Consider the following 57,671-nt stretch of genomic DNA (forward strand, 5'->3'; position numbering starts at 1 on the left):
TGTAATAAAGTTAATGAAAGAATATAATTTCACAGAGGATTTATTATACAGCTTTGAAAATGGTAATATGATTCAATCTTTTGATGCCAATTACATAAGTGCTTGGATTATTGGTATTTCAGTAGGAAGTACAAAAGACAAAACAGAGGATATTTCAATAATTTCTAAGATAGTAATAAGAATAATGACTAGGTTTGAATCATTAAGCGGATTTCACTACATGAATCGTGATGGAATTTTTGAACAATTATATTCACATTTTAGGCCAGCATATTATAGACTTCTTTTTAAGCTGCCAATTTACAATACTCTTTGTGAAAAGGTTAAAACAGAGTATAAAGAATTATATAAATTAGTAAGCGAGACAATGAAACCTTTTAGTGAACTTTTTGATCAAGATATACCTGAGGATGAGCTAGCGTATCTGACTATACACTTTGGCGCAATATTATTTAATGGAAATGAATCTATTATACCTCCTAAAAAGAAGGCTCTTATAGTTTGTTCAGGAGGTATAGGTAGTTCAGCAATTTTATATACAGAGTTAAAAAATTTATTCCCAGAATTACATTTTCTTTTGCCTATTGAATTATCTAAATTAAATGATATATGTGAGCCTATAGACATAATATTTACATCTAACTATAGCGCAGAACTTATGGAAATAGAGAATCCATTAATAAAAGTAAGTCCAGTTATGACCTTAAAAGAAAAATCTCAGGTTAAGCGTGAAGTATACATGCTTTTAGGAAATACATTTTTGAGGCAGCCTAGAGTGGAAGAAGTTATTGAAATTGTTAGAAAAAATACTAAGATTATTTCCGAAGATGTGCTTTATAATGAGCTTCAAGCATATTTCTCACGTATGGAGAATTTTTCAATAAAAGAGCAAGGAGAGTTCGTTCTTAGCGATATTATAAGTGAAAATCTTATACGGCTAGGAGTTGCTGCAAAAGATTGGGAGGACGCTATAAGAAAATCAGCCTCAGTTCTGCTGAAAAACGATAAAATTACAGCTCCCTATATTGATGCCATGATTACCACAGCAAAAGAATCGGGGCCTTATATAGTTATAACGAAGCATGTAGCTCTTCCACATGCAAAACCAGAGGCTGGAGCTAAGGAAACTGCAATGGGAATAGCTGTTTTACAGTCTCCTATTGAATTTGGGAATAAGGGGAATGACCCAGTAAAATATGTATTTTGTCTAAGTGCTGTAGACCATGAAAAACATCTTCAAGCTATGGCTGAGTTTTTAGAGCTATTAGAAAAAGAAGAGTTTTATCATATTTTAGACAACGCAAAAGATCCAAGTGAAATTATGAACTATATTAAAGCTATGGAATGATGAGAAGTGTAAGATAGTTTTAATAAAATAGTAGTTTTGAAGACTTAATTTTTGAATAATAAATTAATGAAAATATAGCTTCCAAAGTAGTACTTTGAAAGAACTTAAAAAATGGACATGGTATAAAGTAGAGGTCGCTGAAAAACCATTGGTTTTCAGTAATTTCTATAAAATCATGTCATTTTTTATTTTTGCGCTTTTAAAGAATAGTGTTGAAATTGAAAAAAAGCTTCTCTGATACATATATAAAACTCATAGAAAAATATAGAATATCAGCATTATGTTACACAGGGAAACTAAGATGATTCTTATTTAAGTGTATTGTATGTTGTTGTTCAAAACAAAAGTTAGACTTAAATATCATTGAAAAGGAAAAAAATGTAACTTACAATTAAAGCATGAAGTTCAAACGATTACAAAAATCTTATAAAGATTCAAAGATGCAATATATATTAGGTTTAGACTTCAAAAATTGTTAAAGGAAGTGATACGGTGCCATATAGTGAAAAGAAAAAAGAAATTCTAGATAAATATCTAGATGTTCTTTCAATAGAAACAAGTAAATTTATAAATAGCATAAACTTTGAAGCACTGGCTAAAGCTGAACAGTTAATTTTAGAAGCAGAGAAGGACAATAATAGAGTTCATGTAACAGGAATTGGAAAACCTGCGCATGCATCAGCATATATTGCATCTTTATTATCGTCAACAGGAACACCTTCTTATACTCTCCATGGCACAGAAGCTGTACATGGTTCTGCAGGACAAGTAGTTCCCGGTGATGTGGTAATTGCCATTTCTAACAGCGGTGAAACTGAAGAGCTGAAAGCAACTGTTACAACCTTAAAGAAAAATGGAGCTAAAATTATTTCTGTAACAGGAAATAAAGAATCCTGGCTTGCTAAAGAAGGAGATGTACTACTGTTTGCCGGTGTCGAAAACGAAGGTGGAGAGTTAAATAAAGCGCCTCGTTCATCAATAATTGCAGAAATAATAGTTTTACAAAGTTTGAGTATATTACTACAAAACACTAAGGGGTTAACCTTAGAACAGTATGGTAACTGGCATCCTGGTGGAGCTTTAGGGAAATCAATTAGAGAAGTATTTTAGTGCAGTTTACAAGTATGTTTGTTTCAACAAAAATTTTAGGTTAAATATTGGAAATAGATAAGTTGGAGGAAGGGCATGAAGATAAAAGGAATTATTACGGCAATGGTTACTCCTTTTGATGAAAATCAGGAGATCAATAGCAAAGCCACAAAACAGTTGATAAATAAATTAATAAGTAGTGGAGTTGATGGAATATTCATATTAGGAACAAATGGTGAATTTCATATGTTGTCAGAGGATGAAAAAGTAGCTTTTGCAAAAATAGTTATTGATGAAGTTGATAAACGTGTTCCTGTATATGTTGGAACAGGAGGAAATAGCACTTGTGAGGTTATAGCACTGTCAAAAAAGATGGAAGCCATTGGAGCAGATGCATTATCAGTAATAACCCCATATTTTTTAGTACCAACGCAAGAAGAAGTTATAATTCACTATAAATCAGTTGCTGAATCTGTGAAAATCCCAATCATTCTTTACAATATTCCAAAGAATACTGGGATGAACTTAGAAGTTTCCACAGTGGCTGAGCTGGCAAAGGTTAAGAATATTAACGGAATAAAAGACAGCAGTGGAAAACTTGAGAATATCAAAAATTATATTGAAGCTACTAAAGACCAGGATTTTTGTGTGTTGTCAGGATCTGATTCCTTAATCTTAAAATCCTTACAGCTCGGGGCAACTGGTGCAATAGCAGCTACATCTAATCTACTTACAGAACTTGATGTTTCTATCTATAAGAATTTTTTAACTGGTGATATGGATACTGCAGAAAAAGCTCAGAAGGATCTTGAGGTATTGAGAACGACTCTAAAATTAGGAACAGTTCCATCTATTTTAAAAAAATCAGTAGAACTTTCAGGAATCCCAGTAGGTCCTGCAAGACTTCCGGTAACCGAACCAAATCCAGAAGTAGTTGAAAAGATAAAAGAAATGCTAAATTACTATGGAATTTCATGTAATTCGAATCAATAGACTAGTTATATTATATTTTTAAAAATATGGCATTAAGTTTAACAATAATATGTAACTAAATTTTATTATAATACTTTACTTATTCAAGATAGTTGTAGATTTTATTAAAGAATTTATTAAAAGCAATCAGCCAGAGAAAGTGTTTGATTAAATATATCAAAATGTAAAAGAAAGAGGGAGATTTTATGTATAATGCATTAGTAGCTTGTAGGACAGGTATGGGATCTAGTATGCTTCTTAAAATTAAGGTTGATCAAGTGGTTAAGGAAAATGGATACGACATTAGTGTTGAACATTCAAATTTAGATGCAATAGAAGGTGGCAATTGGGACTTTATTGTAACAATGGCTGATATAACTGATGATGTAAAAAATAAAGTTCCATATTGTATAGCAATACAGAACTTGATGGATAAGCAAGAGATAAAAAAGGGGATTGAAGGATTTTTAGAATTTAGAAGCAAAAAATAAATAAGGGGGATTAATATAAATGAAAATTATCATTAGTTTATTAAGTAATGCCGGAATTTTAGTAGGTCTTATTTCAATGGTTGGTCTTATCCTACAAAAGAAATCTGCTGACGATGTTATTAAAGGAACTGCAAAAACAATCATAGGATTCTTAATATTTGGTATTGGTAGTTCTACTTTGAGTGGGGCTCTCGGTAACTTTAATACATTATTCCAAAAAGGTTTTGGTATAACTGGAGTAGTTACACAGGTTGAAGCTGCAACTGCCCTTGCACAAGGAAAGTTTGGAACAGTAGTTGCTATAGTTATGATAATTGGATTTGCAATGAACTTATTCTTCGCAAAATTTACTAGATTCAAAAATATATTCTTAACTGGACAACATAGCTTATATTTTGCTTGCGTCTTAACATTAGTTTTAAAAGCATGCAACGTAAATGATGTAGTAATAATAATAGTTGGTGGTATTCTTTTAGGATTTAGTGCAGCTAGCTTACCACAATTATGTCAAAGATATATGAGGAAAATTACAGGAAATGATTCTATAGCTATTGGACATTATAATCACCTTGCATATGCTTTTTCAGGATTTTTAGGTGGAGTTGTAGGTAACCCAGAACAAAGTACAGAGAAATTCAAGTTTCCAAAATGGTTATCACTTTTTAGAGATTTCATAATGTGTGTAGCAGTTGTTATGGTTATAATATTCTATGTTGCAGCTATAGCAGCAGGAGAAGCAACTACTCAGAAACTAGCTGGAAGCACTCACTGGCTTGTATTCCCATTAATCCAAGGATTGACTTTTGCAGCTGGTATGTCAGTTTTAATAACAGGTGTTCGTATGTTTATTTCAGAAATTACAGCAGCATTCGTTGTTATATCAGAAAAATATATTCCTAATTCTCGTCCAGCAGTTGATTGTCCTTCAGTATTCCCATTCGCACCAACAGCAGTTATTCTTGGATTTATAAGTGCATACTCAGCAGGGCTTGTTGCAATGGCAGTTATGATTTTAGTAAAGAGTTCAATAATTATGATTCCATCAGCAAGTATAGCCTTCTTCTCAGGTGGTACTGCAGGGGTGTTTGGTAATTCAACAGGTGGTTGGAAAGGCTGTATAGCAGGCTCCTTCGTAGCAGGTATACTATTAGTAAGCTTACCACTTATGCTTTATCCTGTATTTGCTCAACTTGGAATAGTAGGAGCTTCATTCCCTAATGTTGACTACAATATTATAGGAACAGTACTATATAAAGTTACTCAGTTTATTCAATCAATTATCCACTAGTTATAATTTGATTTCATAACCTCAATAAAGAAGTGGTTCATCTATATACATTTTAAACAAAGAGCCCTAAAGTGGCTCTTTGTTAATATATAGGAAAATATAGTGAACCTAAATTTTTGTATAACCTGGATCTTATCCAAATTTAATAAGATCGCTTCAGCTACTTTTTTCACTGTAAAGGAAACTATAAAATTTTTAAACTAGCTAAACCTAGAGATTTCAATATTTTTAGAAGTTTTTTGTGGTTATACAGTAAAAAATAAAATTTATGTCGCCTGCCAAATTTTCCTCATATGTATTCGGAAAGGCAGATGCGCAAAAAAAAGTTCACTGAAGAAGATCGCTTCAGCGACTTTTTTATAAGAAATAAGGGTGGTGGAATTAATGACATTAAAAGAACGGATATTTAAGGAAAAGTTGTATGGGGTCTTTATGAAAATTATAGATAATCCTGCTATTAACATTTTAGCTAAAGAGGCCAAATTAGATTTTATGTTTTATGATTGTGAGCATGGAATGTATACTTATGAGAAACTTCATAGCTTAATATTAATGGGAAACTCTGTTGGAGTACCAGCATTTGTAAGAGTGCCCCAATTATCAAAAGGTGACATCTCGAAGTCACTAGACTGTGGAGCAACAGGAGTTATGGTTCCAATGATTGAAGATAGAAAGCAAGCTGAATTACTTGTTCAGTGGTCAAAATATCCTCCTGTTGGAAAAAGAGGATACTCAGGAGGTGCCAATACCGATTATAAACCATCAGGCAATCACAAGAATAATATGGCTGAATTAAATAAGTCAGTAATATCAATTGCACAAATTGAAACAGAACTTGGGGTACAAAATATTGAAGAAATACTCACAGTAGAAGGAGTGGATGCAGTAATTGTTGGCCCAGCAGATCTAGCAATTTCTTTAGGAATCCCGGGAGATTATTTTAACGAAATTGAAATCCAAGCAATAGATAAAGTTGCGTGTGCCTGTGAAAAGTACAAGAAGGGCTTTGGAATAATTGGAAAATTAGAATTGATAGAAAGATACAAAAATCAAATAAACTTTTTGATCAGTAAAATTGATGTAGATATAATAAGAGAGGGATTTGCAAAATCTGTAGAGGATTTTGATAATTTATATATTTGATATTTCAACATATAGTTAAACATATAGATAAATTGCTTCTGATTGAAATTTATCCAAATAAAGATTCGTAGAACTATAGAAATCTTTATTTCGCGTTTAAGGATTGAAGTAGTTTATCTTAACTAATATTTTTATAATACTAGTAAATTAAAAACTATGTAACTGTGAAATAGCCCTATAGTACAAGTATTAGTATTAAAGGATAAGTTATGTAAAAACTTTTTACAAAATTTGGACTATAATAAGATTGAAAGTAAGTAGATGAACACTTAAAATAACAAGTATAGAGTACGTTAATGAAGAGAAAAAGAAAATTTAGATACTTTAAGCAATACAATGTAACAAATAAAATTTAGTCTTAACAAAAATGGTTTTGATTAATTAATCTATTTTAACTAGCAAAGAATGCAACAATTGAAAGGATGAAGATAAATGCTAAGTAATATTATTAATGAAAATCTTATTCGTCTTAAGATATCGGCAAATGATTGGGAGGACGCAGTTAGAAAATCAGCCTCAGCTTTACTTGAAAATGGTAAAATAACAGCTCCTTATATTGATGCAATGATAGATACAGCTAAAGAAGTAGGTCCGTATATAGTTATAACAAAGCATGTTGCACTTCCTCATGCGAGACCAGAAGCTGGGGCTAAAGAAATTGCAATCGGTATTGCCACTCTTGATCCACCAATAGAATTTGGCAATTCCAGTAATGATCCAGTTAAATATGTATTTAGTTTAAGTGCTGTAGATCAAAATACACATCTTCAGGCTATGTCTGAATTAGCAGAGCTACTTGGGGAAGAAGATTTTTATAGTATTTTAGATAAAGCCGAAAGTGCTGATGAAATTATGGATTATATAAAAGCATATGAAGCGTAGATCAATCTTAAAAATAACTTTGTAAATAATTCATAACAGAACCATGTAATTATTTTATTCTTTAGGAAATTATATCTCAAGGAATGGAGGATAATATGTTTAGAGCAGATATAGTTAATAGGATTGAAGCAACAGGTGTCATGGCAATTGTAAGAACAGAAACAATAGAAAGAGGTATAGAGATAGCCGAAGGATGCCTAGAAGGTGGGGTGGATGTTTTAGAAATCAGCTATACACTGCCAAATGCTGGAGAGGTAATAAAAGCTCTTAACGAAAGCATAGGTGACAAAGTATTGATAGGTGCAGGAACGGTTTTAGATGGGGAAACAGCAAGACTTGCCATACTAGCTGGTGCCAAGTTTATTATAGCTCCAAATTTCAGTAAGGAAGTTGCTAAAGTAACCAATCGTTATCAAATTCCATATGCTCCAGGTTGCTCTACTGTAACTGAGATGGTAGAAGCATTAGAAGCTGGGGCATCATTTATTAAAGCCTTTCCTATATCAAATTTCTATGGGCCTTCTCTTGTGTCTGTTATAAAGACACCAATTCCACAAATGCCAATACTGGCCTCAGGAGGAATCACTTTGGATAATTTAGCACAATGGATAAGCGAAGGTGTTGATTCTGTTGGTATTGGAGGTCTTCTAACAAAAGGCTCGAAGCTACAAATTAGTGAAAATGCAAAGAAAATACGAGAAATTATAGATAATACTAGAAAGAATAAAGTTGTAAAGTGAATTTTAGAACAATTTAACTATTTCTACAATAAGCATCGAATAGTATAGATTTGGACTATAGTATTATCTTAGCAATCAACTTGAATTATATTTTGAATAAGGATTCAATTGTCCAAACCATTATGTTATTCTGGTATAAATGGAGGGGAGTTTATGGTATTTACTTATGTTGACTCAGATACTAAAACCAATATAGAAATCTTAAGAAAGCTAAAAAATGGTACAGACATAAGAGGAATAGCAATAGAGAATTCGGAAGGAAAGGCTAATTTGACTTCAGCAATAGTAAAATCAATAGGGTGTGGTTTTGCAAGCTGGCTTAAAAATAATAAAAATCAACGTAATTATAACCTTAAAATAGCAGTTGGAACTGATTCAAGATTATCTGGACCAGAATTAAAAGCTTCTTTATTAGAAAGTTTAGTTGATTTAGGTTGCTCAGTATATGATTGTGGGATGACAACCACACCATCTATGTTTATGACAACAGTAATGGAACAATATAAATGTGATGGGGCAGTTATGATTACAGCAAGTCATCTACCATATTATTATAATGGACTTAAATTTTTTACACCTGCAGGAGGCTGCGAAAGTAAGGATATAGACGATATATTAAATTTAGCTATAAAAACAAACATATCTTCTGAAGTAATAGCAAAAGGAAAGATAGAAAAAATTAATTTGGTAGAGGATTATTCAAAACTATTGATTGAAAAGGTAAGAAAATCAGTAAACTCAATAACTGATTATTATAAACCTCTAAAAGGAAATAAGATAATTGTAGATGCAGGTAATGGAGCTGGTGGTTTTTTTGCTGATAAAATACTTAAAGAATTAGGTGCAGATACAGAAGGAAGTCAATTTCTTGAACCTGATGGAAGATTTCCAAATCACATACCAAATCCTGAAAACAAAACAGCTATGGAGTCTATAAAAAAGGCTGTACTAAAAAATGACGCTGATCTTGGCATAATTTTTGATACAGATGTAGACAGAGCTGCTATAGTAAGCAAAGATGGCAAAGAAATAAATAAAAATTCTTTGATAGCTTTGATATCATCTATAATAGTTAAAGAAAAACCAGGAGCTACTATAGTCACTGATTCTATAACCTCAACAGGATTAACGGAATTTATAGATAGCTTAGGTGGTGTGCACCATAGATTTAAAAGAGGGTATAAGAATGTAATTAATGAAGCTAAAAGACTAAATGCAGAAGGAATAGAAAGTCCATTAGCCATTGAAACCTCTGGTCATGCTGCATTAAAAGAAAATTACTTTTTAGATGATGGAGCATACCTAATAGTTAAAATATTAATAGAAATGTCAAAATTGAAGGAAGAAGGAAAAAGTATTAGTTCTCTAATAGATGAACTTAAAGAGCCACTAGAAAGTGAGGATATTAGAATAAAAATTAAAAGAGAAAACTTTAAAGAATATGGAAGCGCTACCATAGAAGGTCTAAAAAAATTTATAAGAAATGTAGATGGTTGGAGCCTTGAATCGAAAAATTATGAAGGTGTAAGAATAAACTGTTGTAAAGAAAAAGGATGGTTTCTATTAAGATTATCCTTGCATGAACCGGTGCTAGCTTTAAATATCGAGGCAGATACTATTGGTGGAACTGAAAAAATATTGAGTAAGCTGAAAGAGTTTATGCAAGAATACAAGGGATTAGAATTTTAGGCATAAATTAATTTAGTAATGTAGTTGAAATTAAGTGATTTAGCATCGTTGGGTAACAAATTAATTTCACTTGGGGTAACAGTACTTAAGTATAGAGCAGGTATAATAATTAATTAGAAATCATTGCGGTAAGTTTAGTGAAACGTAAGTTTTTTTAAATTTACTGCAATTTTTTAAGTTTTGTTCAGTAATATTTTATGACTAAATAGTTCCTATATCGAAACTTAATTTGTAGTTGTTCGAAAATCTTGGCTTCTGGAAGTTTTCGAGAATATATAAATTAATAATTGAGTTAGGAACTCTATAAATTTATCAATCTAAAACTAGTTCTAAATACAGTTTTCTTAAAAAAACAGCTCATCTTATTATGAATAATAACTTTAGACTGATATAATAATGAGCATAGAAATAAAAGAATGTATCTTATATAGGCAAGTAGTTTAACTAGTATATTTACTTAACGAGTTTTAGGAGGAAGATATGAAAACTTATAAATACTCAAATGTTCATTTAACTGAAATAGATATTCCAAGATGTGATAACGATGGTATTCCAGTAATATTATCTGATAGCACAATGGAGGAAAGAAAAAATAAAGTACTTTCTATTATGAAAAAACAAGGCTTAGATTGTATTATTATATACAATGATCTTGAGCACGGAGCAAACTTTGAGTACTTAACTGGGTTCCTTACTAGATTTGAAGAAGGAATTCTAGTATTACATAGTGATGGGAAAGCATACTTAATTCTTGGAAATGAAAATACTAAGATGGTTAACTACTCAAGGATACCAGCAGAATTAATTCATTCGCCTTATTTTTCTCTTCCTAATCAACCTATGGAAAATGAAATGAGCATGAAACAAGTGTTTGAAAAAGCAGGTATCAAGGTAGGTTTACAAGTTGGGTTAGTTGGGTGGAAGAACTTTACAAGCAATTTTTATGATAACAAAAAGTTCTTTGACATGCCTTACTTTATCGTAGAAGCAGTTAAAGACCTTGTAGGAGAACAACATATATGCAATGCAACACATATGTTCATCAATGCTGATTATGGAGTAAGAGCAACTAATAATGCCAATGAAATAGCGCATTATGAATTTGGTTCTTCCTTAGCTTCAGACTGTATACTTAATGCAATGAATGCATTGGAAGTTGGAAAAACTGAGATGGAGATAGGAAGCTATTTAAAAGTATATGGGCAGCCAACTAATGTAGTTGCTATAAGTTCAACAGGAAATCGCTTTGAGAATGCTAATTTATACCCATTAAACAAAAAAATAGAGGTAGGAGATAAGATTTCGCTTACAACTGGATATAAAGGGGGATTAGCTAGCAGAGCAGGATATGCAGTAAGCAGTAACTCTCAACTTCCTGAAGCAGTTAAGGACTATGTTGATGTAATTGCTGCACCATATTTTACTGCTATTGTGGCTTGGCTTGAAAGTATTCATATAGGTATGAGTGGAAATGACATGTATGAACTTATCGAAAGGGTTTTACCAAAAGAAAAATATCATTGGGCACTTAATCCAGGACATTTAACTGCAGATGAAGAATGGATGTCTTCACCGATTTACCCCAGATCTAAAGAAATTTTGAAAAGTGGTATGCTTTTGCAAATTGATATAATACCTTCTATGCAAGGCTATGGCGGTGTTGGGGCAGAAAATGGTATCGCCTTAGCAGATGATAGTTTAAGAGAGGCAATTAAGAAGGAATACCCAGAATTATGGGGGCGAATTGAAAAAAGGAGAAAGTATATTAAAATGGTTTTGGGTATACAGTTAAGTGAAGAGGTATTACCTCTATCAAGTACAGTAGCATATCTTAGACCTTATCTATTAAATAAGAAAAGTGCATTTATATATAGATGAACCACTTCATAATTAAACTTACATTTTCAAATTCTCCTCTCAGAACCCAGAGGAGTTTTGAAAATAGATTTCGGATTGAAGTGGTTCATCTTTAGATAAACCACTTCATAATAGAATCTAATTATAAAAGTCTATATGAATTGCTAATTACATTTAATTGTGATTAGCAATTTTTTTGATTTAAATAAAGTATAAGATTTTAAGAAGGCTAAACATAGAGATTTTAATGGTTTTACAATGCTTTTAGGAAAATGCAGTAAAAAATAAAAGCTATCAAATATGAGATTTAAATCATCAATATTAGGAAATGTAGAGGCATAAAAAGTCACTCTAGCGACTTTTTTATTTTAAAATAAAAAGAAAAATTTTCTATAAAATCTTATGGAAAAGTTTACAAAAAAGATATTGACTAAGAGGAAAAGGGGTAGTAAAATAAACTTATTAAATGACATTTAAAAAGTTATTTTAAATGTGAATTAAAAAGATTTCGACTGATAAAAATATGAGAGTAACAAGATATAATTCGAATTTTACAATGATTTAGAAAGTCAACTATTTAAGATGTATCTATTCAATAAATTGATATTTAGAAATAAATGATTATTAAAAGATGGGGGAGTAAAATATGAGATATCTATTAGGCTTGGACATTGGGACATCAGGAACTAAGACAGCTTTGTTTGATGAAGAAGGGAACACAATAAAAACTGCAACCTATGAATATGATTTATTTCAACCACAGGTAGGCTGGGCAGAACAAAATCCTGAAGACTGGTGGGAAGCATGTGTTAAAGGCATAAGAGATGTAATTGAAAAAAGTGGTGTACAAGCTAATGATATAAAAGGAATTGGCTTAAGCGGTCAAATGCATGGACTTGTTTTAGTTGATAAGGATAATAAGGTTATAAGAAATTCTATAATATGGTGTGATCAAAGAACAGAAAAAGAATGTGATTACATGACAGAAGTTATAGGAAAGGAAAGATTAATAAAGATAACAGGAAATCCAGCTTTAACTGGCTTTACACTTTCCAAGTTATTATGGGTAAGGAACAATGAACCTGATAATTATGAAAAGATATATAAGATTCTTCTTCCTAAAGATTATATAAGATTCAAACTAACAAATGTATTTGCTACAGAAGTTTCAGATGCAAGTGGTATGCAAATGTTAGACATTAATACAAGAAGTTGGAGTAAAGAGCTTCTTGAGGATTTAAATATAGATAAGAATATATTAGCAGATGTATATGAATCAGTAGTTGTAAGTGGACATGTTACTGAAGAGGCAGCCAAGTTAACTAGCTTAGCTCAAGGAACACCTGTAGTTGGTGGAGCTGGAGATCAAGCTGCTGGAGCAGTAGGAAATGGGATAGTAAGCGAGGGGACAATATCAACAACAATAGGAACATCAGGAGTTGTTTTTGCAGCAACAGATTCACCTAGATTTGATAAAGAAGGAAGAGTTCATACTTTATGTCATGCAGTACCTAATAAATGGCATATAATGGGGGTTACTCAAGGTGCTGGATTGTCCTTAAACTGGTTTAAGAGAACTTTCTGTGCAAAGGAAGTAGAAGATAGCGAAAAATCAGGAGTCAATATATATGATTTATTAACTGAAAAGGCATCAAGATCAAAGCCAGGATCTAATGGAATAGTTTATCTTCCATATCTTATGGGAGAAAGGACTCCTCATATAGATCCAAATGTAAAGGGTGCTTTTTTAGGAGTATCACTTATAAATAATCATGATGATTTTGTTAGAAGTATAATAGAAGGTGTAAGTTTCAGTCTTAAAAACTGCCTAGATCTAATAGAAGAAATGGATGTAAAAATAGATGAGATTAGAGTAAGTGGTGGTGGAGCAGAAAGCAGTGTGTGGAGACAAATATTAGCTGATATCTTCCAACATTCACTAAATACAGTAAAAGCATCAGAAGGCGGAGCTTTAGGTGTAGCAATATTAGCAGGAGTTGGAGTTGGAATATACGATTCAGTTGAAGATGCATGCAGGAAAATTGTAAAGGGTAACTCTAAAGTAGAACCTAATTTAGATTTAAAAGAAGTATATTCAAAGGTATATCAAGCATACAATTCTGCTTACCCTAGAATAAAGGGCTTTTAAAGATATATTATTTTTGATTTGTAAATAATTATGCTTTATTAAGTAGTGCGCAAGGAATAATATTGTCTTGCGTATCATAAGAACTGAAGACATCTTCAAATAATATAACTAAGTTTAAGGTTAGTTTTTGGCATTTATATTAAAATAGCATGTTTTATAATGTCTAAAATACTTGATTTCTGATGATTTTTAGGCAAAAATTAAGTAGTAGTAGAGTCATTATAGCAAGTGAATAGTAGAATTTATAATCCATAAGTTGCAACAATTTAACAACGTAGAACAGTGTTATTTTTCTTAAACTACCATTGTTTATATGTTATTTGAGAGGAGTATTTTCAGATTTGATAGAAGTTAATCACAGTAAAATTAAAGAGACAAATAGAAAAAAGATAATTGGACTATTATTAGAACGAAACGAAATCACAAAACTTGATATTTCAAGAATATTAGATATAAGTATAACTACAGTTTCTACAAATATAACAGAATTAAAAAGTGAAGGAATAGTTGAAGATGTAAGATCTTTAGAGTCAACTGGTGGAAGAAAAGCAATTGCAATCAAGTTAAATGAAAATTGTAGATATTCTATTGGAGTCGCACTAACACCAAACCACATTAAGATATCTTTAGTTAATTTAAAAAGAGAGATCATTGATAATATAAGAATTAGACATAAAAACAGTGGTATGGAAGAACTTATCGTAATAATCAAAGAGAATTTAGAGCTTATTATGAAAAAATATGAGCTGGATGATAAAAAACTATTAGGTATAGTATTTTCTGTGCCTGGAACTGTAGATTTTGAAAATGGAGTAATTAAATATGCGTATCTTCTAAAAGCAAAGAATTTCAATTTAAAGGAAAGCTTCTTGTATTTAAATGTTCCTATTTATGTAGATAATGAAGCAAACCTATCAGCTTATTATGAATTTTTGAATAGAAAAGATATGCTAAAAAATTTACTTTATGTTTCAATAACAGATGGTTTAGGGCTCGGTATAGTAATTGATGGGAAAATATATAGAGGTGACAACAATTCATCTGGAGAACTTGGACATATTAAGATATCTATTAACGGTAAGAAATGCAAGTGTGGTGCAAAGGGATGTCTCGAAGCATATACTTCAATGAATTCTTTAATTGATAATTATAATGAAATAGCTGAAACACCTATTTCTGACATATATGAGTTTGAAGGAAAGTATATCCAAGGTAATGAACTTGCAATAAAAGTTTTAGAGGAATATTTGGGTATTCTAGGAATTGGTATATCAAACTTAATTATGATATTAGATCCTAGCTGTATAGTGGTAGGCGGGGATATAAATAGTTTACTAAACGATAAAATGGCTTTATTAAGAGAAAGTGCATATAAAGACAATTCTTTTACTAATGAAAATAATTGTAATATTAAATTGGCTAATTATAAAGAATCTTACCTTTTAGGGGCAGCAATGATGCCAATAGAGGAGTTCTTGCAAATTAAATAATTGAAAAGTAATGATATACAAACGGGTTTCTATATAGAAATTAGGTTTATATAAGTATTGTATTTAGTCCATATTTCAGGACTATACAATATGCATAAATTATATTTTATTAGAAGCCCAGTGTTTTAAAAACTTATTAAACTAATTTTAAAAAGTTATTAAAAAAGTTTTACGTACAAGAATATAAAGAGGAGAGATTAATAATGAAGTTTTTCTTAGATACGGCAAATGTTGAACATATTAAGCAAGCAAACAAGATGGGAGTAATTTGTGGAGTTACGACAAATCCATCACTCATAGCAAAAGAAGGAAGAGACTTCAATGAGGAAATAAAAGAAATTACTGAGATAGTTGATGGACCAATAAGTGGAGAGGTTGTTAGTGAAGATGCAGAAGGGATGATAAAAGAAGGAAGAGAAATAGCTGCAATTCATAAGAACATGATAGTAAAGATTCCAATGACTGGAGAAGGTTTAGCAGCAACTAAGATTTTAGCAAGTGAAGGTATAAAGACAAATGTTACTTTAATCTTCTCGGTAACTCAAGCTTTACTTGCAGCAAATGCAGGCGCAACCTATGTAAGCCCATTTCTAGGAAGAATAGATGATATATCGATGGATGGAATGGAACTTGTTAGAGATATAGCAGAAATATTTGATATTCATTGTATAGATACAAAGATAATTGCTGCAAGTGTTAGAAATCCAATCCATGTTATACAAGCTGCAAAGGCAGGCGCACATATAGCAACTGTTCCTCATGGTTTAGTACTTCAGATGATTAAACACCCATTAACAGATCAAGGGTTAGAAAAATTTAAAGCAGATTGGGCATCAGCTTTTGGTAAGTAGGAGGACATAATGAATAGAGAATTAGATAAGTTATCAATCAATGCAATAAGAGCACTTTCGGCAGATGCTATAGAAAGGTCTAAATCTGGACATCCAGGGCTTCCTTTAGGTGCCGCTACCATGGCGTTTATTTTATGGACAAAGATGAATCATAATGGGAAGAACCCAAACTGGGATAACAGAGATAGATTTATATTATCAGCAGGGCATGGCTCAATGTTAGAATATTCCTTACTTCACTTATTTGGATATGAAATAACAATTGAAGATATTAAAAATTTTAGACAAGTTGGAAGCTTAACTCCAGGACATCCAGAGTATGGTCATACAAAAGGTGTTGAAATAACAACAGGACCACTTGGACAAGGTATATGTAATGCGGTAGGTATGGCTATCGCAGAAGCACACCTTGCAGAAAAGTTTAATAAACCTGGATTTAATATTGTAGATCATTATACTTATGCCATTGTAGGAGATGGTTGTCTAATGGAAGGAATTTCAGCAGAGGCATCATCCCTTGCAGGTACTTTAGGCCTTGGTAAATTAGTAGTTCTATACGATTCAAATAACATTTCAATTGAAGGAAATACAGATATAGCCTTTAGAGAAGACGTAACTAAAAGATATGAAGCTTATGGATGGCAAGTACTACAGGTTACTGATGGTAATGATATTGATGCAATTGAAGAGGCTATTAATATAGCAAAAGCTGAAATTTCAAGGCCATCTATAATAATAGTTAAAAATGAAATAGGATTTGGATGTCCAGCAAAGCAAGGGAAAGCATCAGCTCATGGAGAACCTCTAGGAACTGAAAATGTTCTGGCTATGAAAGAAAATTTAGGATGGAATACAGAAGTTCCATTTTATGTACCTACTGAAGTATATTCGAATATGAATACACATATAGAGCATGGAATAGCTAAAGAAGCGAGCTGGAATGAACTTTTCAGTGTGTATTCAGTAGCTTATCCAGAATTATCAGAAGAATATAACAGGTGGATTAGTGGTGATATTGATAACGAAGAATTGCTAAATAACGAAGAATTCTGGAGCTTTGATAAAGCGATGGCTACTAGAGAATCTTCAGGAATTCTTATAAATAGATTAGCAAAGTTAATCCCTAATTTCATAGGAGGTTCAGCAGATCTTGCACCTTCAAATAAAACATATATTGAAGGCAAAGGAGATTTTTCAGCAGAAGATAGACGCGGACAAAACCTTCACTTTGGAGTTAGAGAGCATGCTATGGCAGCTATAGTAAATGGTATGTATGCTCATGGTGGACTTAAGGTATTTTGTGCAACCTTCTTTGTATTCAGTGATTATATGAAGGGAGCTATGAGATTATCTTCTTTGATGAAGCTTCCAATAGCATATGTTTTGACTCATGACAGCATAGGAGTTGGAGAAGATGGACCGACTCATCAGCCTATAGAACAATTAGCAAGTCTTAGAAGTATGCCAAACATGACAGTATTTAGACCAGCAGACTCAAAAGAAACCGCTGCTGCTTGGTATTACGCTGTAACTAATGGAACTACTCCTACAGCATTAGTATTAACAAGACAGAAATTACCACTATATGAAGGCTGTGCAAAGAGAGCTTTAAAGGGTGGATATATACTTAAGGATTCGAAGAAAGCTATTCCAGATGTGCTTTTAATGGCTTCTGGATCAGAAGTAGAACTTATATTTAGAGCGGCAGAAGAATTAGAAACAAAAGGAATAGATGCAAGAGTTATAAGTATTCCAAGCTTTGAGGTATTTGAAGCTCAAGATGAAGTATATAAAGAATCAGTTATGCCAATTTCAGTTAGAGCTAGAGTTGCAGTTGAAGCATTAACTTCTTTTGGATGGCATAAATACGTAGGTATAGATGGAGAAATGATTTCTCTAGACACTTTTGGAGCATCAGGAAAAGCTGAGACTTTGTTTAAGCAATTTGGATTTACGGTCGAAAATGTGGTTGATAAGGTAGTAAAAGTCGTAAATAAAGGAGTAAAAGTTCAATTTAAAGCTTAAAATTGTGATCCCTTGTTGAAATTGAGGTGTGACTCAATTTACCCGTTTACAAAATATTAATTGTAGAAGTGCCTCAGTTTCAACCTTAATATAAAATAATAAAAAATTTAGGTGTTGTCAAAGTACTGTGTTGAAATTAAGTGGTTATTTATATATAGCCTAAAATTTAAATAAATATATAAATGAGAGGAATATCTATATGATCATTAAAAGTGTAAATGATAAAGAATTTAAGAAATATGGACAAATATTAAAAAATTATGATTTCAAAGAGATACTTGCAAAAATGCAAAACACTCCACTTCCAGAAGATGTGATCTATGAGCCTTCTGTTAAAGAACTTGAGGAACTAACAATAGCAAAAGAACTAAAAGAAAGAGAGTTTGGAGAATTACCAATACAAATTGGCTTCTGCAATGGTAATAACTATATGCTAAATGCAGTAGAATACCACCGCACCTCAGAAATAAATATAGCAGTCACAGAACTTATACTTTTAATTGGAAGTCAGCAAGACATTGAAGACGATTACTCTTATGATACATCTAAAATTGAAGCGTTTTTAGTTCCAGCAGGAACCGCTATAGAAGTATATGGTACTACACTTCATTACGCACCTTGTAACGCTAAGGAAGATGGATTCAGATGTGTTGTAGTATTGCCGAAAGATACCAATCTACCTTTAGAGCATAAGGTAGAAAAGGTTAATGAAGATGCATTATTATTTGCAAGAAACAAGTGGCTTATCGGACACAAAGACACTGATTTAGGTGAACAAGGAGCGTTTATAGGTCTTGTTGGAGAGAACATTTCAATAAAATAGCTGAAATACTTTCTGATGGATATAAATAAAGAAAAAATAAAAGCTTTGAGCTTCATCTATATTGTGAAGATTCAGCAATATGACTTATCAAACAAAAGGCGTCAGATATAGATTCAAAGCAATAATTAAAATGATAGTAAGAAAACTTCAATATAATAAATTAAATAAATGGAGGAATTAGAAATGAATAATACACCAAAAGTAAAATTAGGAATTGTCGCAGTAAGTAGAGATTGCTTCCCTATGGAGCTTTCAGCTAATAGAAGAAAGGCAGTAGTAGAAGCATTTAATGGAGAAATTTTTGAATGTGAAACAACTGTAGAAAATGAAAAAGATATGAGAAAAGCTTTAGCAGAAGTTAAAGAAGCAGGTGTAAATGCTTTAGTTGTTTTCCTTGGAAACTTTGGCCCAGAAACTTCAGAAACTTTACTTGCAAAAGAATTTGGTGGTCCAGTTATGTTTGCAGCTGCCTCAGAAGAAAGTGGAGATAACCTTGTTGGTGGACGTGGAGATGCATATTGTGGGATGCTAAATGCAAGCTACAACTTAGCACTTCGTAACATAAAAGCATATATCCCTGAATATCCAGTTGGGACTGCAAAAGAAGTTGCAGAAATGATTTCTGAATTTGTTCCGGTTGCTAATACATTACTTGGCTTAAGTAACTTAAAGATAATATCATTTGGTCCAAGACCTCAGGATTTCTTAGCTTGTAACGCACCTATTAAACAATTATATAATTTAGGTGTTGAAATAGAAGAAAATTCAGAACTTGATTTGTTTGCTGCCTTCAATGCACATGCAAATGATTCAAGAATACCAGAAGTTATATCAAGTATGGAAAAAGAGCTTGGAGAAGGTAATAAAATGCCTGGTATCCTTCCAAAGCTAGCTCAATATGAAATTACATTATTAGACTGGATGGAAGAACATAAAGGGTCAAGAGAATATGTTGTATTTGCAAATAAATGCTGGCCTTCCTTCCAAACTCAATTTGGTTTTGTACCATGCTATGTAAACAGTCGTTTAGCTGCTATGGGTATTCCTGTATCTTGTGAAGTTGATATTTATGGAGCTTTAAGTGAATATATAGGAACATGCATAAGCCAAGACGTTGTAACTTTACTTGACATAAACAATACAGTGCCTGCTGATATGTATGAATCAGAAATAAAAGGAAAGTTTGATTACACATTAAAGGATACCTTTATGGCATTCCATTGTGGAAATACAGCTGCTTGCAAATTAACTTGCGGAACTATGAAAAATCAAATGATAATGGCTAGAGCTCTAGAACCAAATCAAGAACCAAATATAACAAGAGGAACTTTAGAAGGAGATATAATTCCTGGAGATATTACTTTCTTCCGTCTACAAAGCAATGCTGATGCAGAACTAACAGCTTATGTAGCAGAGGGCGAGGTTCTACCTGTTGCAACTCGTTCTTTTGGAGCTATAGGTGTGTTTGCAATTCCTGAAATGGGAAGATTCTATAGACATGTATTGATTGAAGGAAGATACCCACATCATGGAGCAGTTGCTTTTGGGCATTTTGGAAAAGCAATATATAATTTATTTAGATATTTAGGAGTCAAAGAAATTGGATTTAACCAACCTAAGGCAATGTTGTACAAGACAGAAAATCCTTATAAATAGAGGATTGATAGTTATTAATGTAGTATGGCATAGCAGAACATGCAGTGTTAGTAATACTTAGATTAAAAGTGAGTGGTAGAAAGATAATTTATCACTCACTTTTTTTACTTTAGAAAATATAAGATTTTCAACCTATCTAAACTCATATTTCAAAGGATTTGCAAATTTCAAAAGCTATGAAATAAAAAAATAAAATATATTCGATTGCCAGGTCTTTCTCCTGCACATTTAGAAAATAAAATGCGTAAAAAAGTATCCGTTTTAAAGTGATGATTTTATAGTTAAATATATAAATATATAGATATATAAATATATAAATATATAAATATATAAATATATAAATATATAAATATATAAACATATAGGAAAGATGTAGGTGGAAGAAGTGTGTCTAAGTATCGTAATCTTATGAAGAAACTGATTATGAAATCTTTGCTATATTGATTAATAACATTATGAAGTAAGAAAAAATTTATTATAAGATCAACATTTTATAGATAGATGAAGCGTATACATGTATAAAAATAGTTAATTCATTAAAGAGTATGAACTGATTATCTCTTATAAGAATATACTGATAATAGGTAAGGGGGATCGAAGCTATGAGTAAAAAAAATATAAAATTTCATTGTGAAAAGTGCGGCAAAATAATTGATACTGATGTGAGTGGGTTTTATATTTATAAAGATATCTCAGATGCTCCTAAAAATATTTACGATATAATGAATGTAATAATAAATAAAGAATACAACTTAAGTAGAAATTTTTGTTCTAATAAATGCTACAATTTATTTTATTGGGAGAATATAGTATTACGAAGTTCTTTATATAATGTAATTGAAAGTGAAGCAATGGGATGTCTTCTGACAACAAATTCAGATAATATTCCATATTCTATCTTGAAAGAAGTAAGCTTAGAAGATTTAGAAAAATACGTTGAACAGAAAATTAGATATATAGAAGATAATTTATAAAAGCCTAATCTAGGCTTTTTTGTTTATTTATTCATTAGGAATATATAATTCAATTAAAATTAAACAGGTTATTTAATTTATTGTCTATTTTACAGTGTAACAGCTCCAGGTGTATCAATTCATGGAATATGTTGAAATACGGAGGAATATTAAACAATGGACAAGTAGTCTTGTATAACAGTATTTTATACAATATATAGAATTAAGCCGTATGTTATTATAAATTATGTCGCTGCAATGCAGAGAGACAAAAACACAAAAATTAAGAGTTTGTTTAAAGAAAATAAATTTTTAAAATCAGTGTTGACAAAGAAATCTTACGGTGGTAAGATGAATAAGCTGTCAGAAAGATGGCAATAAAAACTTGGTCTTTGAAAATTAAACAGAGAAGATAAACAAAGTCTAAAACTAGACTTAAACTAAACCAGCAATTCTTTTGAAAAAAGACTTACTAAGTAAGTAAGCTATGATTAAACTTTAAATTGAGAGTTTGATCCTGGCTCAGGACGAACGCTGGCGGCGTGCCTAACACATGCAAGTCGAGCGGAGAAAGTTCTTCGGAACTTTCTCAGCGGCGGACGGGTGAGTAACACGTGGGTAACCTGCCTTATAGAGGGGGATAGCCTTCCGAAAGGAAGATTAATACCGCATAACATTTTCGTTTCGCATGAAATGAAAATCAAAGGAGCAATCCGCTATAAGATGGACCCGCGGCGCATTAGCTAGTTGGTGAGGTAATGGCTCACCAAGGCGACGATGCGTAGCCGACCTGAGAGGGTGATCGGCCACATTGGAACTGAGATACGGTCCAGACTCCTACGGGAGGCAGCAGTGGGGAATATTGCACAATGGGGGAAACCCTGATGCAGCAACGCCGCGTGAGTGATGAAGGCCTTCGGGTTGTAAAGCTCTGTCTTTGGGGACGATAATGACGGTACCCAAGGAGGAAGCCACGGCTAACTACGTGCCAGCAGCCGCGGTAATACGTAGGTGGCAAGCGTTGTCCGGATTTACTGGGCGTAAAGGGAGCGTAGGTGGATATTTAAGTGGGATGTGAAATACCTGAGCTTAACTTGGGTGCTGCATTCCAAACTGGATATCTAGAGTGCAGGAGAGGAAAGTGGAATTCCTAGTGTAGCGGTGAAATGCGTAGAGATTAGGAAGAACACCAGTGGCGAAGGCGACTTTCTGGACTGTAACTGACACTGAGGCTCGAAAGCGTGGGGAGCAAACAGGATTAGATACCCTGGTAGTCCACGCCGTAAACGATGGATACTAGGTGTGGGGGTTTCAACACCTCCGTGCCGCCGTTAACACAATAAGTATCCCGCCTGGGGAGTACGGTCGCAAGATTAAAACTCAAAGGAATTGACGGGGGCCCGCACAAGCAGCGGAGCATGTGGTTTAATTCGAAGCAACGCGAAGAACCTTACCTAGACTTGACATCTCCTGAATTACCCTTAACCGGGGAAGTCGGTACCTTTGGTACCGACAGGAAGACAGGTGGTGCATGGTTGTCGTCAGCTCGTGTCGTGAGATGTTGGGTTAAGTCCCGCAACGAGCGCAACCCTTATTGTTAGTTGCTACCATTTAGTTGAGCACTCTAGCGAGACTGCCCGGGTTAACCGGGAGGAAGGTGGGGATGACGTCAAATCATCATGCCCCTTATGTCTAGGGCTACACACGTGCTACAATGGCAAGTACAAAGAGACGCAAGACCGTGAGGTGGAGCAAATCTCAAAAACTTGTCCCAGTTCGGATTGTAGGCTGAAACTCGCCTACATGAAGCCGGAGTTGCTAGTAATCGCGAATCAGCATGTCGCGGTGAATACGTTCCCGGGCCTTGTACACACCGCCCGTCACACCATGAGAGTTGGCAATACCCGAAGTCTGTGAGCTAACCCGTAAGGGAGGCAGCAGCCGAAGGTAGGGTCAGCGATTGGGGTGAAGTCGTAACAAGGTAGCCGTAGGAGAACCTGCGGCTGGATCACCTCCTTTCTATGGAGAAATTATTAAGTACTGATGCATTTCAGGCTTAATATATACGAATTCTGGTTAGAATCTCTCTCTGTTTAATTTTGAGATACCAAGTATCTCAGATTGTTCTTTGAAAATTGCACATAAGTTAAAGTAAAGATATTTACTATTCTTTGTAATATAAAGGACTGAATAAAATACACGCTAGTATTGAAAACAGTCAATAATCTGCGGACTAGATAATATGTATCTATAGTCCAACCGTACAGTATGCAATGTACTTTTTTTTGAGTGCAGAAATATAATTTGTGCGTTAGATTAAGAGTGACATTAGAACCAAGCAGGAAAATAACTAAGTAATGCGACGGTTATAATGACACGACATTAGGTCAAGCTACAAAGGGCGCATGGTGAATGCCTTGGCATCAAGAGCCGAAGAAGGACGTGACAAGCTGCGATAAGCTTTGGGTAGGCGCAAATAGCCTGTGATCCAAAGATCTCCGAATGAGGAAACTCACGTAGGTAACCCTACGTATCTTATAGTGAATACATAGCTATAGGAGGGTAAACCTAGGGAACTGAAACATCTAAGTACCTAGAGGAAGAGAAAGAAAAATCGATTCCGTCAGTAGCGGCGAGCGAAATCGGAAGAGCCCAAACCAAAGATTTATCTTTGGGGTTGCGGACAGAACATAACATTGGTGGCTATTGTAATTGAAGATATCTGGAAAGATACACCGTAGAAGGTAATAGTCCTGTAAGTGAAACAAGAAGACCATAGTTCTGCTCCAGAGTACCACGAGACACGTGAAACCTTGTGGGAAGCAGGGAGGACCACCTCCCAAGGCTAAATACTACTTGATGACCGATAGTGAAGAAGTACCGTGAGGGAAAGGTGAAAAGAACCCCGGGAGGGGAGTGAAATAGAACCTGAAACCGTGTGCCTACAACCGATCATAGCACCATATGTGTGTGATGATGTGCTTTTTGTAGAACGAGCCAACGAGTTACGGTATGTAGCGAGGTTAAGTACTTAAGGTACGGAGCCGAAGGGAAACCGAGTCTGAATAGGGCGACTAGTTGCATGCCGTAGACCCGAAACCGGGTGACCTATCCATGGCCAGGTTGAAGCGAAGGTAAAACTTCGTGGAGGACCGAACCACGTTGGTGTTGAAAAACCATGGGATGAGCTGTGGATAGCGGAGAAATTCCAATCGAACTCGGAGATAGCTGGTTCTCCCCGAAATAGCTTTAGGGCTAGCGTCGGATATGACTAATGGAGGTAGAGCACTGAATGGGCTAGGGGGCATATCGCTTACCGAACCTTATCAAACTCCGAATGCCATATAGTATTAGTCCGGCAGTCAGACTGCGAATGATAAGATCCGTAGTCAAAAGGGAAACAGCCCAGATCGTCAGCTAAGGTCCCAAAGTATAAGTTAAGTGGAAAAGGATGTGGGATTTCTAAGACAACTAGGATGTTGGCTTAGAAGCAGCCACTCATTAAAAGAGTGCGTAATAGCTCACTAGTCGAGAGATCCTGCGCCGAAGATGTTCGGGGCTCAAACTTATCACCGAAGCTACGGCTAGCAGATTTATCTGCTGGGGTAGGGGAGCGTCGTAATCGGGCTGAAGTCGTACCGTAAGGAGCGGTGGACTGATTACGAGTGAGTATGTTGGCATCAGTAGCGAGAACTAGGTGAGAATCCTAGTGGCCGAAAACCTAAGGTTTCCTCAGGAAGGCTCGTCCGCTGAGGGTTAGTCGGGACCTAAGCCGAGGCCGAAAGGCGTAGGTGATGGACAATCGGTTGATATTCCGATACTACTGCAAATCGTTATTACCGATGGAGTGACGCAGGAAGATAGAGTGTGCTAGCTATTGGATGCTAGTCTAAGCACTTAGGTATACAGGTAGGCAAATCCGCCTGTATTAGCTGAGGTGTGATGGGGAAGGCCTTTTAGGCTGAAGTACTTGATTCTACGCTGCCAAGAAAAGCTTCTAGGGAGAAATGTAGTACCCGTACCGCAAACCGACACAGGTAGGTGAGGAGAGAATCCTAAGGCCGGCGGAAGAATTACAGTTAAGGAACTCGGCAAATTGACCCCGTAACTTCGGGAGAAGGGGTGCCTACGAGAGTAGGTCGCAGAGAATAGGCCCAAGCAACTGTTTAGCAAAAACACAGGTCTCTGCTAAAGCGAAAGCTGATGTATAGGGGCTGACGCCTGCCCGGTGCTGGAAGGTTAAGGGGAATCGTTAGCGGTAACGCGAAGCGGTGAACTTAAGCCCCAGTAAACGGCGGCCGTAACTATAACGGTCCTAAGGTAGCGAAATTCCTTGTCAGGTAAGTTCTGACCCGCACGAATGGCGTAATGACTTGGGCACTGTCTCAACTGTAAATCCGGCGAAGTTGTAGTGCAAGTGAAGATGCTTGCTACCCGCGATTGGACGGAAAGACCCCGTAGAGCTTTACTGTAGCTTAGCATTGAGTTTCGGTATTGTCTGTACAGGATAGGTGGGAGACTTGGAAGCATCCTCGTTAGGGGATGTGGAGTCGTCCTTGGGATACCACCCTGACAGTACTGGGATTCTAACCGGGCACCATGAAGCTGGTGACGGGACATTGTTAGGTGGGCAGTTTGACTGGGGCGGTCGCCTCCAAAAAAGTAACGGAGGCGCCCAAAGGTTCCCTCAGAACGGTCGGAAATCGTTCGTAGAGTGCAAAGGCAGAAGGGAGCCTGACTGCGACACCCACAAGTGGAGCAGGGACGAAAGTCGGGCTTAGTGATCCGGTGGTACCTCGTGGGAGGGCCATCGCTCAACGGATAAAAGCTACCTCGGGGATAACAGGCTGATCTCCCCCAAGAGTCCACATCGACGGGGAGGTTTGGCACCTCGATGTCGGCTCGTCGCATCCTGGGGCTGAAGTAGGTCCCAAGGGTTGGGCTGTTCGCCCATTAAAGCGGCACGCGAGCTGGGTTCAGAACGTCGTGAGACAGTTCGGTCCCTATCCGTCGCGGGCGTAGGAAATTTGAGAGGAGCTGTCCTTAGTACGAGAGGACCGGGATGGACTGACCTCTGGTGCACCAGTTGTTCCGCCAGGAGCATAGCTGGGTAGCTACGTCGGGAAGGGATAAACGCTGAAAGCATCTAAGCGTGAAGCCCACCTCAAGATTAGATTTCCCATAGCGTAAGCTAGTAAGACCCCTCGAAGAACACGAGGTTGATAGGTCGGAGGTGTAAGCATGGTAACATGTTCAGCTGACCGATACTAATAGGTCGAGGGCTTGACCAATAAATGTTATTACAAAGTAAACTTAAGTGCAATTTTGAAAGAATAATCTTTCAAAGATCTAGTAATGATGCGTCTAAGGGTTACACCCGTACCCATACCGAACACGAAGGTTAAGACTTAGACGGCTGATGGTACTGCATGGGCGACTGTGTGGGAGAGTAGGTGGTTGCTAGGTAATCAGTATCTTACGATACATAAAAGACTTCACAAATGTGAAGTCTTTTTTTTATTATTTAAGAATTTATAACTTAATTATATATGTGAATAATTATATGAACAGACTTATGACATAATATAACTTAAAGAATAAAAAATAAGAATTTGTCGCCTGTAAGTTTCCTTATGTACATTCGGGAAGACATAGGTGTAAAAAAAGTATATAATTTTATTAATTATAAAGAATATTTAAGGCTAGATTAGAATAATGTAGGTCGCGTTAACTTAATATAATATTAATAGATGAACTAGATATAGGGTTCCATTACGAGAGCTTAAGTTATGCATGTTCGAAAATCATGCACCTATACCCTGTAGACATGCATAGCTTAGTAGTTGAAGTTGTAACCCTAAATAAGGAGGCAAAATGGATTCGATTTATAAGGTTAAACAAATCACAAAACTATATAAAAGTTGCGATAAATGTGGTCTTCCTGATATAAATTGTATTTGCAATACAATTTCGAAAGTTAATACTAAAGCAAAGATATGGATACTATCCACAGAGAAAGAATTCTATAGACCTTCTAATACTGCAAGAATTTTAAAATTAGTAAATCCAGAATCAACAGATATATATTTATGGGAAAGAACTAAAAAGCCTGAAGAGTTAATCAAAAACATAAAGCAGGATATTTATGATGTATATCTTGTTTTTCCAGAAGAAAGCAGAGATGTAGAAAGTGTTGAAGTTATGAATAATCATGCAGATAAAATTCCCGCATTTATTCTTTTAGACGGAACATGGAAAGAAGCTAAGAAGATACTTAGGAGAAGTGAATATTTAAAGGAACTTCCGAGAATTTCACTGAGTGTGGATTTTAAATCTGAATATAATTTAAGAAGAGGAGTTGTTGAAGGAAATTTATGCACTATAGAAGCAGCAATTGAAGTAATAAGAAAGAATAATGAATTAGAGAATGCTGATAAAATTAATAAAGTCTTTAAAATGTTTCTTGAGGGCTTTAAATTTGGATTATGTGGACAGAAGATAAGTGATATATAGTCAGAATTGATTTGCACTAAATGCAATTGTTTAAGGAGAATTCAATGAAGGTTTTAGCAGAGAATAAAAGTGGTCAACAGTTATTAGAATACAAAAAAGTTACGGAGAAAGATTTACTGGAAAGTACTGAAATTAGACCGGTCACAAGTTCATTTGCATTTGTAAGATGCTATGGAAAGTATTTGGTTGCTCATAATAAGTGGAGAAATCAGTGGGAATTTCCTGCTGGTAAGATTGAAGAAGGAGAGACTTATAGGGAGTGTGCAGTAAGGGAGTTATTTGAAGAAACTAATCAGAAAATACGTGATTTTCAGTTTAAAGGAGTATTTAAGATATATGATAAAAAAAAGGAAGAGATACGATACAGAACGGCATATTTTGCAGATATAGACCATATTGATGATTTTAAAGAAAATGATGAGATGGAAGATATTATGCTTTGGGATTTAAAGAGCCATATAGGGGATTTTGATGAAGTAGATAAAAAGATGCTGGAGCTAATTTTGCTTAATTAATTTAATCAAAGTACTTCTTTTATTTAATAAATAATTACGAAATTTCTTTTAAGTGTTATTCTATCACAATTAGTAATTTTCTGAATAAAATTTAATATAAATGAATTTTCATTTTTATAATGCGCAATGTAACCTAAGCTATATTGGAAGAAGAGAAAAATATTAAGCTAAGGAGAAATCACGTGATTAAATGCAGGAACTATATAAGTTAGAAAATGCTTGGTATGTAAAAATAATATTTGCTGCAATAACAACTTTATTTGCACCATTTAAATTAGCTTTACTTGTGCTATGTGCAATGATAATAATTGATACAATAACTGGATGTATTTATGCAGCTAGAATTAAAAGATTAAACAGTAGAGGATTAAGAAGAGGCTTAGATAAAATATTAGTTTACTCAATTTGTATTTTAGTTGTAAGACTTTTAGAAATAGGAGTACAAGAGATTTTTAGTACAACTCTTCTTACTGAATTTATTACAGCTTATCTCATTCTTACTGAAAGTTTTAGTGCACTAGAAAATCTTAATTCTTTAGGAGCACCATTACCATTAAGAATTAAAAAAATAATCTTGGCCAATATAAAGAATGATACTTTAAGGCAAATTGTGATTGAGGACGAAAATAAAAAGAATTACAATGATGAAATATCTGATATAAAACAGTATTGCTTGCCTAATATAAATGATGAAAACATTAAAAGAGTCATGCTGATAATGATAAATGAGTGGACAAAATTTATAAATATACTGGACAAAGAATTAGATGAAGCTGAAGGGTATAGCAATGATTTGATTTTATGTAAGGTATTATCTTTAGTGGAAGCTACTAAAAAGACTACTAGAGATATTTGGATAGATGAAGGTATATCTAAAAATTATATGGAAAGATTCATGATTTATCATAAGGTTAGACTGGACAAGTATTTAACAGAATTAGAATTTATATGCGAGAGTAGTGATTCCATTGAGAAGAAGAAAAAACTAATAATAGAAAAGCTTATTATTTTGATGTATATCACTGTTTCAGACAGCCAAAAAAGTATAAGTGAAGAATTGTAAACTTCAAGAATCCTCTTTTATTAATAATTAAATCTTACTTCAAAAGAAAATAAAGCAAGAAAATAGTATAGAATATGAAAAAACTTCGGTAATGCTCTGTATAGTTGATTACTGAAGCGAAAAGTTAAGGTGTTTTACAAGTATTAGAAGGCAACTTTATGGATGTGATGCATAGAGCTGTCTTCTTTTTGTGTACATACAATAATTTTATATTATGTACTAATATTTATATAAGTATTAATACTAGCCAACAAAAATATCATCACCAGGGTTATTATTATTGTTACCAGTCGGATTTACATCAGTAGCTATGAATTGCTTTTGAGATGCTAATGTTAATAACAGACAACCAACGCCTACAATAAAGTTACCAAGTACATTTATTTCATCTGCATTTTTATCTTTGGCAAGAGCTATAGCAATTGCATTTGTAAGGATAAGAGCATCTTCTGGACTGAGATTATCAAAAATTGTCATCACTACACCTACTTATAATTAATGATAATAAATAATATGATGCTATTTTGTGAGGTATGCTTCTAATGAACTTAAGTTAGGATAATTAAATTATTTTATTTAATTAAAGTAGTACTAAAAATTAATGAAATAAGTAGTATATTTAATCTTTATTGGTGAAGTGTGGTAATTGAAAGTTATATATTTTTTTATAGTAATTAAACAAAGTGTTGACAAAATAATTTTTCAGGAATAAAATGAATATTAACAAAAAACTATGAAGAGGAAGAGTAAATAATTTACTGTTGAAAGAGAGAGAAACTCACCGGCTGAAAGGTTTCTTAAATAAGTATTATTGAAAACCACCTCTGAGTTGACTGCTGAAATATATAGTAGGTAGTTCCGTAAACTTGCGTTAAAAGTGTTGAGTGATAGAAGTAGCTAATTGCTTACTTCTGTAATTTGGGTGGAATCGCGATATACTCGTCCCTTATAGGGGATGAGTTTTTTTATTGTATAGGAAATTATAAAATTTTCAAGCTAGTTAAACGTAGATACTTCAATGGGTTTATATGCTTTTTACGAGATAAAGTAAAAAGATAAAAGTTATTGAACAATATAATTTTAAATTTACCACTTTAGTAATTTTAAAATTGAATATTTAAAAGCAATGAAGAGGAAGAGTAGGCAATTTACGCAAATCTGCGTTATGGATTTTGAGTGATAGTAGTTGATAGTATAGCTACTATAATTTGGGTGGAATCGCGATTAAACTCGTCCCTTATCTGTGGGGACGGGTTTTATTTTTTATTTTTGAGGAATTTATAACTAAGTAAGATCTATAAGTATGCGTAATAGGTTTAAAACAAAAAAATTAAAGAATAAAAAAAGAATATGTAGCCTGTCAAATTTTCCTCATACGTATTCAAAAAGACAGATGCGCAAAAAAAAATCACTGAAGGAAGTCGCTTCAGCGACTTTATATATATTAAAACTAAATTTTATAAAAGGAGGACTATCATGTTAAAAGTTATTTTAAAAGATGGAAGTGTTATTGATTCAAATGAAGAAGAAGGAAGAAGGGCTTTAAGGCATACCGCAGCACACATATTAGCTCAAGCGGTAAAACGCTTATATCCAGGTGCTAAACTAACTATAGGTCCAGCAATTGATAGTGGATTCTATTACGATTTTGATATGGAAGAAACACTTACTATAGATTCGCTTAAAGCAATTGAAGAAGAAATGAAGATAATAATTAAGGAAGACTTAAAACTTGAAAGGAGTGTATTATCTAGAGCGGTTGCATTAATGCTTATGGAGGAAAAAGGTGAAAGTTATAAGGTGGAACTTATAAATGATTTACCAGAAGATGAAGAGTTAACTTTCTTTAAACAAGGTGACTTTATTGATTTATGTGCAGGTCCACATGTACTTTCTACTTCAAAGGTAAAAGCTGTTAAGCTACTATCAGTTGCAGGGGCTTATTGGAGAGGCAATGAGAAAAATAAGATGCTCCAAAGAGTTTATGGTACTGCCTTTGCAAAAAAGAGTGAGTTAGATCAATATTTAAATATGTTGGAAGAAGCCAAAAAACGAGACCATAGAAAGCTTGGAAAAGAACTTAAGCTATTTTCTTTAATGAATGAAGGACCAGGATTTCCATTTTTTCTTCCAAATGGTGTAGTATTGAAAAATAAGTTAATTGAGTACTGGAGAGAACTTCATAGAAAGTATGGATATGAGGAAATTGAAACACCACTTATATTAAACAGAGATCTATGGCAGACTTCAGGACATTGGTATCATTATAAGGAAAACATGTACACAGTAAATATTGATGAAGAGGAATATGCAATAAAGCCAATGAATTGTCCTGGTGGAATGTTAGTATACAAATCTGAGTCACATTCTTACAAAGAGCTTCCGATTAGAGCTGCAGAACTGGGAAGAGTGCATAGACATGAGCTTTCTGGTGCTTTACATGGGCTTATGAGAGTAAGAGCCTTTACTCAAGATGATGCGCATATATTCATGTTACCTGAGCAAATCAAAGATGAGATAAAGAGCGTAATTAAACTTATAAATGAAGTATATTCACGATTTGGTTTTAAATATAATGTTGAACTTTCAACAAGACCGGAGAATTCAATGGGAAGTGATAGTGAATGGGAAATTGCTGAAGAATCACTTAAAAATGCCTTAGAGGAAATAAATATGTCTTTTAAGATTAACCCAGGAGATGGAGCTTTTTATGGTCCTAAAATAGATTTTCATCTTGAAGATAGTATTGGCAGGACATGGCAATGTGGCACAATACAACTAGATTTTCAGCTTCCTCAAAGGTTTGATTTAGAGTATGTTGGTAGTGATGGTGAAAAGCATAAACCTATTGTTATACACAGAGTAATTTTCGGAAGCATTGAAAGATTCATTGGGATACTAATAGAACATTTTGAAGGAAAATTTCCAACTTGGATATCACCAGTTCAAGTTAAAGTACTTCCTATATCAGATCAGTTTAATGAGTATGCAGATGAAGTAGTAAAAAAACTAGAAGAAAATCATATTAGAGTTAAGATAGATAATAGAGTCGAGAAGATAGGTTATAAGATTAGAGAAGCTAGAAATGAAAGAGTGCCTTATATTATAATTGTGGGTGAAAAAGAAAGAAATACAAAAACAATTTCTCTCAGAAGCAGAAAAAATGGTGAAGAAGGTTCTGTAAATATTGAAGATTTTTTATCTAATATCGATAACGAAATAAGGCTAAAACAACTATAATACTAAGTTGTTTCTAGGTTATATAAAATACAGGATAATTAGTTTAATATAAACACTAATACCCTGTATTTTTACTTGTAGATACAAAAAAGTTATTAAGCATGACAGATATTTTTAAGTATCATTGTATATCTGTTTAATGAAATTGGTTTATGATATAATAAAAAGTAAATCATGAAAACGTTATACAATAATATAAGAATGATTATTAGGTGTGACAATAAAAGTTGATTAATTTTATTTGGGAGTTTTTGTGGATATTTATATACCTATATATGCATTGTTATTATTGTTTACAAATTAGTAATGTATTTTTGCAAACAATTGTTAAATATGGGGGAGTGAAAAATGATAAAGATTCTTTTATGTTGTCTTGGGGGATTCTCTTCAAGTGCTTTGGCTCAAAAAGTTGAAAAGGAGATATTAGATAATAATATGCAAAATGATTTTTATATCGAGTTTTCACCATTTCAATTAGCTGTAAAGAAAGTTTCTGAGTTTGATATTATAGTATGTTGTCCTCATTTAATTACAGATGTAAAAAAAATTATAAAAACTTTAAATCCTGATATACCTATTTATATTCTTCCACCAAGGATGTATGGAATGATGAGCTTTAATGAGTTATCATTAGATGCTGTTGATGCTATTGAGTTATACAAGACCAATAGAATTAATCCAGTGTATTTTCCTGGAGAAGATAATACCTTAAGGGTTACTAGGCATGTAGCTTATAGAAAAACTAAGGTTTAATCATGTATCTTATAGACAAAAAACAATAAACAATAATAGTTTAATACTGAGTAAAAATCTTAAGTCACTGGATATAGAAAATATAAGTATAAATTTAAATAGAATGACCGCCTACAATATTGTAGACGGTCATTATGTTTAGATTTAGTTATTTTCCCCGGTTTTAATAGTATTATCAATATCTATTTTTACAGATATGTTTAGACTAATATCAACTTTAGTAGATGATTTTTCTAAAGATTCAAGTAATGTAATCACTTCTCTAAGACTACTTGAGTTGTTACCTTCTTCTGGGGGAGTTTCAACTTCGGTAGGAAGTTCTTCTACAACAGGTGGTTCAGCAATTTCAGTCTTTGGTTCTTCTGCAGTAACAGGTTCCAAAACTTCTGTGGGCAATGCAGCAGATATAGCTTCATTAAGTAATTTAGCATTCTTTAAAACATGTTTCACATATTTTTTTGTAAACCCTTTACTTGCGATATCTTCTATGCTAAGGCCTTCTTCGTAAAGTTTGATAATTTCAGTCTTTTTACTAATTTTCATATATAACACCTCTTTATTATTAAATTCTATCTAAAGAGTTCCTATGCCGAAATTTAATTTATACTTGTTCGAAAATCACGGCTTCTTGGGATTTTCGAGCATGTATAAATTAATAGTTGAGCTTGGAACTCTATAAAGGATTTCTGCATCGAAACTTAAGTTATACTTGATCGATAATCTAGGCTTTAGAGGATTATCAGTGGAATGTACAACGTAGTAGTTGAGTTAGGAGTCCTATAAATATGAATTATTTCAATTCATATTAATTAATACAGCATATTTATATTCTTTTATGAATCAAATTATTTCACTTTCAGATGAATATGAATGAGAATAGCATAAAATTCCTTATTAAATTTGTTATACTTTGTGTTGTGAAAAAAGTAATAAAGAACATTATTTTAGGATAAAAAATAAAAGCATTTATTGTAATAGTCAAAATGGCCATTACAGTAAATACTTTTAAAGTTTAAATATAAATGTAATTCTATCAAGTAATTATAAATATTTAAGCTAGCTTAGATTTTGTAAAATTAAATCGCCTTTATAGTGAGAATCAATAGGATTTTCCAATAGATATTTAATAAATACAGCAGTAACTAGTGGGTCAAATTGAGTTCCAGCATTTTTACTTAATTCATTAATTGCATAGTTTGGATCGAGACTTTTTCTATAAACTCTATTTGAAGTCATAGCGTCAAATGCATCAGCAACTGCTATTATAGCAGCACATTGAGGAATTTCATCTCCTATCAGCCCATTAGGATAACCAAGTCCATCGTATCTTTCGTGGTGATATAAAATCATATCTAATATTTTGTTTTCATTAAAGTTCTCTACTAATTTAAGCATATCATGTCCAATTGTTGGATGTTGCTGGATTAGCTTATATTCTTCTTTACTGAGCTTTATTGGCTTATTTAATATACCATCGCTTATACCTATTTTACCGATGTCATGAAGTAGCGCACCAACATAGACTGTTTCACAATCAGCCTTAGAATATTTTAATCTTTCTGCAATAATCTCAGAATATTTAGCAACATTTTTAGAATGGGATGCTGTGTAAGAATCTCTTGATTCGATAGTTCTCGCTAAAGTTTTAATAAAATCTACAGTATCTTTATTATGTTTGCTATGGACCTTTATTAAATAAGTAATAATGAAGCCTATTAAAAAATAAGAAATCCAGTTTGGAAAAAAGTACATCAAATAGTGGATAATATCATGAATTGATCCATTAAGTGGATCTCTTTGGAAAAATGGAGAAAAATATGTGTTTACAGCTACAGTAGCAAAGCTTATAAATAAATGCTGATATATATTGAAAAGAGATATTCCTGAAGCAATCATTATAAGAACAAATGTAGGATTAGGATGATTGCTAGAATCATATATTTCTATAATTATTGCAACAAAAAAAGTTATGAGAGTAATAAACTTGAACAATTTAGAATTGTTTTCGAAAAGTTCCCACCTAATCTTTTTATGGATATATTTCAATTTCATTAAACTATTTCTCCTTTTAGCAACTATAAATATGTTTCCTATGTTAGAAATTATTAGCACAAAACAATTATATATAGGGATTACTGTATAATTATAAAATAATTGTGTGATGTTAATGTGATGATAGATATGTATTTACAAATATTAAGAAAAGATAGGTAAAAGTGTGATTTAAATCAATGTATTATATTGTGAATTTTACTATAATTTAATTAAACAAAGCTTAAGTAAGCAAATTTAATTATAAAGAATTGGAGGTATTATATATGAAAGCTTGTGTAGATAAAGAAGCATGTATAGGATGTGGACTTTGTGCATCGATTAGCTCAAGAGTATTTTGTATGGAGGATGATGGAAAGGCAGTTGCAACTGAGGATGAGATACTAGACTCAGATCTTAATGATACAGAAGAGGCTGCTAGTTCATGCCCAGTTAGTGCTATAACCTTAGAGTAAGGTAAAATTTCTTATATTTAAAATTAGTTTATAAGCTGAAAGTATGTATAAATTATTATAGATGAACCACTTCGTACTAGAATTTATATTTTTAAATTCTCTCACCAAAGCCCGTGAGAGTTTTAAAAATAGATTTCGAATCGAAGTGGTTCATCTTTAGTTTAATTAGGAATGATACAAAAGAGGAATGTAAGTTGATATAAGAAGAAACTAATGAATATTACTGCTTTATAAGGAAAAAATAATTCTTAAAAGGAGTGATTTATTATGGCTAAAAACAAGGGAAACAAACAGTACGATCAAGAAAATAGTATGGAACAAAGAACTGACAGAAATCAGCTTCAAGGGAAAGGGTCGAAAAAGAAGACTAAATAAAAATTATTGGATATATAAGCTGATATTTATAAAAATAATCCATCTGGAATCAATTTCTAGGTGGATTATTTTTATGTATTAGGCTTTATTTATTAAAATAAGTAGAAAATTTAACCATAATTATGATTGTGTTTAATATAGTATTAAAAAAATAATGTGAAATATGACAAAATGTAGAAAAAAACTCAATATTATAGTATATTTAATGTATATTACAAATATGTTGCAAACTGTTAAAGTATGGAGGGGGAACATTGGACGCAAATTTAATTTTCAACAAGATAGAGCCATTCATAGTAGAAGATAAAGGGGTAATAACAGAAGTTGATTATAGTCTATTGCAGTTAACTGGTTACAATGAAGAGGATTTTCTTTGCAAGAATATAAATGAAGTATGGAAATTATTAACCAAAACAGATCTAGATGTTTTGAAGTTGAATAAAGAAATAATTATTTTTACCAAAGATTTAGAAGCTAAAATTGTAACTATTATAAAATGTGAAGAAAACTTTAGTAAAAAAGTTTTATATAAATTTATACAAAAATATGAATTGAGTTTTGAGGAAAGACATGGATTTTTGGAAAAGTTAATAATTGATGAGAGATTTGGTATTGGGATTCACTTAGCTCAAGACTTTACCTTAATAAAATCAAATGAAACTTTTTTGAAATTCTTTGAACAACCATTCAGAACTAAAGAAATGTGTTATGGAAAAAAACTTAGTGATTTGATTCCTAGTTTTAGCGGATCAAAGGAAGAAACAATATGGAAAGGAATAGTAAGTTCAAATCAATCCTGTTATATGTCTGAGAGGAAAGGATTATTGCCAGATAATGATAGATATTGGGATTATAATATAATACCTATTTCAGAAGATGGAGAGGTAAAATATGTTGTTGCCATGATTGAGGATGTTACTGCAAGAGTTTCAAGTAGAGAACATATAAGAGTTAAAAATGAACAACTAGAAGCTGTTTTCGATAGTGTTGAAGATATAATAATTATGGTGGATAAAGATGAAAATTATTTAGGTGGAAACAAATCATCGAAAGCGCTATATGACTTATATAAGAGAAATAGAAAACTAGAAGATGCACGGTTTAAAGTCTACAATTATGATAGAGAAGAAGTAAGTTTAGAACAGCTAGATTTGAATTTAGTACGTGAAGGTAAAGCTATAAAAAATACGAAAATAATAGTAGAACTTGAAAATGATATTAAATATTATGAACTCAGTGGTAATCCTATATTTGATGAAAGTGGGAATGTATCATATGGTGTTTTTATACTTCATGACATTACTAAAGAAGTAATAAGAACAAAAGTTATTGAGAAACAGAATAGAGAATTAGAAGCTATTATTGAATGCGTAGATGATGTTGTAACCGTGGTAGATAAAGATGGTCGATATATTCGAAAGAGTACAAAAGAAGGAAATAAATATGTTAGAGATAACCAAGTTTTTTCTCACATTTCTTCAAATACCAAGTTTTATGATTTTGATGGCAATTTAATTCCTGTTGAACAATTATGTACAGCAAGGTTACTACGTGGTGAAAAAATTAAAAATTATAAAAGCATGACAACTGTGGATGATGAAGAAATTTACATAAGTGTAAGCGCAATCCCAATCTTTGATGATTTAGGACAGTTTGAGATGGGAGTTATGGTAACACACGACATTTCAGAATTGATGCAGTCTTATGTGAAAATAGAAAAACAAAAAAAGGAACTTGAAGTTATCATTGAAAATATGAGAGACGGATTAACTGTACTTGATAAGAATGGGAATGTTATAAGGATTAATAAGGCATTCACAGAAATTATGAAAAAAGGAATGACTGTAAAGCCTACCTTTAGTTATGTTTCAGAGACCATGAAATTTGGACAAGTGTATTATAATGAAAAAGGGGAGGTTTTATCAAAAGAGGAGCTTCCTTCAATCAGAGTTTTGAATGGTGAGAGAGTAGAACAACAGAGGGTTATGGTTAAGAATGGAGCGAAAAACTATTATGTGGATTTCTATGGAACACCTATTTATGATAAGAATGGTCAGTTACAATATGGTATTATAATAGGTCATCATATCACTGAAATGATGGAAAAGGAAAAAAAGATCAGAGAACAGCAAGAGCTACTATATAAAGCAGAGAAAAGTAGAAGAGAAGCTTTAGAAAAGGCTCTTATAATGAAGGATGAGTTTATATCCTTAATTACTCATGAGTTCAAGACGCCTTTAAATGTTATATATTCAGCTATACAACTAATAGAACACGTATATATAAAGGAAATTCCAGAAAGGGTAAGTAATCTAATAGGTAATATAAAACAAAATACATTTAGGCAACTTAGGTTAGTAAATAACCTCCTAGATATAACAAGATTAAATTCAGGTCATTTCAAGATAAATCTAAAAAATGTAGATATAGTTTATTTGACTGGAATGATTACAGATTCAGTAAAGTTATATGCAAATCAGAAAAAAATCAATTTATCTTTCAACACAAATGTGAAAAGTAAATTTATAGCAATGGATGATGAAAAATATGAAAGAATAATATTAAATTTACTCTCAAATGCCATAAAGTTTACTCCGGAAGATGGAGCAATTTCTGTAACTATCAATGCAGATAATGATAAAGATCGTATTTTTATTATTGTAAAAGATACTGGGATTGGTATACCGAAAGCTAAGAAAAATATAATTTTTGAAAGATTTGGACAGGTAGATAGTAATCTATCAAGACAAGCCGAAGGAACAGGTATTGGCTTATCACTTGTAAAACTTTTAGTGGAAAACTTGGACGGAACCATATCAGTTGAAAGTGAGATAGGAGCAGGAAGCTCATTTACAGTTGGATTTCCTATGAAAGAGTATGTTGAAAATGAAAAAAACTATAACTGTGTTGACGCGGATACTAGGCTAATAACTGCTATTAGTGTAGAGTTTTCAGATATTTATTTTTGATTTTTGTAGCATTTTTAAATTATTCCCTCAAAGCACAGAGTAGTTTTGAAAATAGATTTTGGATTGAAGCGTTTAATATTTAAATTTTATGATAATAATTAAGGATTTAATGTTTAGATATATGAAAAATACTGCTATTTTTAATAGCAGTATTTTATTTGCTAGGCAAAAAATGTAGAAGCTAAAATGTTATTCCCATTCTTCTATGTTTTCTGCACCATCAAATTGTTCAACTGCCCATTCAATAGCTTCAGTACTATTTTCAAATCTTTTATGAGTATTACTTACATAGGCATACGCTGGATTATCGTCAGCTGATTGTATTGTGATGTTTTTATCCTCACCTATAATCTTTACCTCACCATTTGTTTCTAAAAAGTCACTTAAGCTTTCTATTAATTCATTCTCATCCATTAATATCATCCTTTCTTGGTAATAATTTGGTGATTTAGTTAGCAATAAATATTATTGTACATATACCTATATGATTATTCATTCTAACTAAAAATAAATTTATTTTATGAAAATGTATACATTTAAGACTATACCGCCTGTATTTAAATCTCAAGTTTTAAAGCCAGCTAATTGTATAGAGTTCCTAACTCAACTATTAATTTATACATGCCAGAAAATCCCCAGAAGCCGGGATTTTCGAACAAGTATAAATTAAGTTTCGATATAGGAACTCTTTAATTGTACTTAGACAAACTTTAGAAATTGATAAAAACTTGAAGCAGTGTATCTTTAATAATAATAGGTATGCAGTGTTATAGGTATATAGTCCTACAAGATAACAAAAATTAAGAACAATTTTAAATTAGGATGAAAACAATTGAAATTTAATTTGTTTTTGCTAAAGAGTAAGAACAGATATATAGTTAAACAATATTTATTAAAAAATTGGGCTAAATTATTATTGAATTTAAATATTACGAAGTAAGGCATTTATGCATATAATAGATATCAATGAAGAATTTCACTATAAGCTTATTGAAGTAACCTATATCCAAAATTATTAACCACAAGAGACGAAAAAACTAGCTTCTTATGAAAAGTTTAAACACCAGAAGAGATATTTAGGAGAGATAGATTATGTTAATGTTGTGTTACATTATAGGGATAATATTATCAAGTATTTTTATTTTTACTTTAGCTAAGGCTTCAGTTAAGAGGAATGGTAAAGGATAATATTTTATTTGTGGGTGAAATCAATCTTATACAAATATAATTAAGAACGCTATTAAAAGATTTTGGAAAAACTAATATTTTTAATCTGAATAAATAAAGGCCATGCATAAGCAAGTTTATTGATTACGCATGGCTTATTATTAATAATTATTCAACTTTAAATTTATTTACAACATTGTTAAGTCTATCAGTCATATCTTTAATATTTTTCATATTAACTTTTACTTGGTACATAATAGCAGCTTGTTCTTCAGTTGAAGCAGCTGCCTGTTGACTACCAGCACTAAAACTTCTTGATATATCATCAAGTTCATGAATCCTATTTAAGGAATCCTTACAAGTTTGTTCAATTATGTATATAGAACTAATAATTTCTTTTATTTTAATATTAGTGTCAACGCTTGATCTTTGAAGATCTGATAAATAACTATCAACCTTATTTACAGAAGCTACACTTTCATTTGCATGTCCGACGCCTTTTTCAATTGCTTTCATTGCATTCAAGATTTCATTTTGCATAGAATTTGCAATTTCACTTATTTGACTGCTTGCATTACTTGATTGTTCGGCTAAATCTTTAATCTCATTTGCAACTATGGCAAATCCCTTACCTTGTTCTCCAGCCCTAGCAGCTTCAATAGCAGCGTTGAGTGATAATAAGTTAGTCTGACTAGTTATTTCTGAAATAGTTTCACTAAAAGCATTAATCTCTTTTGATTTGCTATCAAGTTCTTTAATAATTATTGCAGTGGATTCTATAGTATCTGTTACTGTAGTTACTTTTTCTATAGAAGTTTTAAATAGATTTAGAGCAGCTTTAGTATTATTTAGTGATGTATCAGATGAAGAAGAAACAATGTTAGCTTTTTGAACTGAATTTTCAACTTGCCTAAAAACTTCATCCATTGTTGTTGAAACTTCATTAATACGATTTGTTTGCTCTAAGGAACCTGTAGCTATTTCATTTATAACTTGAGTAATTTCTTCTGCTGTATTACTTGTTTCAGTAAAACTTTTATGCATTTCGGTTATTTCAGAATTAACTTCCTTAGTATTATTTTTTATCTCACTTGTTATAACAGAAATGTTATTAACCATTTCTCCGAAAGACTGAGTTAACTCGCCGATTTCATCATCGCCGATTTTATCAAATTTTATTGTCAGGTCACCATTTTTTATTAACTCCGCTTTCTTTTTAAGTTTATTTAAAGAGCGTACTAAGAAAATAGAAAAGATTTCGCCGATAATTATTCCAACAACAATTATTGCAACTACAAGAACACATATATTAAATTTAAATTTATTAAGTTGATTAACCATAATGTTGGCATCGAAGTCAGCAGCAAGTACTCCAACTATATTACCTGAGGTATCTTTAATTGGAGTATATGCAGAAATAAGATTTCCCCATTCATCTGAATGAAATTCATATCCTGAGGTACCATTAAAACTTTCTTTAAAAATATTTGTAACTGATTCTTCTTCATTACCTAGTGCAGAAAAGTTTTCGTCATCTGTAGGTGTACCATCAACCACATATATGTATTTGTTATCATTAGTCTTACGCATCGTATATAGATATTTCAGACCAGTAGATTTTCTTATATCGCTTAGATGTGATTGAAGACTTTTGTAATAGTCTGAATTCATATCTTCTTTATTTTGGAGATTACTAAATTCTTTTGCGTCAATTGTGCTTAAAATAGATTTAACTATATTTAATGCTGTATTACCTATTGTAGTTTCTATATTCTCTTTTGTCTTATAGTAAGTATAAATACCTACTGACAGTGAAGAGAATAATACTAGAATAATAAAACCTCCTATAATTTTATGACGTATTGATAACCCCTTTTTTTGCAATTGCAGCCTCATGTTTATGCCATCTCCCTTTAGACTAATTATCGTAAGTTGTAATATCACATATATCATAACAAAAAATGATATTATTTGACAGTTAAAAGTGAAAATTAGTATCGTATTTTAAACTTTATCTAAAATAAATGAATGATAATTATTTTAAAATATCTTAATAATAATTAATTACCATAAATATAATATAGAGAAATAAATGTACAATAAAATGAAGATTAAAGAATTACCGGTTAAATCAAACTTAAGAAGTTATTGGCTTAGTTTATTTGAAAATTAGGCTTCAATATGCAAGTAGTTTTTAAAAAATAGACTAATAGAAAGATGAACTTTTAAATACGAAAAAATTGCCACAAAACTAAAGTTCTTTAGAGATGTAGTAGAGATTTTATGCAGAAGTTTTTTGAAACTAGATTATTAAAATGTATAAATTTCTTTTAAACAAGATTTGATCTGTTTTAAAACACAGCACGTAGAAGATGTAACATAAATGTTCTAACATTTCCAAAAAAGAGGTGATGGGTATGGCGAGAAAAGAAAAAGTTTATGATATAGAAAAGGTTTTATTTTTATATCAAAAGTATGGTTCGTTAAATGCTGTAAGAATGAGAACAGGTTATGGATCGCAAAAAATTAAGGAGATACTCATAGGAAGAGGAATAGAGTTAAAAAAATATATACCTGAGAGATGGGATTTTAAAGAAAAAATAAGATATTAGGGATGCATAGGGATGAGGGCTGTGGCTTCGTCCCAATTTTTGAATAATGAACTTTTGCCATAAAATGGTTAAAGTTGCAGGATATTGATACATTAAAGCTTATTTATTGATATATTTTTATTGTTGAAATATTTATAATGAACTTTATTTTATAAAAACAGTTAAATTCAAATAAATTAATAAAAATTTCCATGTTTTACTGCCTTTTTATGAAAAAATATGTATAATTATTAGTGGAAATACTAAAAAAATTAACATAACATTTAAGAGGTGATCAAATTGAATTTCTATTGTCCTAGTCAAAAAATAAAAATTATGAGAAAAAGATTTCATATGAATCAAATGGAGCTAGAAGATACAAAGATGACTAGAGCTTTTATCAGCATGATGGAAAGCGGAAAAAGAAAGGTGAGTAGGGCCAGCTCCAAATTGCTAGCACAAAAATTTAATATCAAGGCAAAAGAACTGGGACTGGAATTAGGTTTAGACGACGAGTATTTTTCAAGAAAGCCTTATGAAGATGCAAAGATTTACTGTGAGAATGAATTACTGAACGAAAATGATTATGAGCAGTTAGAAGAATTGTTAAATATAGCCTTGGAGTTTAAGTTAGATTATACTTCTGCGAAGGTATATATAAAAGAAGGAGATAGATATTTTTCAGAGCAGGGGTACAACACAGCTTTTATAAATTATGTAAATGCTTTAGGTAAGCTAAAGGAACTAAAAGAAAATAGAGAACAATCATATGTTTACAATAAGATTGGACTTTGTAAGATAAATATAAAGGAATATGAGGAGTCAGTATTTTATTTCAATCAAGCAATTAACTATGCTAATGAGGAAAATGATGAAATCTCTTTTGCTGAAGCTGCATATAATCTAGCTTTAGCTTATTCGTATATGGAAAATCATATAAAGAGCGTAGAAATATTGGACAAATCTATTTTAAGTTCCAGTATTTTTGAAAAGATAGATTTTAACTTTAAAATGAATATAAAAGTCTTAAAAGCAAAAGAAATTTATAATTCAGGAAAAAAAGAAAAAGCAGTAGAGGAATATATTTCACTAATAAAAGAACTGCAGGATAAGAATGATGTTATATTATCTAATGTTTACAGTCTTTTAGGTGATTATTACTTTGAGATTTCTAATTTGCATGAAAGTTTAAAATACATTAATAATGCACAAAGATTAAAGGGAAAATTGGATAAAGGATCTTTACCAAATACCCTAAAAACAAAAGCAAAAATATTTTTTAAACAAGGATTATCTGATGAAAGTATTATGATACTGGAACTTGCTATGAATATATCAGAAGAACTTAATGATTTTAACATGCTTATAGCTATCTATAATGAGTTGATAAAGATTTATAAAGAAATAAAGGATGCTGATAGAATTATAGAGATGTCAAATAACCTAATTGAAATTCTAGATAAAAATAATTTTGAGAAAGGAAAAGATATTGCGTTATGTAATCTAATGGAAGTTGCTATAAATCAAGGAGATAGTGAACAAACAAATGAAATCTTAAGTAAATTAAATATTTTACTTGGAAAATAGATTCTCTGACATATAAATGACACAAAAACTATTTATAATCAGAAATGTAGAGCTTTTCATGATCTCCTTATAAAAGTATTTTCACTTCGGTGAGAATGCTTTTTTTATTCTTTAAGAAATTGTATTTTAGATAAAAGAATGGATAAGTATGTGTAGACTGTATAAAACAAATTTATTTATTTATATTTAATTAAGTAGATTGTAAGCTTAAGAATATTAGAAAAGCATATAATTAAAATATAGCAAGTTTATGTTAATAAGAATTAAAATTACTTGTAAATAGTAAAAAAACAGATTATATCTTAAATAAGATACTCGTAAATGAGTAAAAGTATAATAAAAAATTAATTTAAAGTTTTGCCATTAAATTGTCACAAAGGAGATATATAATAAGCTTGTAAAATTTTTTTCATAGAACTCCTTTTTACAGCACCTTCATTAATTTGAGGGTGCTTACCATTTGGACAAGACTTGATTTATAACAAGTAATATATCCGTTTTAAGTAATACGACAAAATTATAGAATTTTTGTTTCTAGAAATTTCAAGTACTTTTTTAAAAAAATTTAGCTTATGCATACCGGCTTCTGCTTTAATTGTTAAGTTTATATATGAATCCTTAAAATAAAAATCTTTTAAACAAATATAAATTAAGTTCTGAAAGAAGGAAGCCTAAAACATGAATTTATATATGAATTCATGTTTGTATGCATAAGCTGATAAATTAAATGGGACTTAAATAAAAAGTTATTTAGTCTATTTTAAACCTAATTCTTTACGTTTCTTTTCTATATGGTCTACATATATTTGGATTGTTTTTTCTGCATCCAATTCAACAACAACCTTACCAAGTCCAAGGGATTCAGTTGTTTCAGTTAGAGTTTTTACAACTACATCACTGCCAGTAATTGATGGAACAGGGGCAACATGCACTAGCCAACCAAGAGCAACAGCAGTACAAGCGTCTGCAACGGCTTTTTGTTCAAGGTATTCTGGTGCACCAATTACTAAAGGAAGTTTGTTAGTGTCTACACCAAGAGCATCAGCAAGTTCTTTTGCTGTATGAGTCATTTTTCCTATATCAACACATGCACCATATGATAAAACTGGAGGTATTCCAAGTTGTTTACATACAGCTTTTAATCCTTCACCGCATTCGTCAGCAGCTTTTGGATTTGTGAGTCCAGTATACTCCATAACTGAAGAAGTACAGCCACCTGATAATACAAGGATGTTATTTTTAATTAAGCCTTGAGTTATCTTGAAGATATTGCTTCCGCCTTGACCGAACCTTGCAGTAGTACATCCAACTATAGTTGCAATTCCTCTAATATTACCATTTGCAATTTGTTCTATAAGTGGGTCAAAACTTCCACCTAGAGCATTTCTAACAGATTCTGTACTGAAGCCTACCATACAATCAGATGTATGTGATGGAATATATATTTTTTTGTTTTCAGATTTACGTTTAGTAAAGGATTCGATTGCTAAATTAAGAGCTTTTTCTGCTTGTTCTTTCATCTTTTCTGGGATAAAATCTAAGGTTTCGGTTCCTTGAAGTTTTATAACTGGATGGGTGCTCAATAGTTTAGTTCCAAAACGTTTTGCAAATAGAGGCATAGTTGGAACAGTACAGTTATAATCAAACATAAACATATCCACAACACCAGTTGCAAGTAAGTACTCTTGAGATAACCATTCGCCTTCTTGACCACCATAACCTAGTTGATTATGTGTGCCTTCGTAATTCATAAGTTGTTGGCCTTCACATACATGGCCAAGAATTTGTATACCCTCAGCTCCGGCATCTTTTGCTTTTTGCTGCCATTCGTCAGTTGATGCTAGATCAATTGCTACATGAGATAAAAGTGGCATATGTCCATTGGTAACTATATTTATCATATTTTCTTTTAATAAGCCCATATTTTGTTTCTTATGTGCTATTTCTTGTGTTCCCATAAGTATCTCTTGAATTATATCTAAAAGGAATAATCCTTGGTATTCATTAGCAACGCCTAGTCTAACACTATTTAATAGGAATTCAATAGGATCTGAGTTAAAGTTGGTCATACATCTAGTTTGAGCGAAACCGACTTCACTATAGGCTCCCCCTGGGAATAAGCCGAGATCTCTCCAAAGTTTTTTTCGCTTTGTAGGAGCAAATGCTTCTACTGTTTTTGATTCTATATGATAAGGTGAATGTATATCTGCTATAACCCAATCAGCGAAAGCTACTGCTAGTTTTTCTATTGGTTGATTTATATCTAAACCAGCCATGTCAGCATATTTTTTTAGTTTTTCAGGATCCCTAATCTTCAATCCACTTTCAGGATGCTCGCCAGCAGCTTTTAAAGTTCTTGCAGCTTGGTGACAATGAAATACGTTTGCAGAAGTACCAATAGTAACATGTCTGTATACAAAGTTTCTAGCTACCATAGTATGTGCGTCAACACCACAGGTTCCTCTCGGAACTTTTTCACTTATTCTACATGGGCCATTTGCACAAAGTTGGCAAGAAAGTCCTTCAATACAAAATTTGCATTGAATTGGCTGTTGTTGACTAAATCTATCAAATACGTTTGTCATTCCTGCATCATGTACTGCTTGATACATCTCTCTCATAGCTGGGTCTATGATTACATTTAATGGATAGCCTTCTTTTGATTGATCCCCTTTTGCTACATGGTCTCTTTGCCATTTATGCAAATCTTCACCCTGTGGTGATTTTTCGATTTTGTCATAATCAATTTTTATCCTGTTATGTATGTCTTGATGTGTGTTTGGATCATTTGAATGCTCATTTGTTAGCTTAGTGCCAAAAGTGGTATTATCACCTCGCATGGTTTTTGCAGCATTCTCAAAAGACTCTTTAATATCCTTGTCTGACATTTGATTTCCTCCTATGTATTATTTTATTATAGCGACTTACCACTTCGTATTGGAATAAGAAAAATATAGTGGTAAGTCGCTATAATAGAAATTTCAATATATAGAATGTGATTAGCGAAAATAAATTATTCATATTTTTCTATATTAGGGTTATTTTTTTCTTAATCGAAAAAATGACTAACTAAATAATTTATAACAAACCGACTTGCTATATGACAAGATTACTAAAATAGCGAATTTGTGTAATAAGTGTATATATTTATTGAATGAATCATTTATAGGTATAGTTTTGGAAACGTATAGATTATTATTTTATGAAATTGATTAGATTCCTGGAAAGAATATATACATTGTAATTTTTTGTATGTATAATATATACATATTTATATATTTGTTACTTATATTAGTCTTTGCTATGATAAAAGTAACTGATATGAAAAGATATTGTGTGTTTGCCTTGGGGCTTATTTGGTGGACAACATATATCAGCTATTTAAACTGTAATGTTGACTTATGTTATTACTGGATTAATTATTTTGAATTTTATGGATTATTTGAGGTGCAAACACTAAGTTAGCCTTACAGAAAAAATATAAAGGGGGTTCATTATTATGAACAAATCATTAAAAAAGCTTATGACAGTAAGCCTTATCCTTGCAACAGCAGCACTGCCTACAAACACTTTGTTTAAACTTCCAGTAGAAGGAGGTATAAACATACAAAACACTTGGAAAGCGCAGCCTTTAATTAAGTTAAAGAATTCTGCAGCTTTAGCAACACCATCTGGATTTACACCTTCACAAATCAGAAAAGCTTATGGGGTAGACAAAGTTACGGCTACAGGCGTAGGACAAACTATAGCTATTGTAGATGCCTATGGAAGTCCTACTATGCAAAATGACTTAACTGCTTTTTCAAACCAATTTGGGCTGGCTCAAACGACTATAACAATTGCGTATCCAACTGGTAAGCCAGCTAAGACTGATGGTGGTTGGGCGCTTGAAACTGCCATGGATGTTGAATGGGCTCATGCCATAGCACCGTCAGCAAAGATACTTTTAGTAGTTGCAAAATCTGCAAGTACATCTGATTTAGTAGCTGCAATAGATTATGCAACAGCAAATGGAGCTACAGTAGTATCTAACAGTTGGGGGGGAAGCGAATTTTCTAATGAAGCAAGTTATGATAGTCATTTCGATCATTCGGGAATCTCATATTTAGCATCTTCCGGCGATAACGGAGCAGGAGCTTCATGGCCAGCAACTTCTTCAAAAGTCATATCAGTTGGAGGAACAACATTAAAACTGGATTCAACAGGTAACTATTTAAGCGAAACTGCATGGTCAGGTTCTGGTGGAGCAACAAGTAGTTATGAAGCTATCCCTACTTATCAAAGTAATTGGACTAGCGTTGTGGGAACACATAGAGGTGACCCGGATATTTCTTGGCTTGCAGATCCTAATACAGGTGCAGCTGTTTATAGCACAACAAGGTATAATGGACAGTCTGGCTGGTTTGTAGTTGGAGGAACAAGTTTAAGTGCACCTTCACTAGCTGGAGTAATAGCATTGATTAATCAAACTAGAGGAGCATCCCTTTCAAGTTCAGAAGCATTAAGTAAGTTTTATAGTGTAGCTGGTCTTTCAGGAAGTGCTGGCTATACAACAAACTTCCATGATATTAATTCAGGTAGCAATGGTGGATATACTGCTACAAATGGTTTTGATTTAGTTACAGGTTTAGGTACTCCTAAGGTTGATCAATTGGTGAATAATATTAAGTAAAATATACTTATTGAGTTAGTTTTTAAGAATATTAGGTAGCTTGTATGTTAATGAATTCATACAGGCTACTTACTAATTTATAGATAAAAAATTGTATTTACTGACTGTGATGGATATGGTAAAATTAGTCTATATTTTTAAGAATTGGAGGTGAAAGATATGGTGTATTTCTTTTTAGAAAATACTATTTTGGATAGATTACCTTTGTCATTATCTGGGATAACAAATGCTGATTTTGGGTTAAAGGGACAGGTCTGCCCAAAATTGAATATTGTGCTTAAAAGGAATGCTGTATCTTTGCCATAAGAATAAATTTTAGTTCTACCCAGGCGAGATTAGTTGCCTGGGTTTTTCACGTTTAAATTCGATTTTAATTATCAAATCTTACATTTGATAGATAAAGAATTGTAAAAGAATAGACTTTCTAGTGTTTGAGGTCTTATAATTACTGAGTCTCCCTGGCAAGAAATTGTTAAGGGAGATTTTTACGTTTAGAGAAGCATAATTGAAAATTTTATACATCTCTTCACAGTAAAAAAGATGATTGTATTTAATGGAAGCTGCTGATTTCAAATTAAAAATAACTAGGTGGTTTTAGGAGGAATTAATATGAATTATGAAAATAGATTAAGAAAAAATATTGGCAAGAATTATTTATTTATTCTTTTAAATAATTTTAGTTTTACTAATGGGATATGGATGATTTATTTAGCTTCAAAAGGATTAACTTTAACAGAGCTTGGCTTAATAGAAGGGGTATTTCACATTACTTCATTTTTTATGGAGATACCAACTGGTGCAATTGCAGATATATGGGGTAGAAAAGTAAGTAGAATATGCGGACGTATGGTCTCATTATTATCTTCTATAATAATGTTGTTTTCAAATAGCTTTCTTGGCTTTACAATAGCTTTTATAATTTCAGCCATATCATATAACTTAGAATCAGGGGCAGGTGACGCACTCGTATATGATTCTTTAAAAGAGATTGATGAAGATAAGAAATATATGAAGATTTCTGGTGTTAATGAGCTTATAATGCAAGTGGCCAGTACTGGAGGATTAATTGTAGGTGGATATTTATCAAAATACAATTATAAATACGCATATATAGCTGCAATAATAGTAAGTCTAATTAATTTTATACACTGTTTTTCATTCACAGAACCTATGATTGAAATTGAAACTGAACATAAAAGCTTAAAGAACATAAAAGCTCAAGTTGTTGAAAGTTATAAGATAATAGTTTCAACAAAAAGCATAGGATTTCTTTTGATTTTTTCTCAAGCTATTTTTATGTTTAATACAAGCATTTTCTTTTATTTTCAAAATTACCTACTGGGTAATGGTATCTCACAGGATAAAATAGGAATTATTTTAGCGCTATCCTCTTTAGGATCAGCAATAGTCGGTGCAAATGGATATAGGATTGAGAGAAAAATTGGGCAAGTAGGCATAATCGCAGTTGTCCCCATTCTTATATCTGTATGTATCTGGGGAGCTGCATTAAGTAAGTATTATTATATATTTTTCATAGCTGTAAGTTCTATGGAGTCACTTATTTATGTAGTGGTAGGTGATTACATTAATAAACTAATACCATCAGAAAAAAGAGCTACAATCTTGTCAATGGGAAGTATGATCTTTAGTGCATATATGATTATAATTTTTCCATTGATAGGGAAAATAGGTGATATGTATTCACTAAAAACCTCTTTTCAAGTCATTGCTTTTATAGCCACAGTTATGTCTGTAGTTAGTTTTACTATTTTTAGCCGTGTAAATAAGAAAGATGAGTAGAAATATAAAACCCAAATATTAATGTTGTTGCATTGAAAAATAGTGAATAATAGCAATTACTAATTTTTTACGAAATATCCTACAAAACTATTTTCAGCTTAAATTTGAACTCTTTGAAGGAAAATGCATATATATAAAAAGATAAGGTAAGTATAATGATTCTTTACTTACTCAGTAATTTTAGAAGGTGAAAAAATGTACCCAGATGGATATGGCAATGCATTTTCTAGTAGATATAATTATCTAAAAGGATTTGATGGCAATGAAGTTTTTAACAATGTACTTAAGGTTATAGGAAACGGAACTATAAAGGCTAAACCTGATATTGCAGAAATAACCCTAGGAGTTATCACTGAAAATGAAAGTCTAAAGACAGCACAAAAAGAAAATGCGGAGATTACGGTGGCTGTTTTAGATGCATTAAAAAATAATGGAGTAGCTACAAAAGATATACAAACAGAAAGTTATACAATAAACACTAAATATGATTATGTAGACGGTAAACAAGTTTTTAAAGGTTATGAAGTGAGAAATTCATTAAGAGTAACAATTAGAGAGATAAGTAGAGTTGGAATAACAATTGATTCTGCAGTTGAAAGTGGAGTAAATAATGTTGGAAACATAAGTTTTACTATACAGAATCCATCGAAGTACTATTCTGAAGCTTTAAGATTAGCAGTTGAGGATGCTCAGAAAAAAGCTGTTGTTATAACAAGTAAGCTTAATGTAAAGATATATGAAGTCCCTATAAGGGTAGTAGAATTAACTAACGAAAATCAAGGTCCAAGGCCTATGGGTTTTAAAACTAGCATTGCTGCGACTACACCTATTGAAGCTGGTGAAAACGCAGTATCTGCATCAGTTGAAGCAGTATTCCTATATGCTGAATAATATTTTTAAAATATAACTTATTATAAAATTAGTCTCAGGTAATCAGTAGAAATATGTGCTGTTTACCTGATTTTTTACTGTTTAAATCCAAAGATATAATATAAAAAGTTAAGTATCAAAGTTAATAATGAATTTGGGAGGTATTGTCTAATATGTTCATAAGTAGGTATAATTATAAATATAACTTAAAGATATAGAAAGATGTAACATCTAAGTGTAAAGAATCTTTAAGAATATACTTTGTTTATAGTGAGAATTGAAATCCGAGGGATTAATTCTAAGTGGAATATTTAAGTATAGAAAGGAGGGCTTATTGTATGAATATATATAGTGTTATAAATATGGATATTGTGGGGTCGAGAGAAATTGAAGGTAGGGTAGCAGTACAAGAAGAACTTAAGCAATATTTTAGACAGTTATATGTTGAAAACAGACATATATTAGTTGCGCCTATCACATTTACTCTAGGGGATGAATGGCAGATTGTTTTAAAGGATGCAAAGGAAAGTTATAATATGTTTTTAAAGATAAAAGAGTTTCTTTTACACCGCAATATTAATTGCTATTGTGGAGTAGGGATAGGTTCAATAAGCACTAAAGAATCTGAAGATACTAGAGAAATGGATGGAAAAGCGTTTATACATGCTAGGAAAGCTCTTATATATGCAAAAGAGACAAATACCTTTTATAATAAAATGCTTTATACAAAAAATTGTAGAGTGATTTTTATGGGAGATTCAGTAAATGGGAGTAACTCAAGTAGTGATCAAAAAAATTCATCTGATCAGCAGTTAGAAGTTGCAGTGACTTCAGTTGATGATGATTTTGACATAATTGATACATTGAATGCTATAATTCAAAATAACGAAATTCTACAAATGAACATGACAGAAAAACAAAGGGAAGTTATTAGATTATATGAAGCTTTAGGATCATATGCAGAAATTGAAAAAAAACACCCAAGGTATACTAAATCAAGCATTTCCCGTAAACTTTCAGCTGCTAATTATTTTTTAGTAGAGCATAATAGAAATATAATCAAAGGTCTTTTAGCAGAATATTGTAAATTGGTGAAGGAGCAAAGGTAATGGATATAGAACTCTTATTAATTGCTGTACTCAGCCATAATATTTTTGATTTTATTTTACAAATTAAACTTTTTCGGTGTTATAGATTCCCCGTATGTAAAGGGGATGGTAGAGATTTAAAACGCAAAAAAAACATATATAAGACTGTAAAAGGCAATCTAATGCATACATCTAGCCACTTCATAGGACTTTGTATAATTGTGTTTATCATAAATTCAATAAAAAATAATCCAGTAATTTTTCCTATGAGTAAAATAATCATAATTTGTATAGCTCATTTCTTTATAGATGAGATTAAATCATTAATTTACTTATTTAGGACAAGCACTCAAAATAACATATGGGTTTTTTTATTTGATCAACTTGTGCATCTTATAGTAATTTCACTTGTAAGTTTTAATTGTGATATAACATACTTTATAAGTCAGATAAAGATTAAACTTTTCAATTACCCAAAGAGTTTTAATTTCACTGAGAAAGTATTGCTTACTTCCATAATATTTATTGTGTCTACCTGGGCAGTAGGCATATTTATTAAGGTATTTATAAACTACATTAGCTCTGAAGCAAATAAAATTAATATAACAGATGATATTGGAAAGAATATCATTGGTAATAATGGAAGTATTATAAAAATTGCATCCACCGAAGCTAAAAATGGTGGATATTTAATAGGCATTCTAGAAAGAATACTGATATTAATAAGCATAGCTATGAACTATCCTGTTATGATCGGCTTTGTCCTTACGGCTAAATCAGTTGCAAGACTAAAAAAACTATCTAATGACAGCTTTGCAGAATACTTCATAATTGGAACTTTCTTTAGCTTTATAGCTGCTGTATTAGGAGGAATCATTATAAGAAGTTTATTTAACTAACTAAAATAACCAAAGAGCAGTGGTTTTTCTTTGCGTATTTTATAGCTTTTCTAGCGAGGTGAAAAGAAGGACCGTCCAATTGATTAACTGTGAGTTCAAAATTATTAATAGTAATTTCACCTATGCCTATACCAGTATAAAAATCTAAGTATTCCGGTAAGTTTTCTCTAAAAAAACGTATTATCTTATCATAAGGGGCATCTTTTCGTAATAATCCTTCCCATTCATCACCAAGAGTTATTAGAAATGGAGAGGCAATTACATCACTAAAGGTTGCATTACACTTTTTTAAAGCGTTTATTAGTAATCTCTGAACTTCATATCTATTTTCTATATTTTTAGAATCCTTTAAGTCAAAAATCATAGTTATATAGCACATAATTCCTCCTATCGAGTATATTGTAAAAAAGAAACTCTCGCATAGTTGATATTTTAATGGCAACTTTACAAGAGTTGTAATTTTTATATTAACTTTGAAGTACAATAATTTCACACTGTATTATATGAATTTTGCAAGATATTGTACCAATAAGTGCAGGGTGTAAAAAGAAAATTTATAACTCTATATTCTTAGTAAGTGGATGACAATTTATTCTAAAATACAGATGTATAAGAAAATAGATAGATTATGTAACTAATTTTGGTAATATTGTTTATTTATTCAATATATGATAGTATGGACTTAAAGAGAAAAAAGCATTGATTAAAAATCGCTTTTTAATGATTAATTTAATGATAAAAATAGTCCGTAGAAGATGAAAATTATATATTACTATAATATATTTTATTTAAGGAGGGAATAAAATGGACATTGAAAAATTTGTTCCTGAGCAGTTGATGATTTTAGTTGCTGCATTATATGTCATTGGAATGTGCTTAAAGGCTACACCTAAAGTGAAAGATTGGTTGATCCCTTGGATACTGATAGTGATTGGGATAATTGGATCAATAGCATTGCAAAAAGGTTTTACTGCATTAGCTTTTTTTCAAGGTATAGTTTCTGCTGGATTAGCAGTTCTTAGCAATCAACTAGTAAAGCAAACGTTAAATAGGGATGATTCTAGCAAAAGTAGTAATGATAAAGTTTAGAAAGTAAGGCGAATTTGTTATGAGGTTTAAATCTGAGGCTTTTGATGTATTTCAATTTTTATCAGAAGAATATAAATATAATGACCATCAACTTCATTGCGTATTATATTTTAAAGGGAAAATTGAAGAACTTATACTAGAAAGAGCAATAAATTTAAGTTTTAAGGCAATACCAATACTATCAAGTAAATATGTAGAGGATATAAGTATGCCTTATTGGGAGAGTTGTGACTTTGAAAAAGCCAATGATTATTTGATAATTACAAAGGATAAAAGTAATTTTGATGACTTTATTGTTATGAGTACTGATGAGTTTAATGGTCCACAAGTGAAATTTTGTTTATACGCAGGCGATAATCATAGGTTAGCAGTAATAATGAATCACATGATTTGTGATGCTGCCGGATTTAAACAGTATATCTATCTATTAAGCGACTTATATTCAAAATTATCTAAGGCTATTGAATATGTAGTAGACAAGAAATTAAATGGCACAAGAAGCATTAGTATAATTACTGATAATATTTCTAGTTTTACAAAATTGAAAATTCTAACCTCTAAAAAAATAGTAAGTAATAGAACTGGTCATCTAAAGTTTTCCTTTAGCCATAATTCCGATAAAAACCCCTTCATCAAAAAATATGTAATCTCAAAAGATAGATTTATTAAAATTAAAGAGTACTGTCATAAAAATGATTTTACAATAAATGATGTTTTTTTGGCAGCGTATTATAGAGTTATGTTTAGTAGGCTTAAGCTAAAACAGAATGATAAGTTAAATATAGCAATAATGATTGATATGAGAAGACATTTAAAGAATAAAAATATTGATTCTCTTTGCAACCTTGCCTCATCTGTTGTAACAGAAATTGAATATTGTGAAAAAGATGATTTTTTTAAAACAGCCTGTAAGGTAAAAAATGATGTAGATTTTAAAAAAAATAGATATTTTGGAATAAAAGGTTTCTTGGAGATAGAGTTAGCTTTCAAGTTTTTAAGTTATAAAACTATAAAGAAGCTTTTAAAAAAACACTTTAATAATCCAGTTCTAGGGATGACTAATATAGGTGTTATCGATAAGAATAAACTTAGATTTGGCAACACAGAAGTGGAGCAAGCTTTTATGTGTGGGTCAATAAAGTATGAACCTTATTTTCAATTAGCCTTAAGTAGTTTTGATGATACAATTATCTTAACTGTAAATTTGTTTGGAAATAAAAATGACCAAGCAGCCGTAGATGATTTTTTATTGCAGATTGTTGATGAACTTCCATAAATATGATTAAATTACGGTCTTGAGTCGACATATAGACTCAATGTTTAACCAAAGAACGATAATAGCGTTTGACTGGACCAGAAGAATTTTTAAGATATGACACGAATATAGAAAATTATTAAAGCCTCCAAAAAAACTATAGTTTTTTAGAGGCTTTAAGTTACTAATAATATTGAAAAAAATATTATTAACTAAAGTTAATCAAAATTTAGTGAATTGATGTCATTAAGCCCCTGGTAAACTTCTTCTCTAGAGAAGTTGTTTTTGATTAAATCTTCATCACTTTTTTCTAAAAGCATGTTATAAAATTTAATACCAGCATCCTTTATAGACCTAGTCTTATTTTTCTCTAGCTCTTCAAAAAGTAGGTTCTCTGCTTTATTATATTCACCTTCATAAACCATACGTTTTAACAATAACTGCAGCAAATCAGCAGATCCCATATTGTTTAAGTCTGAGTTATCCATAGCTTTTGCTTGTTTTTCATCATCTTTCTTTGATCTTAAAAATCCCATAAAAACACCGCCATCTATTTTGTTATATAGTTATAAATATTATAGACAATATTTTATCATAAATAAATTTATTTATTTATTTATTCTTTGAATCCTGGATGAAAATGTTTAAGATATATTACTTTAATCTGATAACTTTCTATAAAATTTCTCTGAGTCTTGGTGAGAGAAATTAAATATAAAGTACCATTAATATTTAAATGGATATCTATTATAGATGCGTAAAAATGAAATTAAATATTGCAGTAATAATCATAAATGACGATTAAGCTTCATATTTTAAATGAATTATGAATGAAATCAAAAACATTAAATCATTATTTAAAATAGCGAAATGTTAATAAAATACTGATATATTCACTTATAATTCATAAATAATAGGTAATAAATAACATATTTTCACATATTGCTGTCTATTATTAACAAAATGAATATTTATTATCGTTGACATTGAAGGTGCAACGTTCATATAATAGGGTGAAATTACATATTAAACAGATAGGAATAGTAATTATTTTGAATTTTCAGCATTTTTAAAGGTGGTATATCCATGAATATTAACTGGCAATTTATAACAAGTAACTTGCCTTTATACGAAAAAGCAGCATTGCTTACGCTTAAGCTAGCTTTTTGGGGTATATTGGCATCTATTATAATCGGACTTATTTGTTCTGTAATACTATATTATAAGGTTAAAGTATTAGATATAGTTGTACGAGCTTACGTTGAACTTTCA

General features: G+C 31.8%; 43 protein-coding genes, 3 rRNA genes and 1 other annotated feature (2 of these 47 only partly in view). Of the genes, 38 read left to right on the forward strand and 8 right to left on the reverse strand.

What is annotated here, in order from left to right:
* From bsdtw1_RS08330 to bsdtw1_RS08440, 23 genes are all read left to right on the forward strand, one after another.
* Positions 1 to 1,348: the 3' portion of a BglG family transcription antiterminator gene (locus tag bsdtw1_RS08330; protein ID WP_183277124.1), read on the forward strand. The gene continues 731 nt to the left of window position 1, outside the view; only the last 1,348 of its 2,079 coding nucleotides appear in the window; its start codon lies off the left edge, out of view; the stop codon is at positions 1,346 to 1,348.
* 549 nt (positions 1,349 to 1,897) lie between these two features.
* Positions 1,898 to 2,458: an SIS domain-containing protein gene (locus bsdtw1_RS08335; RefSeq protein ID WP_244638216.1), complete on the forward strand. Its 561-nt coding sequence runs from the start codon at positions 1,898 to 1,900 to the stop codon at positions 2,456 to 2,458.
* 75 nt (positions 2,459 to 2,533) lie between these two features.
* Positions 2,534 to 3,430, forward strand: a complete 897-nt coding sequence (dapA, locus tag bsdtw1_RS08340; protein ID WP_183277126.1) for a 4-hydroxy-tetrahydrodipicolinate synthase — start codon at positions 2,534 to 2,536, stop codon at positions 3,428 to 3,430.
* 185 nt (positions 3,431 to 3,615) lie between these two features.
* The gene (locus bsdtw1_RS08345) at positions 3,616 to 3,900 is read left to right on the forward strand and encodes a PTS sugar transporter subunit IIB (RefSeq protein ID WP_183277127.1); all 285 of its coding nucleotides are present in this window, start codon (positions 3,616 to 3,618) and stop codon (positions 3,898 to 3,900) included.
* A gap of 19 nt (positions 3,901 to 3,919) precedes the next feature.
* Complete coding sequence (ulaA, locus tag bsdtw1_RS08350) at positions 3,920 to 5,188, forward strand: PTS ascorbate transporter subunit IIC (protein WP_183277128.1); 1,269 nt, start codon at positions 3,920 to 3,922, stop codon at positions 5,186 to 5,188.
* Positions 5,189 to 5,572: 384 nt separating this feature from the next.
* A complete protein-coding gene (locus tag bsdtw1_RS08355; RefSeq protein WP_183277129.1) occupies positions 5,573 to 6,331 on the forward strand; it encodes an HpcH/HpaI aldolase family protein in 759 nt (252 codons plus the stop codon).
* 432 nt (positions 6,332 to 6,763) lie between these two features.
* Positions 6,764 to 7,213: a PTS sugar transporter subunit IIA gene (locus bsdtw1_RS08360; RefSeq protein WP_183277130.1), complete on the forward strand. Its 450-nt coding sequence runs from the start codon at positions 6,764 to 6,766 to the stop codon at positions 7,211 to 7,213.
* Positions 7,214 to 7,308: 95 nt separating this feature from the next.
* Entirely contained in the window at positions 7,309 to 7,953 is a 645-nt protein-coding gene (locus bsdtw1_RS08365) for a beta/alpha barrel domain-containing protein (RefSeq protein ID WP_183277131.1), read from the forward strand.
* Positions 7,954 to 8,106: 153 nt separating this feature from the next.
* Positions 8,107 to 9,642, forward strand: coding sequence for a phosphohexomutase domain-containing protein (locus bsdtw1_RS08370; protein WP_183277132.1), 1,536 nt, complete (start codon positions 8,107 to 8,109; stop codon positions 9,640 to 9,642).
* Between the two features lie 480 nt (positions 9,643 to 10,122).
* Positions 10,123 to 11,520 carry a M24 family metallopeptidase gene (locus bsdtw1_RS08375; RefSeq protein WP_183277133.1) on the forward strand — a complete coding sequence of 466 codons (1,398 nt, stop codon included), beginning with the start codon at positions 10,123 to 10,125 and terminating at the stop codon, positions 11,518 to 11,520.
* Positions 11,521 to 12,145: 625 nt separating this feature from the next.
* The gene (xylB, locus tag bsdtw1_RS08380; RefSeq protein ID WP_183277134.1) at positions 12,146 to 13,648 is read left to right on the forward strand and encodes a xylulokinase; all 1,503 of its coding nucleotides are present in this window, start codon (positions 12,146 to 12,148) and stop codon (positions 13,646 to 13,648) included.
* Between the two features lie 341 nt (positions 13,649 to 13,989).
* Positions 13,990 to 15,138, forward strand: a complete 1,149-nt coding sequence (locus tag bsdtw1_RS08385; protein ID WP_183277135.1) for an ROK family transcriptional regulator — start codon at positions 13,990 to 13,992, stop codon at positions 15,136 to 15,138.
* Between the two features lie 203 nt (positions 15,139 to 15,341).
* Positions 15,342 to 15,989: a fructose-6-phosphate aldolase gene (fsa, locus tag bsdtw1_RS08390; RefSeq protein ID WP_183277136.1), complete on the forward strand. Its 648-nt coding sequence runs from the start codon at positions 15,342 to 15,344 to the stop codon at positions 15,987 to 15,989.
* A gap of 9 nt (positions 15,990 to 15,998) precedes the next feature.
* The gene (gene tkt / locus bsdtw1_RS08395) at positions 15,999 to 18,014 is read left to right on the forward strand and encodes a transketolase (protein ID WP_183277137.1); all 2,016 of its coding nucleotides are present in this window, start codon (positions 15,999 to 16,001) and stop codon (positions 18,012 to 18,014) included.
* 199 nt (positions 18,015 to 18,213) lie between these two features.
* Positions 18,214 to 18,837, forward strand: a complete 624-nt coding sequence (locus tag bsdtw1_RS08400) for a DUF4867 family protein (RefSeq protein ID WP_183277138.1) — start codon at positions 18,214 to 18,216, stop codon at positions 18,835 to 18,837.
* A gap of 183 nt (positions 18,838 to 19,020) precedes the next feature.
* Entirely contained in the window at positions 19,021 to 20,493 is a 1,473-nt protein-coding gene (locus tag bsdtw1_RS08405; protein ID WP_183277139.1) for an L-fucose/L-arabinose isomerase family protein, read from the forward strand.
* 602 nt (positions 20,494 to 21,095) lie between these two features.
* A complete protein-coding gene (locus bsdtw1_RS08410; protein WP_183277140.1) occupies positions 21,096 to 21,467 on the forward strand; it encodes a hypothetical protein in 372 nt (123 codons plus the stop codon).
* A 478-nt stretch (positions 21,468 to 21,945) separates the two neighbouring features.
* Positions 21,946 to 23,465: ribosomal RNA gene (locus bsdtw1_RS08415) — 16S ribosomal RNA — on the forward strand.
* 366 nt (positions 23,466 to 23,831) lie between these two features.
* A 23S ribosomal RNA gene (locus tag bsdtw1_RS08420) occupies positions 23,832 to 26,737 on the forward strand.
* 57 nt (positions 26,738 to 26,794) lie between these two features.
* Positions 26,795 to 26,912, forward strand: a 5S ribosomal RNA gene (gene rrf, locus bsdtw1_RS08425).
* Together the 16S, 23S and 5S rRNA genes form the textbook arrangement of a ribosomal RNA operon.
* A gap of 408 nt (positions 26,913 to 27,320) precedes the next feature.
* On the forward strand, positions 27,321 to 27,959 hold the full coding sequence (locus bsdtw1_RS08430; protein WP_183277141.1) for a tRNA-uridine aminocarboxypropyltransferase: 639 nt from the start codon (positions 27,321 to 27,323) through the stop codon (positions 27,957 to 27,959).
* A 44-nt stretch (positions 27,960 to 28,003) separates the two neighbouring features.
* Entirely contained in the window at positions 28,004 to 28,474 is a 471-nt protein-coding gene (locus bsdtw1_RS08435) for an NUDIX hydrolase (protein WP_183277142.1), read from the forward strand.
* Positions 28,475 to 28,664: 190 nt separating this feature from the next.
* The gene (locus bsdtw1_RS08440; protein ID WP_183277143.1) at positions 28,665 to 29,537 is read left to right on the forward strand and encodes a phage holin family protein; all 873 of its coding nucleotides are present in this window, start codon (positions 28,665 to 28,667) and stop codon (positions 29,535 to 29,537) included.
* Positions 29,538 to 29,780: 243 nt separating this feature from the next.
* Here bsdtw1_RS08440 and bsdtw1_RS08445 read toward each other — a convergent pair whose 3' ends face one another.
* Positions 29,781 to 30,014 carry a hypothetical protein gene (locus bsdtw1_RS08445; RefSeq protein ID WP_183279889.1) on the reverse strand — a complete coding sequence of 78 codons (234 nt, stop codon included), beginning with the start codon at positions 30,012 to 30,014 and terminating at the stop codon, positions 29,781 to 29,783.
* A 247-nt stretch (positions 30,015 to 30,261) separates the two neighbouring features.
* Positions 30,262 to 30,487: a binding site (T-box leader), on the forward strand.
* A gap of 457 nt (positions 30,488 to 30,944) precedes the next feature.
* Between bsdtw1_RS08445 and thrS the strand changes: the two genes are divergently transcribed.
* Together thrS and bsdtw1_RS08455 are read left to right on the forward strand one after the other, a co-directional pair.
* Entirely contained in the window at positions 30,945 to 32,777 is a 1,833-nt protein-coding gene (thrS, locus tag bsdtw1_RS08450; RefSeq protein ID WP_503826564.1) for a threonine--tRNA ligase, read from the forward strand.
* Between the two features lie 348 nt (positions 32,778 to 33,125).
* A complete protein-coding gene (locus bsdtw1_RS08455) occupies positions 33,126 to 33,530 on the forward strand; it encodes a PTS sugar transporter subunit IIB (protein ID WP_183277145.1) in 405 nt (134 codons plus the stop codon).
* Between the two features lie 144 nt (positions 33,531 to 33,674).
* On the opposite strand, the gene bsdtw1_RS08460 is transcribed toward bsdtw1_RS08455, so the two are convergent.
* Both bsdtw1_RS08460 and bsdtw1_RS08465 read right to left on the reverse strand, forming a co-directional pair.
* Positions 33,675 to 34,073 (reverse strand): hypothetical protein, encoded by a 399-nt coding sequence (locus bsdtw1_RS08460; protein WP_183277146.1) that lies wholly within the window; start codon positions 34,071 to 34,073, stop codon positions 33,675 to 33,677.
* A gap of 513 nt (positions 34,074 to 34,586) precedes the next feature.
* Positions 34,587 to 35,582 (reverse strand): HD-GYP domain-containing protein, encoded by a 996-nt coding sequence (locus bsdtw1_RS08465; RefSeq protein WP_244638131.1) that lies wholly within the window; start codon positions 35,580 to 35,582, stop codon positions 34,587 to 34,589.
* A gap of 266 nt (positions 35,583 to 35,848) precedes the next feature.
* On the opposite strand from bsdtw1_RS08465, the gene bsdtw1_RS08470 reads away from it, so the two are divergent.
* On the forward strand, positions 35,849 to 36,037 hold the full coding sequence (locus bsdtw1_RS08470; protein ID WP_183277147.1) for a ferredoxin: 189 nt from the start codon (positions 35,849 to 35,851) through the stop codon (positions 36,035 to 36,037).
* Between the two features lie 629 nt (positions 36,038 to 36,666).
* On the forward strand, positions 36,667 to 39,381 hold the full coding sequence (locus tag bsdtw1_RS08475) for a PAS domain-containing sensor histidine kinase (protein ID WP_183277148.1): 2,715 nt from the start codon (positions 36,667 to 36,669) through the stop codon (positions 39,379 to 39,381).
* 189 nt (positions 39,382 to 39,570) lie between these two features.
* On the opposite strand, the gene bsdtw1_RS08480 is transcribed toward bsdtw1_RS08475, so the two are convergent.
* Both bsdtw1_RS08480 and bsdtw1_RS08485 read right to left on the reverse strand, forming a co-directional pair.
* Positions 39,571 to 39,795 carry a hypothetical protein gene (locus bsdtw1_RS08480; protein WP_183277149.1) on the reverse strand — a complete coding sequence of 75 codons (225 nt, stop codon included), beginning with the start codon at positions 39,793 to 39,795 and terminating at the stop codon, positions 39,571 to 39,573.
* A 921-nt stretch (positions 39,796 to 40,716) separates the two neighbouring features.
* On the reverse strand, positions 40,717 to 42,444 hold the full coding sequence (locus tag bsdtw1_RS08485; protein ID WP_183277150.1) for a methyl-accepting chemotaxis protein: 1,728 nt from the start codon (positions 42,442 to 42,444) through the stop codon (positions 40,717 to 40,719).
* Between the two features lie 521 nt (positions 42,445 to 42,965).
* Between bsdtw1_RS08485 and bsdtw1_RS08490 the strand changes: the two genes are divergently transcribed.
* Complete coding sequence (locus bsdtw1_RS08490) at positions 42,966 to 43,160, forward strand: hypothetical protein (protein ID WP_183277151.1); 195 nt, start codon at positions 42,966 to 42,968, stop codon at positions 43,158 to 43,160.
* Positions 43,161 to 43,439: 279 nt separating this feature from the next.
* Positions 43,440 to 44,726, forward strand: a complete 1,287-nt coding sequence (locus tag bsdtw1_RS08495) for a helix-turn-helix domain-containing protein (RefSeq protein ID WP_183277152.1) — start codon at positions 43,440 to 43,442, stop codon at positions 44,724 to 44,726.
* 755 nt (positions 44,727 to 45,481) lie between these two features.
* Here bsdtw1_RS08495 and cooS read toward each other — a convergent pair.
* Positions 45,482 to 47,614 carry an anaerobic carbon-monoxide dehydrogenase catalytic subunit gene (cooS, locus tag bsdtw1_RS08500; protein ID WP_183277153.1) on the reverse strand — a complete coding sequence of 711 codons (2,133 nt, stop codon included), beginning with the start codon at positions 47,612 to 47,614 and terminating at the stop codon, positions 45,482 to 45,484.
* Positions 47,615 to 48,225: 611 nt separating this feature from the next.
* Between cooS and bsdtw1_RS08505 the strand changes: the two genes are divergently transcribed.
* The 6 genes from bsdtw1_RS08505 (at position 48,226) to bsdtw1_RS08530 (ending at position 54,055) form a co-directional block, all read left to right on the forward strand.
* Complete coding sequence (locus tag bsdtw1_RS08505) at positions 48,226 to 49,398, forward strand: S53 family peptidase (protein ID WP_183277154.1); 1,173 nt, start codon at positions 48,226 to 48,228, stop codon at positions 49,396 to 49,398.
* Positions 49,399 to 49,557: 159 nt separating this feature from the next.
* Complete coding sequence (locus bsdtw1_RS08510) at positions 49,558 to 49,704, forward strand: hypothetical protein (protein WP_183277155.1); 147 nt, start codon at positions 49,558 to 49,560, stop codon at positions 49,702 to 49,704.
* A gap of 303 nt (positions 49,705 to 50,007) precedes the next feature.
* Positions 50,008 to 51,198, forward strand: coding sequence for an MFS transporter (locus bsdtw1_RS08515; RefSeq protein WP_244638132.1), 1,191 nt, complete (start codon positions 50,008 to 50,010; stop codon positions 51,196 to 51,198).
* A 195-nt stretch (positions 51,199 to 51,393) separates the two neighbouring features.
* Entirely contained in the window at positions 51,394 to 52,089 is a 696-nt protein-coding gene (locus tag bsdtw1_RS08520; RefSeq protein ID WP_183277156.1) for an SIMPL domain-containing protein, read from the forward strand.
* Positions 52,090 to 52,406: 317 nt separating this feature from the next.
* Positions 52,407 to 53,177, forward strand: coding sequence for a SatD family protein (locus bsdtw1_RS08525; protein WP_183277157.1), 771 nt, complete (start codon positions 52,407 to 52,409; stop codon positions 53,175 to 53,177).
* Positions 53,177 to 54,055: a DUF3307 domain-containing protein gene (locus tag bsdtw1_RS08530; RefSeq protein WP_280514134.1), complete on the forward strand. Its 879-nt coding sequence runs from the start codon at positions 53,177 to 53,179 to the stop codon at positions 54,053 to 54,055. Before bsdtw1_RS08525 ends, bsdtw1_RS08530 begins: the two co-directional genes overlap by 1 nt.
* Here the strand turns inward: bsdtw1_RS08530 and bsdtw1_RS08535 are convergent.
* The gene (locus bsdtw1_RS08535) at positions 54,048 to 54,434 is read right to left on the reverse strand and encodes a SatD family protein (RefSeq protein ID WP_183277159.1); all 387 of its coding nucleotides are present in this window, start codon (positions 54,432 to 54,434) and stop codon (positions 54,048 to 54,050) included. The genes bsdtw1_RS08530 and bsdtw1_RS08535 overlap by 8 nt on opposite strands.
* Positions 54,435 to 54,859: 425 nt before the next feature.
* Between bsdtw1_RS08535 and bsdtw1_RS08540 the strand changes: the two genes are divergently transcribed.
* Both bsdtw1_RS08540 and bsdtw1_RS08545 read left to right on the forward strand, forming a co-directional pair.
* The gene (locus tag bsdtw1_RS08540; protein ID WP_183277160.1) at positions 54,860 to 55,144 is read left to right on the forward strand and encodes a phage holin family protein; all 285 of its coding nucleotides are present in this window, start codon (positions 54,860 to 54,862) and stop codon (positions 55,142 to 55,144) included.
* Between the two features lie 19 nt (positions 55,145 to 55,163).
* Positions 55,164 to 56,420: a siderophore synthetase gene (locus tag bsdtw1_RS08545; RefSeq protein WP_183277161.1), complete on the forward strand. Its 1,257-nt coding sequence runs from the start codon at positions 55,164 to 55,166 to the stop codon at positions 56,418 to 56,420.
* A gap of 197 nt (positions 56,421 to 56,617) precedes the next feature.
* On the opposite strand, the gene bsdtw1_RS08550 is transcribed toward bsdtw1_RS08545, so the two are convergent.
* Positions 56,618 to 56,935 carry a DUF6483 family protein gene (locus bsdtw1_RS08550; protein ID WP_183277162.1) on the reverse strand — a complete coding sequence of 106 codons (318 nt, stop codon included), beginning with the start codon at positions 56,933 to 56,935 and terminating at the stop codon, positions 56,618 to 56,620.
* 550 nt (positions 56,936 to 57,485) lie between these two features.
* Here bsdtw1_RS08550 and bsdtw1_RS08555 point away from each other — a divergent pair.
* A protein-coding gene (locus tag bsdtw1_RS08555; protein WP_183277163.1) for an amino acid ABC transporter permease crosses the window boundary here: on the forward strand, positions 57,486 to 57,671 show its 5' end (the start). Its footprint extends 480 nt past the window's final position; only the first 186 of its 666 coding nucleotides appear in the window; it begins with the start codon at positions 57,486 to 57,488; the stop codon falls past the right edge of the window.

It is taken from the genome of Clostridium fungisolvens, assembly GCF_014193895.1.
In the GTDB taxonomy this organism is placed as follows: Bacteria; Bacillota; Clostridia; order Clostridiales; family Clostridiaceae; genus Clostridium_AR; species Clostridium_AR fungisolvens.

Coding starts and splice junctions, on each gene's coding strand:
- bsdtw1_RS08510 (WP_183277155.1), top strand. CDS start 49,558: ATGGTGTATTTCTTTTTAGAAAATACTATTTTGGATAGATTACCTTTG.
- bsdtw1_RS08535 (WP_183277159.1), bottom strand. CDS start 54,434: ATGTGCTATATAACTATGATTTTTGACTTAAAGGATTCTAAAAATATA.
- bsdtw1_RS08445 (WP_183279889.1), bottom strand. CDS start 30,014: ATGACAATTTTTGATAATCTCAGTCCAGAAGATGCTCTTATCCTTACA.
- bsdtw1_RS08430 (WP_183277141.1), top strand. CDS start 27,321: ATGGATTCGATTTATAAGGTTAAACAAATCACAAAACTATATAAAAGT.
- bsdtw1_RS08490 (WP_183277151.1), top strand. CDS start 42,966: ATGGCGAGAAAAGAAAAAGTTTATGATATAGAAAAGGTTTTATTTTTA.
- bsdtw1_RS08515 (WP_244638132.1), top strand. CDS start 50,008: ATGAATTATGAAAATAGATTAAGAAAAAATATTGGCAAGAATTATTTA.
- bsdtw1_RS08530 (WP_280514134.1), top strand. CDS start 53,177: ATGGATATAGAACTCTTATTAATTGCTGTACTCAGCCATAATATTTTT.
- bsdtw1_RS08455 (WP_183277145.1), top strand. CDS start 33,126: ATGATAAAGATTCTTTTATGTTGTCTTGGGGGATTCTCTTCAAGTGCT.
- bsdtw1_RS08435 (WP_183277142.1), top strand. CDS start 28,004: ATGAAGGTTTTAGCAGAGAATAAAAGTGGTCAACAGTTATTAGAATAC.
- bsdtw1_RS08525 (WP_183277157.1), top strand. CDS start 52,407: ATGAATATATATAGTGTTATAAATATGGATATTGTGGGGTCGAGAGAA.
- bsdtw1_RS08485 (WP_183277150.1), bottom strand. CDS start 42,444: ATGAGGCTGCAATTGCAAAAAAAGGGGTTATCAATACGTCATAAAATT.
- bsdtw1_RS08400 (WP_183277138.1), top strand. CDS start 18,214: ATGATCATTAAAAGTGTAAATGATAAAGAATTTAAGAAATATGGACAA.
- cooS (WP_183277153.1), bottom strand. CDS start 47,614: ATGTCAGACAAGGATATTAAAGAGTCTTTTGAGAATGCTGCAAAAACC.
- bsdtw1_RS08470 (WP_183277147.1), top strand. CDS start 35,849: ATGAAAGCTTGTGTAGATAAAGAAGCATGTATAGGATGTGGACTTTGT.
- dapA (WP_183277126.1), top strand. CDS start 2,534: ATGAAGATAAAAGGAATTATTACGGCAATGGTTACTCCTTTTGATGAA.
- bsdtw1_RS08410 (WP_183277140.1), top strand. CDS start 21,096: ATGAGTAAAAAAAATATAAAATTTCATTGTGAAAAGTGCGGCAAAATA.
- ulaA (WP_183277128.1), top strand. CDS start 3,920: ATGAAAATTATCATTAGTTTATTAAGTAATGCCGGAATTTTAGTAGGT.
- bsdtw1_RS08545 (WP_183277161.1), top strand. CDS start 55,164: ATGAGGTTTAAATCTGAGGCTTTTGATGTATTTCAATTTTTATCAGAA.
- bsdtw1_RS08345 (WP_183277127.1), top strand. CDS start 3,616: ATGTATAATGCATTAGTAGCTTGTAGGACAGGTATGGGATCTAGTATG.
- bsdtw1_RS08355 (WP_183277129.1), top strand. CDS start 5,573: ATGACATTAAAAGAACGGATATTTAAGGAAAAGTTGTATGGGGTCTTT.
- bsdtw1_RS08360 (WP_183277130.1), top strand. CDS start 6,764: ATGCTAAGTAATATTATTAATGAAAATCTTATTCGTCTTAAGATATCG.
- tkt (WP_183277137.1), top strand. CDS start 15,999: ATGAATAGAGAATTAGATAAGTTATCAATCAATGCAATAAGAGCACTT.
- bsdtw1_RS08365 (WP_183277131.1), top strand. CDS start 7,309: ATGTTTAGAGCAGATATAGTTAATAGGATTGAAGCAACAGGTGTCATG.
- bsdtw1_RS08440 (WP_183277143.1), top strand. CDS start 28,665: ATGCAGGAACTATATAAGTTAGAAAATGCTTGGTATGTAAAAATAATA.
- bsdtw1_RS08540 (WP_183277160.1), top strand. CDS start 54,860: ATGGACATTGAAAAATTTGTTCCTGAGCAGTTGATGATTTTAGTTGCT.
- bsdtw1_RS08465 (WP_244638131.1), bottom strand. CDS start 35,582: ATGAAATTGAAATATATCCATAAAAAGATTAGGTGGGAACTTTTCGAA.
- bsdtw1_RS08505 (WP_183277154.1), top strand. CDS start 48,226: ATGAACAAATCATTAAAAAAGCTTATGACAGTAAGCCTTATCCTTGCA.
- fsa (WP_183277136.1), top strand. CDS start 15,342: ATGAAGTTTTTCTTAGATACGGCAAATGTTGAACATATTAAGCAAGCA.
- bsdtw1_RS08520 (WP_183277156.1), top strand. CDS start 51,394: ATGTACCCAGATGGATATGGCAATGCATTTTCTAGTAGATATAATTAT.
- bsdtw1_RS08460 (WP_183277146.1), bottom strand. CDS start 34,073: ATGAAAATTAGTAAAAAGACTGAAATTATCAAACTTTACGAAGAAGGC.
- xylB (WP_183277134.1), top strand. CDS start 12,146: ATGAGATATCTATTAGGCTTGGACATTGGGACATCAGGAACTAAGACA.
- bsdtw1_RS08370 (WP_183277132.1), top strand. CDS start 8,107: ATGGTATTTACTTATGTTGACTCAGATACTAAAACCAATATAGAAATC.
- bsdtw1_RS08405 (WP_183277139.1), top strand. CDS start 19,021: ATGAATAATACACCAAAAGTAAAATTAGGAATTGTCGCAGTAAGTAGA.
- bsdtw1_RS08550 (WP_183277162.1), bottom strand. CDS start 56,935: ATGGGATTTTTAAGATCAAAGAAAGATGATGAAAAACAAGCAAAAGCT.
- bsdtw1_RS08375 (WP_183277133.1), top strand. CDS start 10,123: ATGAAAACTTATAAATACTCAAATGTTCATTTAACTGAAATAGATATT.
- bsdtw1_RS08480 (WP_183277149.1), bottom strand. CDS start 39,795: ATGGATGAGAATGAATTAATAGAAAGCTTAAGTGACTTTTTAGAAACA.